Source organism: Streptomyces sp. NBC_01197, assembly GCF_036010505.1.
GTDB lineage: Bacteria > Actinomycetota > Actinomycetes > Streptomycetales > Streptomycetaceae > Streptomyces.
In genome coordinates this window covers 461,374-518,502 of the sequence record NZ_CP108569.1, presented here as the reverse complement: position 1 = coordinate 518,502, position 57,129 = coordinate 461,374, and the positions used below count along the sequence as shown (strand labels likewise).

Below are 57,129 nucleotides of genomic sequence, written 5' to 3'. Positions count from 1 at the left end.
CATGGCGATCGAGCCCTCACCGTGCGGGCTCTCGTGGGCCACCCGCCGGTACACCGGGAGCGCGCCGCCGAGGGTCAGGGCGAGCAGCACCAGGGTGGCGAGCGGTGAGAGCAGGCCGGCGGCCAGTGCGGCGATGCCCGGCTGGTAGCCGAGCGTGGAGAAGTAGTCCACACCGGTGAGGCACATCACCCGCCACCAGGCATGCCCCTTGTTCTCGGCGGGTGGTGTGCGGTGCGGGCCGGGGTGTCGCGCCGACTGCTCGACCAGCCCCTCCAGCAGCCAGGACCGCCAGCGCGCGGCGGGGTGCGCGGGCTCCGGCGGGGGCGCGGCCTGGCTGCCGGTCATGCGGGGATCCCCCTGTTGTCTGCGGTCCGCGCCGACCGGCGGGCGGTCGCCCTCACGGCCGAGGGGCAGCGGTGTCCCTCACATCGTCACCCGGTCTGCCGCGGCGAGCGACCGCGCCGCCGTACGACGGCTGCCGCCAGCTCGCCGATCAGGCGCTCGGTCTCCTCCCAGCCGACACAGGCGTCGGTCACGCTCCGGCCGTACGTCAGGGTGCTGAGCGGGCCCGGCTCCTGACGGCCCTCCAGCAGGAAGCTCTCCACCATCAGCCCCGCGATGCCCTCCTCGCCCGCGGCCACCCGTCCTGCGATCTCCCGTACGACCTCCGCCTGGCGTACCGGGTCCTTGCCGCTGTTGGCATGGCTGGCGTCGACGACCAGGCGGCCCGGCATTCCCGCCTTCTCCAGCAGCGCGAGTGCGTCGCCGATGTCCTGCGGGCCGTAGTTGGGGCCGCCGCGGCCACCGCGCAGGATCACATGACAGTCGGGGTTGCCTGACGTCGAGACGACCGAGCCGTGGCCTTCGCCGTCGATCCCGAAGAACACATGGCTGCCCGCCGCTGCCCGGCAGCCGTCCACCGCGGCCTGGACATCGCCGTCCGTCGCGTTCTTGAATCCGACCGGCATCGACACCCCGGACGCGAGCTGCCGGTGCACCTGGCTCTCCGGGGTCCGTGCGCCGATCGCGCCCCAGGACACCGCGTCCGCGATGTACTGCGGGCCGGTCGGCTCCAGGAACTCGCAGCCGACCGGGAGCCCGGTGCCGAGCACGTCGAGCAGCACCTGGCGGGCTGTGCGCAGCCCCCGCTCCACGTCGTGGGTGCCGTCCAGGCCGGGGTCGTTGATGAGCCCCTTCCAGCCGAGCGTGGTCCGCGGCTTCTCGAAGTAGACGCGCATGACGACGCAGAGCTCACCGCTCAGCGGTGCGGCGGCCGCCGCGAGCCGCCGGGCGTACTCCAGTGCTGCCGCCGGGTCGTGGACGGAGCAGGGGCCGACGACGAGGAGGAGTCTGTCGTCCTCCCCGGCGAGTACGGACCGCACCGCCTCCCTGCTGTCGCGGACCAGCGCCACGCGCGAGGCGTCCAGGGGGAGTGCGTCCCGCAGGGCCGACGGCGCGACGAGGCGCTGGAAGCCGGTGACCCGCAGGTCGCCGGTGTCGGACGAATGGGTGGTGGAGGTGTTCATGGGGGCTTCCCGTTCTGCTGCGGCGGGAGGCCGTCTGCGTGGGAACACGCTGCCCGGTACCAGCCCGCCTGTTACGACGAAAGGCAGAGACGGATGCGTCTCTGCCTTGCTGGCTCCGGGTGATCGGTCGGTCAGCGCACGTGACCTCCGGCTCCACCCGGAGCCGGCTCATAGCGCTGATACCAACGGATCACTGACATGCGGAAACCGTAGCAGAGCCGGAGCCGCGCCCGGACGGGCAGCCTCCGCTTGATAGGCAACCATATGGTTGCCTGTGCTTCGGGCGTGAGCATGGATGAGGCATTCCGGGCGCTGGCCGATCCGAACCGGAGGCGGCTCCTCGACCGGCTGGGAGGGGCGGCCGCGGGCCCGGTGGATCAGCGGGTGATCCGCGCCAGCCGCCGGTAGGAGTCGAGCAGCGCCGTGCGGTCGTACGTACTGGTCGTGACGAGGAACTCGTCGGCGCCGCTGCGGCTCAGCAGCTTCTCCAGGCCGTCCGCCACCTCGTCCTCGGTGCCGTGCAGCTGACCGCGCTGGGCCTCATCGAAAAGGGCCCGTTCCCGTTCGGTCATCCGCAGACCGGTGATCCGCTCGGCCGGGGCGAGCGGCGGGAACGTGCCATGGGTGCGCGAGAAGGCCGTGGACCAGGCCTCCGGCAGCAGGATCCGGCGGGCCTCCTCGGTGGTGGCGGCCACCGCGACGGTGCCCGAGAGCACGACGTACGGGCGCCCGCCCCAGGCTGAGGGCCGGAACGCGTCGCGGTAGCCGTCGACGGCGCGCAGCATCTCGTCCTCGCCGCGCACCGCCGCGATCACCAGCGGCAGTCCCGCCGCTGCCGCCACCCGTGCTCCTGCGCCGGTCGCCAGAACGAAGGCGGGCAGCCGCAGCCCCTCCGCCGGACGGGCGTGGACCTGGGGGTGTGCGGCCTGGTCGCCGGAGAAATAACCCAGCAGCTCCGCCACCTGGGCGGCGAAGTCCTCGGCGTCCTGCCTGCCGTGCCCCAGCGCCCGGCGGATGCCGTCGGTGAAGCCGACCGACCGGCCCAGGCCCATATCGATCCGGCCCGGGAAGAGCGATTCCAGCACCCCGAACTGCTCGGCGACCACGAGCGGCCGGTGGTTGGGCAGCATCACCCCGCCCGTACCCACCCGGATCGTCGAGGTGGCGGCCGCGACTGCGGCGGCGAGGACCGTGGGCGCCGAACCCGCGACGCCCGGCACGCTGTGGTGCTCCGAGACCCAGAACCGGTGGTAGCCGAGCGCCTCGGTCTGCTGTGCGAAGCGCACGGTGTCCCGCAGGGCCTCGGGGCCGTCCCGGCCTTCGCGGGTACGCGAGCGGTCCAGTACGGAGAACGGGGTCGTAGAGATCGCAGAGCTCACGACGGGTTCAACGTCCGTGCCGGGCAGGCATTCCCCATGCTCTTCCGTCAGACGGGGGAGCGCTCCGGGTCACCCCTCGTCCTCCAGCCGGAAGCCCACCTTCAGGCCGACCTGGTAGTGCTCGACCCGGCCGTCCACGATCTGCCCGCGCACCTCGGTGACCTCGAACCAGTCGAGACCCCTGAGGGTGTCGGACGCGCGCCCCAGGCCGTTGCGGATGGCCTGGTCCACGCCCTCGTGCGAGGTACCGACGATCTCCGTCACCCGGTAGGTGTGGTCCGTCATGACCCGCTCCTTTCGTCGCCCCCCTCCACGGTGCCGTACGGAGCCGTACTCCGCGCGTCGCCGACGGCCGCCGGCCCCGGCGGTCATCGCAAGTGCGGGCGCCAGGGGCTTGACCGCAAGGATTGGTCTGTACCAAAATCCAGCCAACCCGATCAAGCCGTCCGCGCTTCCCCCACGTCGGGTCATGAACTGCCGTGCCTTACGACAGAGGTGACCTCCGTGAAGAACCGTCCAGGCCTGAGCTGCGCAGTCCTGCTCGCCACCGCGCTCACCGCCACCGCGCTCACCGGCTGCGGCCATCTGCCGGGCATGGGGGACAGCACCACCACCGTCACGGTGTGGCTGATGAAGGGCAGCGCGTCCGACGGCTTCGTCCAGCACTTCACCAAGGAGTACGAGAGTGAGCACAAGGACATCAGGCTGGCTGTCCGGATCCAGGAGTGGGGCGGCATCGGCGCCAAGGTCACGGCGGCCCTTCGGTCCGGCGAAGGACCGGACCTGATCGAGGTCGGCAACACCCAGGTCGCGATGTACGCGGAGAGCGGCGGGCTGCGCGACCTCACCCTCGAATCGGCCCGCGACCTCCGCAGCCAGGACTGGCTGCCCGGTCTCGCCGACCCCGGAAGCATCGACGGCGCCCAGTACGGCATCCCCTGGTATGCGGCCAACCGGGTCGTCATCTACAACAAGGACCTGTTCAGAGCCGCGGGGATCACCGAACCGCCGAAGACCCGCACGCAGTGGATCAAGGACACCGAGGAGCTCAACCACGGCGGCCGGCAGGGGATCTATCTGGCCGGGCAGGACTGGTACACCCTCTCCGGCTTCATCTGGGACGAGGGCGGTGAGCTGGCCGACGAGGCCGGCGGCAATTACACCGGCGCCCTCGACAGCCCGGCCGCGATCCGGGGAATGGCCTTCTACAAGAAGCTCCAGGGCCTCGGCGACGGACCCAGGAACGCGGACGAGGCCCACCCGCAGCAGGCCGACGTGTTCGCGGGCGGCGACGTCGCGCAGATCATCGCGGTACCCGGCACGGCGCAGACCATTCTGAAGAGCAATCCGCGGCTCAAGGGCAAGCTCGGTTTCTTCCCTATCCCCGGGAGGACGGCGGCCAAGCCGTCGGAGGTGTTCACCGGCGGCTCCGATCTGATCATTCCTGACAAGGCGCGCCACGGTGACGCGGCGGTCGGCGTCGTGGAGGCTCTGGCCGGACGCAAGTGGCAGACCGAGCTGGCCCGGACCATGAGCTATGTCCCCAACAAGGCCAAGCTGGCAGGCGCGGTCAAGGGCGAGGAGGGGACGGCCGCGATGGCCGCGGGCGCGGCACGCGGGCGGGCCACCCCGAACTCGCCGCGCTGGGCGGCGGTCGAGGCGGACAACCCGATCAAGCCCTATATGACGGCAGTGCTCACCGGTGAGGACGCGGGAACGGCCGCGAAGAAGGCGTCGAAGCTCCTCACGGACGAGCTGGTGGACCGCTGAGCGACAGCGCGAACCGCCCGCCGGAATCCGTCCACCAGTGGCGCAGCGAGAGGCCCGCCGCGTCCAGTTCGGCCCGTACCCGCTCCTGGCGGAACTTGGCGGACACCTCCGTCCGCATCTCCTCGCCCGCCTCGAACGGCACCGCCAGATCCAGCTCAGGGATCTTCACGGTGAACGCCCCGCGCGCCCGCAGCCGCATCTCGATCCACTCGTTCTCGCTGTCCCAGACCGCGACATGGTCGAAGGCGTCCGGGTCGAAGTCCGCCCCCAGCTCCCGGTCGATGACGCTCAGTACGTTCTTGTTGAAAGCGGCGGTGACACCGGCCGCGTCGTCGTACGCGGGGACCAGCACACTCGCGTCCTTGACCAGGTCCGTGCCGAGCAGCAGGTGGTCGCCCGGCTCCAGCAGACTCCGTACGGAGCGCAGGAACGTGGCCCGCTCGGGCGGCAGCAGATTCCCGATGGTGCCGCCAAGGAAGACCACGAGCCGCGGCCCCGGAGCAGCCGGCAGCGCCAACTCGCGGGTGAAGTCCGCGATCAGCGCGTGCACGGCGAGCCCCGGCCGCTCGGCGAGCAGCGCGTCCGCCGCCGCGGTGAGCGCGCTCCCGCTCACGTCCACCGGGATGTACATCTCCAGCGCGGGCAGCGCGTCGAGCAGGTGCCGGGTCTTCTCCGACGACCCCGAACCCAGCTCGATCAGGGTGCGCGCGCCGGTGGCGTCCGCGATGTCGCCCGCGCGGGCGAGCAGGATCTCCCGCTCCGCCCGGGTCGGGTAGTACTCGGGCAGCGCGGTGATCTGTTCGAAGAGCTCACTGCCCCGTGCGTCGTAGAACCACTTGGGCGGCAGCGTTTTGGGCGTACGGGTCAGGCCCTGGAGCACGTCCGCGCGCAGGGCGGCCCCGGTCGCGTCCTCGGGCAGGGTGCGGGTCAGCTGGAAGGGACTCACGCCGTGGGCTCCTTGAGTGGGGTCAGCTGGACATCGGTGCGGGTGGCCACGAGCAGGGTGCGGTCGGGGACTTCGCGCCAGCCCGGACCGTCGTCGTACGGCTCCGAGGCGACGACGGTGCGGGCGGCCGCGCCGGCGGCCGTGCCGGGCTCCGTGAGATACCAGAGGGTGTCGCCCCAGGCTGTGGCGGCGATGGCGGCGCCGTCGGTCAGCAGCAGGTTGAGCCGCGAGCCGGGCGCGGCAGCCGCGAGGTCGGTGACGGTGTCGGCCAGCGCCTGGCCGAGCGGATCGCCCTCCCGCAGCCGGTGCAGGACGAGTGCCCAGATCAGCGCGGAGTCGCAGCGCGCCGCCATCCCGAGCAGTTCGGCTGGCGGGAGCGCGGCGGCGAGCGGTGCGGCGCTCACGGGCCAGCCCGTGAGCGCGCCGTTGTGGCTGAACAGCCAGGGGCCCGCGGCGAACGGCGCCGCCGCGGCCTCGCCGTCGGCGCCCGCCTCGGTGGCGTCGCGGACTGCTGCCAGCGCCGCCCCGCTGCGTACGACCCGGGCGAGATCGGCGAAGGAGAGGTCGGACCAGATCGGTCCGGCGCGCCGGTAGCGCGCGGGCAGCGGGTCGTCATCGGCATACCAGCCGACCCCGAACCCGTCGGCGTTGACTGTCCCGTGGCGCTGCCTGCGCGGCTCCCAGGACTGGCGGACCAGCGAGTGCGGGGGCCGCGACAGCACCTCGCCGAGTGGTTCAGGCGGCCCCACGTAAGCGATATGACGGCACATCAGGCATCCCTCGCGGTCCGGAAGCCGGCGAAGATCTGACGGCGCACCGGCAGGTCCCAGTTGCGGAAGGTCGCCCGGCAGGCCACTTCACCGACGGAGAACGCGCCGCCGCGCAGCACCTTGTGGTCCGGGCCGAAGAACACTTCCGAGTACTCGCGGTAGGGGAAGGCGACGAAGCCCGGATAGGGCAGGAAGTCGCTGGACGTCCACTCCCACACATCGCCGATCAACTGCCGTACCCCGAGCGGAGATTCACCGTCCGGGTAGCTGCCCGCCGCGGCAGGGCCGAGGTGGCGCTGGCCCAGGTTCGCCCGCTCGGGGGTGGGGTCCTCGTCGCCCCAGGGGTAGCGGTACGAACGGCCGGTCGCCGGGTCGTGGCGTGCGGCCTTCTCCCACTCGGCCTCGGACGGCAGCCGCCGCCCCGCCCAGCGGGCATAGGCGTCCGCCTCGTACCAGCTCACATGGAGCACCGGCTCCTCGGGCGCCACCGGCTCCACGGCGCCGAAGCGGCGGCGCAGCCACTGGCCGCCCTCGTGGCGCCAGAACAGCGGCGCGGCCAGATCATGGCCGCGGACCAGGTCCCAGCCCCTCTCCGTCCACCAGCGCTCGTCGCGGTACCCGCCGTCCTCGATGAACCGCAGGAACGCGCCGTTGGTCACCGGGGTGGTGTCGATATGGAAGGCCGGCACGAGCCGCTGGTGCGCGGGCCGTTCGTTGTCCAGCGCCCACGGCTCGTCCGACGTACCCATGGTGAACGGGCCGCCGGGGACGAGGACTTCGTCCGCAAGGGCGCTGCTGTCGGTACGCGGCGGCGCGGGGGCGGTCAGCGCGGTGGGGCCGCTGCGGAGCTGGTGGGTGATGAGCATCGTCTCGTCGTGCTGCTGCTCGTGCTGGGCGATCATGCCGAAGGCGAACCCGGCGTCGACCAGCGGGCGCCCGTGCAGCGGGGCGCTCTCCAGTACGTCGACGACCCGGCCCCGTACCTCCGACGCGTAGCGGCGCGCCTCGGCGGGCTGGAGCAGCGGCAGCGAGGGGCGGGAGGCCCTCGGGTGCTCGAAGGCGTCGTAGACCGAGTCGATCTCGGGGCGCATCGCCTCGCGGCCTGCGACCGCCCGCAGGAGCCACTGCTCCTCCTGGTTGGAGATGTGCGCCAGATCCCAGACGAGCGGGGACATCAACGGCGAGTGCTGCGCGGTGAGTTCGCTGTCCTCGACACAGTCCGTCAGAGCGCTGGTGCGGCTGCGCGCCGCGGTGAGCGCGTCGAGCGCGCTGCGGCGCACAGCGGTGGGGTCGGCGGTCATGGGCGGAGATCCTTCCCGTGGTCGGGATCCAGCAGATCGTCGGCGGGACACCTGCCCCGTGCGACATAGCGTTCGGTGAAGGCGGCTACCGCATCCTGCACAGCGGTGGTGGCGCCGAGCCGGGGGAGCGCCTCCTGCGCGGCGGCGAAGCAGAGCACCGCGGCGGCGCGCAGCTCGGGGTCGGCGAGGCCGGACCTGGCCGCGGTCTCCCAGAGCGGGTTGCGTGGCGCGCGTGCCCCGCCCGCGGTCTCCGCCAGGGGTTTGACGGCGCGGTACACGGTCTCGGCGGCGGCCGGGTCGTCGAAGAGCGCGGCGGTCACCGCGAGCGGCACCGTCCAGCCGTCCTCGCCGGCCTGCGCGTCGATCATGCGCAGTTCGAGATGGCCGCGCGGCCGCACCGGAGGGAACAGCGTGGTCAGGTGGTAGTCCAGATCCTCACGGGTCGGTGGCCTGGGCAGGCCGGTACGCAGCCAATCCCGAAACGAGAGGTTGTCCGGGACAGGCCATGGTCCCGAGTCGGCCCGGATGCACATCACCGGAGCGTCCAGGACGTGCGCGGCCCAGGCATCCCGGGGCTCCGGACCGTCGTCCGGCGCCAGTGACCGCACCGGGTCGAGGTCGGCCCACTGGGACTGCCGGGTGGAGAGCCAGCCGGTGGTACGGCGCTGGCGGTGCGGCGAGTTGGCGAACGCGGCCACCAGCACCGCGCCCAGCAGATGCGCCAGCTTCCAGCGCCTGCCGTAGCCCAGCGGCCCCGGCTCGGCGTGCCCCGCGTCCAGGCAGACCTGGATGGAGGCCGAACCGCACATCATGGACCGGCCGGCGGTCCCGTGGCGGTCCAGATACTTCTCCATCGCGTCGTAGCGCGGTTCGCGCAGCAGCCTGCGCGGCGGGTGCCAGGGGTCCTGGCCGAGACCGGTGAGTACCAGCCCCTCACCGCGCAGCGCGCCGCGCACCGCGGCCAGGTCGGCGGACACCGAGTCGACGCACTCGGTCAGCGATGTGGCGGGCAGCGAGCTGAGTTCCAGCTGCCCGCCGGGCTCGAAGGTGAGCGCTGAGACGAGCGGCAGGGCGCGCACCACCGTCTGTGCCCGCCCGATCCGGTCGTCGGATACCGGCGACTGCGGGCGGTGCAGGTCGTGGACGAGCCATTCGAGCTCGACCCCGACCGTACGGGGCGGTCCTGTCTTGAAGCAGATACATCGGAGCAGGTGCTCCGCGTCCACCTCGGTAAGCAGCGGCATAGTCATGATCGGCTCCTCGTGGCGAAGATACCTTCAGCCGTCGTCCGGTGCCTTCCGGAAAACGTTCCGTCCCACCTAAGCCACTGCCGACGGTCCGCACAAGAGCGCCCCGGGCGGCCGGAAACGCTGTTGCCCGGGAGTTTCCGGAACCTTCACGGCCGGGCCCTGTCCGGCGGGTGCCGCTCGGCCACCCGGGGTGCCCCTGTCATGGCCTGTGCCGGTCAGCGGCGCTGACCTGCGCGGTTCAGCTGTCATGACCGGTGCCCCGTCAGCTCCAGCCGTAGCGCTCCCTGAGCCGTTCCACGACGGCGTCGAACCGCGGCCGGTCGAGTGCGCAGGCCTCGCGCCGCATCCCGTCCCCGTGCACCCGCAGCACCCGGTCCAGATCGACCCAGGACTCGCGCCCCTCGCGGTCCCACGGCCCGGCGCCGATCGCCAGCCACTCCCGGTCCGTGTCGTGCGGCTTGCTGGAGAGGCGGACGGCGAGCAGGGTGTCCGCCTCCTCCCTCGCCACCACCAGGACCGGGCGGTCCTTGCCGCGGCCGTCGTTCTCCTCGTACGGCACCCAGGTCCAGACGATCTCGCCGGGGTCGGGATCGCCGTCGTGGGCAGGGGCGTACGAGGTCCTGACGGGGCCGATGTCCCGGGGTTCGGCGTCAGTTGTGGCGGTCGGGCCCGTGCTGCCGGGCAGGTCGGTGTGGTCACCCTGATACGTCGTCATCCGGGTCACGTTAGAACCTGGACGGAGCATCCCGCAGGGCGGGACCCGGTAAGCGACGCCACTCTCTGCCCATGATCACTGCACGTACATCCCGTATGGCCCTTTCACTGACGGCCGTCGTCTGCGCCCTGGCCACGGCGCTCCCCGCCCGGGCGGCCGCATCCGGCCCGCGCGACACCCCGGACACCGGAGCCGCCAGCCGCACCGCCTCGGCCTGGCTCCCCTACTGGGACCAGGAGAGCGGGTACCAGGACGCCCTGCGCCACGCCGGTCAGCTGCACACCGTCAGCCCCTTCTGGTACAAGGCCGCAGCGGCGGACCGCATCTCAGGACATCCCGGTGCGGGCGACCCGCGCATCATCAACGGACTGCACCGCGCCGGGATCGATGTCGTCCCCACGGTCATGGACATGGACACCATGAAGCCGGGCCGGCTGGCGAGCATCCTCACCACACCCGCGCTGCGCGCCGCGCACACCGCGGCCCTGGTCCGGCTCGCGCGGAGCCACGGCTACGACGGCATCGATCTCGACTACGAGACCATCACCACCACCGCAACACCCGAGTACCGCAAGGTGCGAGCCGCCTACGCGGCCTTCGTCACCGGCCTCTGCGCGAAACTGCACGCGGTGCAAAAGCAGTGCGTCGTCACCGTCTCGCCGCAGACGGCCGCCACGGGCCGGATCTGGGACTACGCCGAGATCGGCCGGGCCGCGGACCGGATGCGCATCATGGCGTACGACCTGCACTGGTCGGGCGGCCCGCCCGGCCCGCTCTCCAGCACGGCCTGGTACGGCGACATCCTGCGCCGGGCGACCGCACTCGTACCCGCGGGAAAGATCGAGATGGCGCTGCCCGGCTACGGCTGGGACTGGCCGGCCGACGGCAGCCGCGCGGCCCGGCACGTGACCTGGAAGCAGGCGGAGGCGCTGCGCCGCCAGGTGGGCGCGCCCTATGCGCTCGACCCGGCGTCGGGCACCCCGCACTTCACGTACCGGGACGGGGAGGAGCCCAGGACCGTCTGGTACCAGGATGCGCGGGGCGCCTCCGTACAGCTGGCGGCGGTACGCAAGTACGGGGTGCGCAACACGTCCCTCTGGGCGCTCGGCTTCGAGGATCCCGGCCTCTGGAAAGTGCTCGCCCGGCAGTGATCCGGGCCGCCGGCGGACCTGGGCGGCCGTTGACACGGAGGGAGGGCAGGCAGACACTCGGGCGGTAACCCGTCATGAACGATTGTTCACTTGGCGAACAGCCCGGTGGCATGGGAGAGGTCCGATGAGCATCCGCGACGTGTACATCGTCGACGCAGTCCGTACGCCGGTCGGGAAATTCGCGGGGGCGCTCTCCGGGGTGCGCCCCGACGACCTGGCGGCCCACGTCGTCAGGTCGCTCGTGGACCGGACGCCGGAACTCGACCCGTCGCGTATCGACGACGTGTACTTCGGCGACGCGAACGGCGCGGGTGAGGACAACCGTGACGTGGCCAGGATGGCCGTGCTGCTGGCGGGACTTCCGGTCTCCGTCCCCGGTGTCACCGTGAACCGGCTCTGCGGCTCCGGGCTCGAAGCCGTCATCCAGGCGGCCCGCGCCGTCGCGGTGGGCGACGCCTCGGTGGCCGTGGCGGGCGGGGTCGAGTCGATGTCGAGGGCCCCCTGGGTGCTGCAGAAACCCGAACGTGCCTTTCAGGCCGGACACCAGCAGCTGCACTCCACGACGCTCGGCTGGCGGATGACCAACTCCCGGATGCCCGACGAGTGGACAGTCCCGCTCGGTGAGGGCGCCGAACTCATCGCCGACAAGCACGGCATCACCCGGGAGCAGCAGGACGCCTTCGCCCTGGCCAGCCACGGCAAGGCGGCCGCGGCCTGGGACACGGGCCACTACGACGGGGAGGTCGTGCCGTACGACGGCGCCGACCTGGTACGCGACGAGTGCATCCGCGCCGAGTCGAGCATGGAGGCGCTCGCCCGGCTCAAGCCCGTCTTCCGCAAGGACGGCACGGTCACCGCGGGCAACGCGTCCCCGCTCAACGACGGCGCGGCCGCCCTGCTGCTGGTCGACGACGAGGGGCTGCGGGCCACCGGCCGGGAACCGCTCGCCCGCATCCGGGCGTCCGCGGTGACCGGTGTCGAGCCGCAGCTGTTCGGGCTCGGCCCGGTCGAGGCGGTCCGGCGGGCGCTCGCCAAGGCGGGCAGGGGATTCGCCGACCTCACCACCTTCGAGCTGAACGAGGCATTCGCCGCCCAGTCGCTCGGCTGCCTGGCCGAATGGCCGGAACTCGACCCAGCCGTCGTGAACCCGCGGGGCGGCGCCATCGCGATCGGCCACCCGCTCGGCGCGTCAGGGGCGCGGCTCGCGGGCTCCGTCGCACATCAGCTGGCCGCGGCCGGCTCCGGCACCGGACTGGCAGCCCTCTGCATCGGCGTCGGCCAGGGCCTCGCGCTCGTACTCGAACGCTGATCGCCGCGACACCGACAGGCGTGAGGCCCGGGTTCCGGTGGACAGGCATGGCCCGTCCACCGGAACCCGGGTGGCCGGGCCCCTGGGGTCCTCCGTGATCCGAAGATCCGGGCGAGAGGCGCTACGCCTCCTTCGCGTTCTCCACGGACTTGCGGACCTCGTCCATGTCCAGCGCGCGGGCCTGTCCGATCACATCCTCCAGAGCGGCTTCCGGCAGAGCGCCGGGCTGTGAGAAGACCGCGACATTGTCACGCACGATCATCAGGGTGGGGATGGAGCGGATCTCGAATGCCGCGGCCAGTTCCTGCTGGGCCTCCGTGTCGACCTTCGCGAAGACGAGATCGTCGTGCCGCTCCGCAGCGCCCTCGTAGACGGGGGCGAACTGACGGCACGGGCCGCACCAAGAAGCCCAGAAGTCGATGAGGACGAAGTCGTTGTCGGTCACGACGTCGTCGAAGTTTTCCTTGGTGAGTTCGACCGTGGTCATGCTGTGCCCGCCTTTCGTGGCTGACCGGTGTGTTCGCCCGCATCAACCGTGGTGTTCGCTGTCGTATTCCGACTGCCCATGTGGCCGCTCGGCACACCCCGTACCAGACTGGCCCTCATGACGGATGGCATGAAGAACACGGTGTACGACGTGGTGGTGATCGGCGCGGGCCCGGTCGGAGAGAACGTGGCCGACCGCGCCCGCGCCGGCGGCCTGAGCACCGCGGTGGTCGAGAGCGAACTGGTGGGCGGCGAGTGCTCGTACTGGGCGTGTATGCCGAGCAAGGCCCTGCTGCGCCCGGTGACGGCGCGCGCCGACGCACGCAGGGTCCCCGGACTGCGCGGGGCGGTACAGGGGCCGCTCGACGCGGCCGAGGTGCTTGCCCACCGGGACGAGTACACCTCGCACTGGAAGGACGACGGCCAGGTCAGCTGGCTGGCGGACATCGGAGCGGATCTCTACCGCGGCCAGGGCCGGCTCACCGGCAGGAGGACCGTCGTCGTCACAGGTCCCGAGGGGGAGCAGCAGCTGACCGCGCGGCACGCGGTCGCCGTGTGCACGGGAAGCCGCGCGGCCATTCCGGAGCTGCCCGGACTGGCCGGTGCCCGGCCCTGGACCAGCCGTGAGGCGACCAGCGCCCAGTCGGTCCCCGGACGTCTGGTGATCGTCGGCGGGGGCGTGGTGGCCACCGAGATGGCCACCGTCTGGCAGGCCCTCGGCTCCCGCGTGACGATGCTGGTGCGCGGCGGCGGGCTGCTGCCGAGGATGGAGCCCTTCGCGGGCGAGCTGGTGGCATCCGCGCTCAAGGAAGCGGGGGCGGATCTCCGGTTCCACATGTCCGCCGCCTCGGTCGAGCGGGGCGATGGACCGGTGACGGTGGTGCTTGAGGACGGCGAGCGGATCGAGGCCGACGAGATCCTCATCGCCACCGGCCGCGCCCCGCGCACCGACGACATCGGCCTGGAGACGGTGGGCCTGACCGCGGGCTCCTGGCTGACCGTGGACGACAGCTGCCGGGTCGAGGGCAGCGACTGGCTGTACGCCGTCGGGGACGTCAACCACCGGGCCCTGCTGACCCATCAGGGCAAGTACCAGGCCCGTATCGCCGGTGCCGCGATCACCGCACGGGCGCAGGGCGTGCCGCTGCTCGAGACGGACCGCTGGGGCGCCCACGCCGCGACCGCCGACCACGCGGCGGTCTCCCAGGTGGTCTTCACGGATCCGGAGGCTGCCTCGTGCGGTCTCACCCTCGCCGAGGCGGAGAGCGCCGGGCACCGGGTCAGGGCAGTGGACTACGACATGGCGGGCGTCGCGGGAGCGGGCCTGTACGGCGACGGGTACCGGGGCCGCGCCCGTATGGTCGTCGACCTCGACCGCGAGATCGTCGTAGGTGCCACATTCGTGGGCCCGGGAGTCAGCGAGCTGCTGCATTCGGCGTCGGTCGCGATCGCGGGGGAGGTCCCCGTCGAGCGGCTGTGGCACGCGGTCCCGGCATACCCGACGATCAGCGAGGTGTGGCTGCGGCTGCTGGAGACGTACCGCCATTAAGGGCATGCAGATCTTCAGCCTGTCTTCTTGATCTTGATCTGAGCAGGGCCTCAGGCGAGGAACGTGGCGAGGTCGGTTGGCGTGCGGAAACGGGCGGTCAGGCCGCACTCAAGTGCGGCTACCTCGCGGTGATGAGCCTGGATCCCAAGGGCACCGGGCTGAAACTGAGGGAGGTGCCGCAGCCTGCGGCAACGGGACGACTTCCACGCACGGGGATACATCACTGACCTTGCCACAGGGAAAAGAGGGGTGGGTCAGTTGGTGCTTTCTCGTTGTCGCTCCGTAATCCGGTTCGGACCATGAAGCACTGATGAAAGCTGGATCAGCCCGCGCCTGAGCGACGTAATGCGGGGGCTGCACCTATCGCTCAGGCCAACCCCAGCCCACTGCGGTCAAGTTGGCAAAGGCTCAGCGAGCCTCGGCTGGTACGACGACTTCCGGGTCCTTCGAAACAGAGGAGAGCCAGTGACGGAGCAGGTCTACGCGGTCGGATCCCGCTCGGGTGTGGCCATCATCCCTCCGATCGGAACGGCTTGCCCATGACTCTCCAGACCCGGGCGGCGACATGCAGGTTCAGCCGGCTGTCGACGTCGCGGAGGTCTCTGCCGCTGATCTCCCGGATGCGTTGCAGCCGGTAGCGCAGGGTGCTCCGGTGGATGGTCAGTGCGGCGGCGGTGACGTTGTAGTTGCCACCGCATTCGAAGTACTGGTAGAGGGTTTGCATCAGATCGGAGTGGTGGGCCGCGTCGTAGTCCAGGAGCGGGCCGAGCCATTCGCGGACGAAGCGCTCGGTGTCGCCCTGGTCGCCACCCGGTCCGAGAATCCGGTAGAGGCCCAGTTCGTCGAACGCGGTACCGCCGTGCGGTGAGCAGGACTGCCGGCGTACCTCCAGGGCGCGCAGGGCTTCCCGGTACGACCGCGGGATCTCGCCCGGTGTTGCGCAGCAGTCGCCTGCACCGATCGCCCCCGCGGCGGAGCCGAGCTCCCGGGCCACAGAGTGGTAAAGGGCCTCCGGCCGCGGATCTCCCTGGAGCACCAGCACGACCATGCCCGGCTGGCCGGCAAGCAGCGCCGGTATGCGCAGGCTCGCGGCGGACCGGCCGATCGCTTGGACCAACGCCTTGTCGGTGGCCCGGCCGGTCCACCGTACGGCCGCCAGATGATGAGTGCCGTGCAGGTCGTGACCGACGGCGGCTGCGCGCCTGTAGGCGCCGGCGTCGTCGGTGCCGTGGATCAGGTCATCCACGAGTTCCCGGCGGAGCCGCAGTTCCACGTCGGCGATGCTGCGTGCATGGGCCAGTTCCCTCGCAATTACAGTGCTCGCACGCCCGAGCGTGAACTCCTCCCGTGGTCCGGCGCCGCCGTCGGCATCGACCAGGGCCACAGCTCCCAGCACCTCGCCGCAGTGCCGGGCCACGGTGACCAGCCGCTTGCCCATCCGCACCGGCCGCGTCCAGCGGGCTGCCCCTTGGAGGAACCCCTCGTGCTGCGCCGCGTCCGGCTTCGGATACGGGTCGGGGCGGCCCGGGCCCGCCCAGGCCAGCAGATTGCCGAAACGGTCTTCGACGGCGACGGGCCGACCGGTGAGCCGGTGCACCGTCTCGGCCGTCCCCGCTACGCCCGCGCCGCTCGCCAAGGCCTCGTTGAGCGCCTCGTGGACGCGGTGCTGGTGCTCCAGATCTTCTACCGACGCGGCCAGTTCCCGGGCCCGGCCGCGTGCTCCGAGCCGGGCTGCGGTTGCGGCCAGGGCCACTGCGGTCTGCTGGGCCAGGACGTGCAGCACATAGCGTGCGTCGTCGCCGGGCGGTGACTGGGCGCTGCACACCAGGTGGCCGAGGGTGCTGTGCCTGGTGCCGTCGGCTCCAGCGCTGGACGCGGTGCGTAGCGCGAAGGCCCAGGCCCAGGCCCGGCCCGGCACGGTCACCGGGCCGTCCCCGCCATGCAGCCGCCGCACCTGCACGGTCAGACCGGGGGCTTGCGGCTGCTCGGCGGGCGCGGGCACCGGCGCCCCGTCCTGGGCGAGGAAGCCGGCCTCCGCCCGGCATGGCCCGAGGGCGGCCACGGCGTCCAGGGCACGCCGCAGGACATCGTCCTCATCCCGCTCGCTGTTCATGATCGTGGCGAGCGGGGACAGCCTGTGGAGGCGGGCCAGGTGCGCTCGGTCGCGCGACGACGGGGGGTGCCGCCGGCGGGCCCGCGCACATCCTGGGGCCTCCGGGGGACTGCGCTTGGCAGAGCTGACGCGGTCATGGTAGGACTCTCCGTGCTCTGTGGCGTTCGACGGTTCTCTGGAGTGCCTTACGGCCGCTGACCGGAGCTCCCCGGCAGAAGGGCTCTGCCGACCGCCTCTTCCACGCTAGGGCTCCGGGCCGCCCCTCGCCTCCTGTCCCGGTGGGGGGAGAGAGAGCCTGGATTTAGTCCCGGTAGGGGCAGGCGGCGCCGGGGTGCAGGTCGCCATGCTGATACGGACACTGGCCACCGGCGACGGCACAGGCCGACCGCGAACGGACTGGGTTGACGGAGGCACCCGCGATCCGTCCTACGGGAGGGTGCACAGCTTGCTACGGGCCGCCGCATGAGAAACACACACCCCTTAACAGTTCGTGAGTGGGTGTGCCCGTCCGAGGAGGGAGCACCTCATGGCCAAGGCAGTCGGCATCGATCTCGGAACCACCAACTCGGTCATCGCGGCATGGGAGGGCGGTGAGGCGCAGGTCCTGGCCAATGCCGAGGGCACCCGTACGACCCCGTCCGTCGTCGCCTTCACTGACACCGGTGAACGGCTTGTCGGCCAGCTCGCCCGGCGGCAGGCGATCCTCAACCCCAAGGGCACTGTCTACTCGGCCAAGCGTTTCATCGGCCGTCGGTACGACGAGATCTCCGACGAGGCCAAGGCGGTCGGCTTCGACGTCGTCTCCGACGAGCAGGGCAACGCCCGGTTCGACGTCCGCGGCAAGCTGTACGCGCCGGAGGAGATCAGCGCGCTGGTGCTGCGCAAGCTCGCCGACGACGCGGCGAAGCAGCTCGGCGAGCGGGTCACCGAGGCGGTCATCACCGTGCCCGCCTACTTCAACGACGCGCAGCGCACCGCCACCAAGGACGCCGGCCGGATCGCCGGCCTGGATGTCCTGCGCATCATCAATGAGCCGACGGCGGCGGCGCTGGCCTACGGCATGGACAAGAAGGGCCACGAGACCGTCCTGGTCTTCGACCTCGGGGGAGGCACCTTCGACGTGAGCATCCTCGATGTCGGCGACGGCGTCGTGGAGGTACGGTCCACCGCGGGCGACAGCCACCTGGGTGGCGACGACTTCGACCGGCGCCTGGTGGACCACCTGGCGGACAAGTTCCAGCAGGAGAACGGCATCGACCTGCGCAGCGACCCTCAGGCGCTGCAACGTCTCTTCGAAGCTGCGGAGAAGGCCAAGACGGAACTCAGCTCGGTCACCCAGACGCAGGTCAGTCTGCCGTTCATCACGGCCGACGCGGCCGGTCCCAAGCACCTCACCGAGACCGTCATGCGGTCCACCTTTGAGCAGATCACGTCCGACCTGGTCGAGCGGACCCTGGAGCCGGTGAAGCAGGCGATGGGCGACGCCAAGATCGGCGAGAACGACATCGATGAGGTGATCCTGGTGGGCGGCTCCACCCGGATCCCCGCGGTGCAGAGCCTGGTCCGCCGGCTGACCGGCGGCAAGGACCCGAACATGAGCGTCAACCCCGACGAGGTGGTGGCGGTCGGTGCCGCGATCCAGGCCGGGGTACTCAAGGGCGAGGTCAAGGACGTCCTGCTGCTCGACGTGACCCCCCTGTCGCTGGGTGTGGAGACCCGCGGCGGCGTGATGACGAAGATCATCGAGCGGAACACCACGATCCCGGTCCGCCGTACCGAGACCTTCTCCACCGCCGAGGACAACCAGTCGGCCGTGGACGTCGTGGTCCTGCAGGGCGAGCGCGAGAGCGCGGCAGACAACCGTGTGCTCGGCCGCTTCCGGCTGGAGGACATCCGGTCCGCGCCGCGTGGCGAGCCGCAGGTCGAGGTCACCTTCGACATCGACGCCAACGGCATCTTGAACGTCACCGCACGCGACCGGGACACCGGCCGCGAACAGGGCATCACGATCAGCGAAGGCTCCAACCTGGACAAGACCGAGGTCGAGCGGATGGTCCAGGAAGCGGAGCAGCACAGCGGCGAGGACAGGGCGCTGCGCGAGGCCGTGGACGCACGCAACGAGCTGGACGCGGCGGCCTACCAGGTCGAGCGTCGAGTGAACGAGCTGGGCGACGCCGCCCCGGCGCACGAAAAGGCCCGCGCCGAGATGCTCGTAGGCGACGCCCGGGCAGCCGTCAAGGAGGAGGCGCCACTGGAGCGGGTTCGGTCGCTGACCTCCGAACTTCAGCAGGTCTACGCCGCATTGACGGCACGTCAGGCCGACGCGGGCCAGGCCGAGGGCGGCCCGCAGGAGGGCGGGCCGGGCGAGTCCCGACCGGCCGACGAGGACGTGATCGACGCCGAGTTCGACAAGAGCTGAGGTCCGTATGCCCACCGAACCAGATCCGATGACACCCCCTCAGCAGCAGACGGCGCCTTCGGACGCGAGGCCCGGCTCGTCGCCGCCGTCAGGGCCGCAGAAGCCCCCGGCCCCTTCCGAAGTAGCCGGCGACAACCGGACCACGGAGAGGGAGGGCAACCCCCCCGAGCCAGTCGGCGTAAACCACTCCTCCGCGGAAACGGACCAGAGCCCCGCCGAGCAGCTCGACGAACTCCGGGACCGCTGGCGCCGCGCCCTGGCCGATCTGGACAACCTCCGCAAGCGGCACGCGAAGGAGCTGGCCCGCGTCCGGGCCGACGAGCGCGGCCGTACCACGGCGGCCCTGTTGCCCGTGCTGGACAACCTGGAACTGGCCCTGTCGCACGCCGAGGCCGACCCGTCCGCCGTGCTCAAGGGAGTCGAGGCGGTGCGCGACCAGGCCGTCGACGTGCTGCGCGGGCTCGGCTACCCGCGCGACGCGGAGACCGGGGTGCCCTTCGACCCGGCCCGGCACGAGGTCGTCGGCGTCGTCGACGACCCGGATGCCGAGCCGAACACCGTGGCCCAGGTGGTGCGCCCCGGATACGGCAGGGGTGAGGAGCAGCTGCGTCCAGCATCCGTCGTGGTCAGCAAGCGGCAGGAGTGACGGCCCATGGCACGGGACTATTACGAGGTGCTCGGGGTGCAGCGGGATGCCTCCTCGCAGGAGATCCAGCAGGCCTTCCGCCGACTGGCCCGCGAACACCACCCCGACATCAACAAGGACCCGGGTGCCGAGGAGCGCTTCAAGGAGCTCAACGACGCGTACAGCGTGCTCTCCGACCCCGGCACCCGGCGCCGCTACGACCGATTCGGCGAGAACTTCCGGCAGATTCCCGAGGACTGGGAGGAGCGGGTCGGTGCCGGGGCCGGGGCGCGCGGCGGACCCGGCCGGGCCGGCGACGGCGGCCGTCGGGTCAGGTACGGCAACGGTTTCGGCGGGGGCGGCCCGGACATCGACGTCGAGGACCTCTTCGGTGGGCTCTTCGGCCGGGGCGGGGGCTTCGGCCCGATGCCCGGCGCCGACCAGGAGGCCGAGCTTGCGCTGAGTGTCGAGGAGGCCTACCGCGGCGGCCGACGCAGTGTCACCCTCGCGGGTCCCGAGGGCGAGCGGTCCTACGACGTGGATGTGCCCCGCGGCGTGCTGGACGGGCAGCGTATCCGGCTGGCCGGTGAAGGCGGGCGGGGAAGCGGCGACGGCCCCCAGGGCGACCTGTACCTGCGAGTGCGGATCAAGCCCCACCCCCGTTTCCGGCTGGACGGCCGGAACATCCATGTGGCGATCCCGGTGACGCCCTGGGAGGCGGCGCTCGGCGCCTCGGTGCCGGTGCCCACCCCCGGCGGCACCGCCAAGGTGACCGTGCCGGGCGGCTCCTCCAGCGGGCGGCGGCTGCGTCTGCGGGGCGAGGGCATGCCTGCCCCGCGCGGACGCGACGGGGACCTCTACGCGGAGATCCGGATCATGGTGCCGCCCGAGCCCAGTGACGAGGAGCGCCGGCTTTTCGAGGAGCTGGCAGCCGTGTCCACCTTCGAGCCCAGGGAGCCACGATGACCAGCAAATCGCGGGCAGACGCCCCGCGGGCCCAAGACCTACAACAGGCAACACGGCGTGGCCCCAGCGTTGGCGCCGGCGTCTACACCCTTGTGCCGGTGACTCGCCGGTTCAGCCTGGATGTGACCGCGCGGCGCTGCGGCTTGCACCCCGATCTGATCCGCAGGCTGGTCGCGCTCGGCCTGGTGGACGCCGCGCACGACGCCGAGGGCCGACTGTGGTTCGGCCCCGGTGCCCCGGCCACGTTGGCCCGCGTCCAGCGGCTGCGGGCCGGGCTCCAGCTCAACTACGCCGCCGTCGGCCTGGTGATGCACCTGCTCGACCGCATCGGCGAGCTGGAGGCCGAGGTGCGACGCGCTGAGACAGGCTCCAGGAGGGACGAATCGTGGATATGAACCAGCTCACCCAGAAGTCCCAGGAAGCCCTCCAAGAGGCGCAGACCATCACCGGGCGGCTCGGCCAGACCGAGACTGATGGCGAGCACCTGCTGCTGGCGCTCCTCGAACAGCCGGACGGGCTGGTCCCGCGGCTCAGTGCACAGGCGGGCGCCGACACCGAAGCCCTGAAGTCCGCGGTCTCGGCGGAGCTTTCCCGCAGGCCCAAGGTGACCGGCCCGGGCGCCACCCCCGGCCAGGTGTATGTCACCCAGCGGCTGGCCCGGCTGCTGGACGCCGCCGAGCAGGAGGCCAAGCGGCTGAAGGACGAGTACGTGTCCGTCGAGCACCTCGTCCTGGCCCTCGCCGATGAGGGGTCCCAGACCGCTGCGGGCCGCCTGCTGAAGGAACACGGCCTGACGAAGGAGACGCTGCTGTCCGGGCTGACCCGCATCCGCGGTAACCAGCGCGTCACGTCGGCGACGCCCGAAGCCGCCTACGAGGCACTGGAGAAGTACGGCCGCGACCTGGTCGCCGAGGCACGCAACGGGCGAATGGACCCGGTGATCGGCCGGGACGGGGAGATCCGGCGGGTGATGCAGATCCTCAGCCGGAAGACGAAGAACAACCCGGTGCTGATCGGCGATCCCGGCGTCGGCAAGACAGCCATCGTGGAGGGCCTGGCACAGCGGATAGTACGCGGTGACGTGCCTGATGGGTTGCGGGACAAGACCGTCTTCGCCCTTGACATGAGTTCCCTGGTGGCAGGCGCAAAGTACCGCGGCGAATTCGAAGAGCGCATGCAGGCCGTGCTGAACGAGGTCAAGGCCGCCTCGGGTCGCATCCTGCTTTTCGTCGACGAACTGCACACCGTCGTCGGGGCGGGCAGCGTGGAGGGCGCGGTGGACGCCGGCAATATGCTCAAGCCGATGCTGGCCCGTGGCGAACTGCACATGATCGGCGCCACCACACTGGACGAATACCGCAAGCGCATCGAGTCCGACGCCGCCCTGGAGCGCCGCTTCCAGCAGGTCATGGTGGACGAGCCCAGCGTGGGCGACACCATCTCGATCCTCCGTGGCCTGCGGGAGCGCCTTGAGGTGTTCCACGGCGTGAAGATCCAGGACACCGCGCTGGTGGCCGCCGCGACCCTCAGCCACCGCTACATCACCGACCGATTCCTGCCCGACAAGGCCATCGATCTCGTCGACGAGGCCTGCGCCCGGCTGCGCACCGAAATCGACTCCATGCCGGCCGACCTGGATGAGATCACCCGTCGGGCGACCCGTCTGGAGATCGAGGAGGCCGCGCTCGCCAAGGAGGACGACCCGGCCAGCCACAAACGGCTGGAGGAACTCCGTCGTGAGCTGGCCGACCTGCGCGCCGACGCCGATGCCATGCACGCCCAGTGGGATGCCGAACGACAGGCCATTCGGCGCGTGCAGGAGCTCCGTCAGGAATTGGAGCAGGTCCGCCAGGACGCCGAGGAAGCAGAACGCGCCTACGACCTCAACCGTGCCGCTGAGCTGCGCTACGGCAGGGTCCAGGAACTGGAGCGGCGGCTGGCCGCCGAGGAGGACACCCTCGCCGCCAAGCAGGGCGAACAGCGGCTGCTGCACGAGGTGGTCACCGAGGAGGAGATCGCCGAGATCGTCGCAGCCTGGACCGGCATCCCGGTGACCCGGCTCCAGGAGGGGGAGCGGGAGAAGCTGCTGCGGCTCGACGAGATCCTCACCGAACGGGTGGTCGGCCAGGACGAGGCCGTCAAGGTGGTCTCCGACGCCATCATCCGGGCCCGCTCCGGCATCCGCGACCCGCACCGGCCGATCGGCTCGTTCATCTTCCTGGGCCCCACCGGCGTCGGCAAGACCGAGTTGGCCAAGGCGCTCGCGGCGGCTCTGTTCGACTCCGAGGAGAACATCGTCCGCCTGGACATGAGCGAGTACCAGGAACGGCACACCGTCAGCCGGCTCCTCGGAGCCCCGCCCGGGTACGTCGGCTACGAGGAAGGCGGTCAGCTCACCGAAGCGGTGCGCCGCAAGCCGTATTCGGTGGTCCTCTTCGACGAGATCGAGAAGGCGCACGCCGACGTCTTCAACACCCTGCTCCAGGTGCTCGACGACGGTCGAATCACCGACGCGCAGGGCCGCACCGTCGACTTCCGCAACACCATCCTGATCATGACCTCCAACATCGGCTCGACCCACCTGCTCGACGGGGTCACCGCCGAGGGGGAAATCAAGCCGGACGCCCGCGCCCTCGTGATGGGCGAGCTGCAAGGCCACTTCCGCCCCGAGTTCCTGAACCGGGTCGACGACGTGGTGCTGTTCAAGCCGCTGGCCCGCGAGCAGATCCAGCACATCGTCGAGTTGCAGTTCAACGACCTGCGCCGGCGGCTGGCCGAACGGCAGATCACCGTCGAACTGACCCAGGCAGCCCGCGAGCACATAGCAGAGCAAGGCTTCGACCCGGTCTACGGCGCCCGGCCATTGCGCCGCTACATCTCACACGAGATCGAGACGCTGGTCGGCCGGGCCCTGATCCGCGGCGACGTGCAGGACGGGGCGACGATCGGGGTGGATGAGCACAACGGCGAGCTGGTCGTGACCTACGACGGGCCGTCGCAGACCGACACGGGAAGGGCCGCGTGAGATCCGATGGCGCGCCTGTGGAACAAGAACATCAGCTGTACGACATGCGGCCGCACCAACCGGTTGCCGGCAGCGGCCGAGGGAACCCCGCGCTGCGGTGCCTGCGGAACGGCGCTGCCCTGGATCACCGATGCCGGTGACGTCGACTTCGCGCAGATCGCCGAGCAGGCGGATCCGTTCGTGCTCGTCGACCTGTGGGCCACCTGGTGCGGCCCGTGCCGCCGGGTCAGCCCCGCACTGGAACAGGTCGCACGGGAACTGGCCGGCCAGGTCAAGCTCGTCAAAGTCGACGTCGACGCCTCGCCGCGACTCGCCCAGCGCTTTCAGGTGCAGGCCGTGCCGACCCTGCTGATCCTCGATCACGGAACGGAGATCGCCCGCCAAGCCGGTGCCGCCCCGGCAACCGAGCTGCGCCGGTGGGCCGAAGAGACCATCGCAGTCCGCCGGACGGCCCGTCCGGCGGCGTGAGCAGACGTACAGGAGGACACTGATGACCACCTTCACCGATCCGCATCTTTCACTCGTCCGCCCCGTGGAGCCTCGCACCCCCCAGGGCTGCGAGGAGTGCCTGGCCGACGGCACCCCTTGGGTACACCTGAGGATGTGTCTCACCTGCGGGCACGTCGGGTGCTGCGACTCCTCTCCGAACCGGCACGCCCGACGGCACGCGGCCACCGCTGCCCACCCCATCGTCCAGTCCTTCGAACCGGGAGAGGACTGGCGCTACTGCTTCATCGACGAGGCCCTGGTCTGATGGCCGTCGGCTCCGCCACTGCCGAAACGCCTCCTGAGACGCCCGACCACAGCGGCGCCTACCCCCGGCTGACCCCGGAGCAGTTGGACGTGCTGGCGCGCCGTGGTGAGCGGCGGCGGGCCTCCGCGGGGGAGGTGCTGTTCCGCGAAGGCCGGACGTGCGAAGAGTTCCTGGCCGTCGTCAGCGGGCTGGTCGAAGTGGTCCACGATCACGGCGGCGCGGACGAGCGTACGGTGGCCGTGCACGGCCCGGGAAGGTTCCTGGGCGAGCTGGGCCTGCTGGAGGACCAGGCTGCCTTCGACACGGCGATCGTGCGTGAGCCCGGCGAGGTGCTGGCCGTCCCGGTCCAGCGACAGCGGGAACTGATCGCCCGTGACCCGGTCCTGGGGGACCTGGTGCTCCGCGCCTACCTGGGCCGCCGCCAGCTGCTCATCGGCATGGGCGCCGGTTTCCGGATCCTGGGTTCGAGCTTCTCACCGCAGACCCGGCAGCTGCGCGAGTTCGCCGTGCGCAACCGGCTGCCGCACCGGTGGACCGACCTGGAAAGGGACCGGGAATCCGAGGCACTGCTGCGCAGATTCTCCATCCGGCCGGAAGAGACCCCCGTGGTCATCTGGCAGGGACAGCAGGTGCTGCGCAACCCCGGCCCCGCGAGCCTCGCCCGACTCGTCGGGCTGCCCGCGCCGGCGCGCGACGTCACCGAGTGCCAGCTGCTGGTGGTAGGAGCGGGCCCGGCCGGTCTTGCGAGCGCCGTGTACGGAGCCTCCGACGGGTTCTCCACGGTGATCGTGGACAACCTCGCCACCGGCGGCCAAGCCGCGTCCTCCGCACGTATCGAGAATTACCTGGGCTTTCCGTCCGGCATCTCAGGGGGCGAACTCATGGACCGCTCCGTGCTCCAGGCCCGCAAGTTCGGCGCCCAGATCACGCTGCCGCTGGAGGCGGCCGGGCTCGCACAGCGGGACGGACAGTGCGCCGTACATTTCACCGACGGCACCACCATCCGGGCCCGCGCCGTCGTGCTGGCCCAGGGTGTGCGCTACCGCCGGCTGCGGGCGCCCGGCGTGGAACGCCTTGAGGGCCACAGTGTGTTCTACGCCGCGACGCTGCATGAGGCCCAGACCTGCGGCACGGACCCGGTCGCCATCGTCGGCGGCGGCAACAGCGCCGGCCAGGCCGCTCTCTTCCTCGCGGAGTACGCGTCCGAGGTGCGCCTGCTGGTGCGCAGTGGCTTCCTGGACAAGGACATGTCCCGCTACCTGGTGGACCAGGTGGAACGGCACCCGAAGATCGACGTGTTGCTGCACAGCGAGGTGCACAGGGCCACCGGCGAGGACGTCCTGCGCTCGGTGGAGGTGCGCGACACCGTCACCGGTCGGCTCGGCGAGATCCCAGCGCGGGCGCTGTTCGTGTTCATCGGGGCCCGCCCGCACACCGAGTGGCTGGCCAGTGCGCTCGCTCTGGACTCCCGGGGCTTCGTGCTGACCGGCACCGCCGCAGCCGCCGCAGCCGAGACAGGCCCAGAGGGCCCCTGGGCTCCGCTGGGCCGCAGGCCACTGATGCTGGAAACCACCCAGCCCGGCGTGTTCGCCGCAGGCGATGTCAGAAGCGGTTCCGTCAAGCGGGTGGCGTCGGCCGCCGGCGAGGGCGCGATGGCCATCCGTCTCCTCCACGAACACCTCGCCCAGGAGGGCAACCTCGTCCGCACCCCCGCGGCCGACGCCCACCAGCCGGCCACCGGCTGACGGGCCCAACTCATTCCCGAGTTCGGTCTTCACCGGCGAGACGCAGCAGATTGCCGCGGAGACACGGCGCTTCCTCCAGCGCTCGGCCAAACATGCCCCAGGGCCGGACCGGCCTAACGAAGGATGCTGACGGCGCGCGCGATGACGAGGAGTGAGGTCAGCAGGGCAGCGATGCTCTGGACGCTCATCATGACTTTGGCGCGGGCCGACAGCGGCATGGTGTCGGTCGGACTGAAGGCGGTCGAGTTCGTGACGGACACGTACAGGTAGTCGACCAGGCTGGGCATCCAGTCCGAGACGGCACTGGATCCGTCCGCGACTTCCTGGACCGCGTCGTTGTTCTCGTCCTGGGAGAAGCGGAAGTCCGCCAGCGGCAGTTCGCCACGCGGCAGCTGCGTACGGAGGACCGGACCGCCCCGGTCCAGTTCCCAGTAGGCCAGGCCGAAGATGACGATATTGGTGGTCCATACCTGCAACGCGGCCACCAGCAGTGAACGCCCGTCCTTCACCCCCGCGTACACCAGCTCGTGGATCAGCACACCCAGGGCGAACAGGTTGCTCGCGGCGATCAGCATGACGAGCGTCAGCGACAGGACACGAAAGACCGGGGTCTGGCGGGTCAGGCGCTTGGGATTGACCGCGATCAGCGGTACGAGTAACAACACTTCCAGCACCGGCAGCAGATAGCGCGGCGCGATCAGCAAGCGCTGCGGCAGGGCCAGATACAGCACGATCGCGGTGAGTGTCGCGAGGACACCGGGCAACCGGGCCTCCCCACGGCGCTCGTGCCGGGGATGCTCGGTCCGGGCCTGGACGAGCCTGCGCGTCATGTCCTGCGGGATCCCCTTCGTCGCCATGGGCCAACTACTGACGGCCCGTCACTGCAATCTAACCCACACGGCGTGACGGCAGATGGACCCCGATCCGGTTGTGGGGCCTCAATCGCCGCAGGAAGGTCGTCGGAAACACGCCGGCCGCGCTGAAGTCGATCCGCGTCCCCCAACCTGACGGCGCACCCGTCTGGATGATGCGGAGCCAGCGGCGCGGCCGGTCAACAAGGACCGCACCTTTCTCGTCAGCGTCGGCAGGCGGGGCGTCACACCATGGTCATGCCGGTCGGCGGCCGGCCGCGTGGCTCACGCCCGCGGGACTCGCAGTTCGTCGCGGAAGAGCCGTACCACCTGCTCCCACGACGCGTCCGCCGCCGTCTTGTCGTACGTCTCGTACCCCGGGAAGAAGAAGGCGTGCGCGGCATCGGGGTGGACCGTCACCTGATGGCGTACCCCCGCTGCCGTGAGCGCGCGGCGGACCGCGTCGACTTGGGCCGCGTCGATCACGTGGTCATGTTCGGCGAAGAAGAGCGTGAGGCGGGTGCCGTGTGCCGCGATCGCGGCCGTGTCGTCGAGGAGCGGGGCCGGGCGGCTGAGCGCCGTGCCGGTCGTGGGCAACCAGCCCGGGTAGTAGATCGCGGCCGCCGCGAGAGGCAGCCGGGCCGCCGCGAAGTAGGCGAAGTGGCCGCCGAGGCTGAAGCCCAGCATGCCGGTGCGGTCCGCGGCGCCCGCATAGGTGCGGGCGTGGGCGGCCGCCGCCCGCAGGTCCGCCTCGACCTCGTCGCGGGTCATCCGGGCGACCAGCTCGAAGGCGTGGGTGCGGTTCGCGTCGGAGTGGGCGAAGCCGGCCGCCGATTCCGGGTCGGTGCGGTGGTAGAGGTTCGGGACGATCGCTACGAAACCGAGGGCGGCGACGCGGCGGGCCACGGCACGCGCGTCCTCGTTCACGCCCCACAGTTCCGTGCCGACGAGCACGACCGGGTGGTCGCCCGCGGTAGCGGGGCGGGCCAGATAGGCGGACATGCGGGTGGGTGCGCCGGGTACTTCGATGACCGGCTGCTCGTCGACGACGTCAAACTCATGTTCGTAAGTCACGGCGGGACTGTGTCACGATCCGAGCCGGGATGCAGGGGTTTTGATCAGTTCAGGCCCCGCGTGCGACGCTCCGCCCGCGCCTCGATGCCCCGGAAGTGCGTGGCTATGGCCTCCTGCACGTCGCGGGCCCGCAGCGCCGCCACGATGGCGCGGTGCCGGTCGACGATGACCTCGGGAGCCGGGTCACCGGCCCACCCCCGGCGACCCGGTCGAAGACGTTCCAGAACGCGCCGAGGGGCTGCGCACCCAGTAGTCCGGGCAGACGGTGTTCGGCCACTTGGCGCAGCCGCGTTCAGGCTGTGCCCGCGCAGGCCGGGCACAGCCCGCGGTACGTGATGTCGGCTGCCGTCACGGTGAAGCCGAACCGCTCCGTGTCGGGCAGGTCGCCGAGCGGGGAATGGGCCGGATGGACGTCGCGGATGGTGCCGCAGCCGGAGCAGACCAGATGCTGGTGCGGATGACGGGCGTTGGGGTCGTACCGCTTGGCGCGCCCGCCGGTGGAGACTTCCATGACCTCGCCGAGGGAGACCATCTCGCCCAAGGTGTTGTAGACCGTCGCGCGGGATATCTCAGGCAGCAGGCGAACGGCCCGGTCCTGCACCTCGTCGGCGGTGAGGTGCACGTGGTCGCCGTCGAGAACCTCCGCGACGACCCGCCGCTGCGCGGTCATCCGCCAGCCCCGCCCGCGCAGTCGTTCCACCAGGTCGCTCATCGCGGTCCCCCTCTTCCGGGCTCTTCCGATCGCACGGGTCCTGCTGCCGGACCGCCTTGCGGCCGGTCACGGCACTGGCGTACTTCTTGACTTAGACTGAGTCCATTGTAGGATATGTTCCGGCACTAGCCAAGGGAACGGGTGCTCTCGATGGAGGAGCCGAACGCGAGATGGACCACTACGGGCGGTCCGGCTGTGGCCTGCCTGCCTTCTCGCGTACGACACCGCTCGTTACCGTCCGACCCGGTCACTCCGGTGTGTGCCCCGGCGCGCAGCTGGGTGTCTGATGTCCGGGAAGCTCCGGCTGCACTGCCACCGTCCACACTTTCTCCAGCACCGCGATTCGCGCCGGTCCGGAAGGAATTCCATGACTGAGAACCACGACGCCATAGTCACCGATCCGAAGACCGAGGAGGCGGGTGGGTGCCCGGTCGTGCACACGGCCCGCGCCCCGCACCCGACTCAGGGCGGCGGCAACCGGCAGTGGTGGCCGGAGCGGCTCAACCTGAAGATCCTCGCCAAGAACCAGCCCGTCGCCAATCCGCTCGGCGGGGAGTTCGACTACGCCGAGGCATTCAAGACCCTCGATCTGCCGGCTGTGAAACAGGACATCGCCGAGGTCCTGACCACCTCTCAGGAGTGGTGGCCGGCCGACTTCGGTCACTATGGGCCGCTCATCATCCGCATGGCGTGGCACAGCGCGGGCACCTACCGCATCAGCGACGGCCGTGGTGGCGCGGGTGCCGGACAGCAGCGGTTCGCGCCGCTCAACAGCTGGCCGGACAACGTCAACCTCGACAAGGCCCGCCGTCTGCTGTGGCCGGTGAAGAAGAAGTACGGCCAGAGCCTGTCCTGGGCCGACCTGCTGATCCTCGCGGGCAACGTCGCCCTGGAGTCGATGGGATTCGAGACCTTCGGCTTCGCCGGTGGCCGCGCGGACGTCTGGGAGCCCGAGGACGACGTGTACTGGGGCCCGGAGACCACCTGGCTCGGCGATGAGCGCTACACCGGTGACCGCGAGCTGGAAGAACCGCTCGGTGCCGTGCAGATGGGCCTCATCTACGTCAACCCCGAGGGCCCCAACGGCAACCCGGACCCGCTTGCCTCGGCCCGCGACATCCGCGAGACCTTCCGCCGCATGGCGATGAACGACGAGGAGACCGTCGCCCTCATCGCTGGCGGCCACACCTTCGGCAAGACCCACGGTGCCGGACCCGCCGACCACGTGGGCGACGACCTGGAGGCGGCGGGCCTGGAGGCACAGGGCCTCGGCTGGCGGAACACCTTCGGCACCGGCAAGGGCGCCGACACGATCACCTCGGGCCTGGAGGTGACCTGGACCAGCACCCCGACGCGCTGGAGCAACGGCTTCTTCGATAACCTCTTCGGCTACGAATGGGAGCTGACCCAGAGCCCGGCCGGTGCCCACCAGTGGACGCCCAAGGACGGAGCAGGCGCCGGTACCGTCCCGCACGCCCACGACGCCCACAAGAAGATCGCGCCGACGATGCTGACCACCGACCTCGCGCTGCGCTTCGACCCGGTCTACGAGCCGATCTCCCGTCGCTTCCACGAGAACCCGGAGGAGTTCGCGGACGCCTTCGCCCGGGCCTGGTACAAGCTCACCCACCGTGACATGGGCCCCAAGTCGCTCTACCTGGGCCCCGAGGTCCCGGCGGAGACCCTGCTCTGGCAGGACCCGCTGCCGGAGGCCGAGGGCGAGCCGCTCACCGCCGAGGACATCGCGGCGCTCAAGGAGAAGGTGCTCGGTTCCGGTCTGAGCGTGGCGGACCTGGTCTTCACCGCCTGGGCCTCGGCCTCGACCTTCCGCGGCAGCGACAAGCGCGGCGGTGCCAACGGCGCCCGGATCCGCCTGGAGCCGCAGCGCGGCTGGGAGGCCAACGACCCGGAGCGGCTGGCCTCGGTGCTGCGCACCCTGGAGGAGGTCCGCGCGGACGTCAACTCGGGCGCGCGGAAGGTCTCGCTCGCCGACCTCATCGTGCTCGGCGGCACCGCCGCGGTCGAGAAGGCCGCCCGTGACGGGGGCCACTCCGTCGAGGTCGCCTTCACCCCGGGCCGCGTCGACGCGACGGAGGAGCACACCGACGCCGAGTCGTTCGCCGCGCTGGAGCCGACCGCCGACGGCTTCCGCAACTACCTCGGCAAGGGCAACCGCCTGCCGGATGAGTTCCTGCTCATCGACCGGGCCAACCTGCTCACGCTGAGCGCTCCCGAGATGACCGCCCTCGTCGGTGGCCTGCGGGTGCTGGGCGCGAACGCCGGGCAGTCCACGGCGGGTGTCCTCACCAACACCCCCGGCGTGCTGACGAACGACTTCTTCGTCAACCTGCTCGACCTGGACACCACGTGGCGTCCGGCCACCGACGGCGGCAAGGGCTACGAGGCCGTCGACGCGTCGGGCAAGGTCGTCTGGACCGGTACCCGGGCCGACCTCGTCTTCGGCTCCAACTCCGAGCTGCGGGCGGTCGCCGAGGTGTACGCGAGCGACGACGCGAAGGAGAAGTTCGTGCGTGACTTCGCAGCCGCCTGGACCAAGGTGATGGACCTGGACCGCTACGACGTCGCCTGATCCGTAGGTTGGTCGAATCGTACGTCGCTCGTTCCGTACGACGCCGTCCGATCCGCAGGACGGCGCCTCCGGCCCGTCGCCCCGCTGTCACAGTGGAGCGACGGGCCGGAGGCATGTCCCGGAGCGGCCGGGCCGCACCCCGTCACCTGGCGGGCCGACATGTGCCGGCTCGCCAGGTGACACAAACGATCGCGCCGCATACCGTCAACGGACCAACCTCAGCTGGACGCTAGCTGGTTGGCGATCTCCTTGTGCCACTTCTCGGCGTCGGCAGGGTCGTTCAGGGACCCCGCCCACTCCTCCGCCGTCATATGCAGATGGGCGGGGCCTGCCTTCAGAGCGACGAGCAGTTCCCGGGCCGAGGCACGCAACCCGGGCTCGGTCTTCCGGCCGGCCGGGACCTCGGGGCCTGCGGCGAGGCCGTAGAGGGTGCGCGCCATGGCATCGCGCTTGCTGTGTTCGGCCTTCTTCCAGAACTTCAGCGCTTCCTTGAGGGCGTCCGGGCGGGAGGCGGGCTCGGAGGCGGCCGGGCCACCCTCCTCCGTGGACGGGGCCCAGCGGTCGGGGTGGCGGGCGCCGTCGTAGCGCTTCTTGCCGGCGCGACCGGCCTTGTACGCGGTGACCGAGGCCAACAGCCCTGCCGCTGTAGCGGCCAGGCCCCAGCCGACCGGGTTGCTCGCCAGTGCTCCCGTGGCAGCCGCCGCGATCGTCACCGCGCCGCCGGCCGACCTCGCGCCGTCCCCGACCGCGCCGACCCCCTGTTTCCAGAGCTTGTTGCGTTGCTTGGCCAGGGCGTAGTCCCGGGTGGTGTTGAGGACATTGGTGTCCTGTGCCTGCTTGACGTCTCCGGCGGCCTTCTCGATGGTCGAGAAGGCGTCGCCGGCACGGTCCAGGGCGGCACTCAGCCGATCCGCGAGGCCGTCCCCGTCGCCGTCGTGGGCGCGCTCCAACGCGACATAGGCCTGCGCGAGCGCCCAGTGGCTCTCCGTCTCGGCCTCGCGGAGCCGGGTGAGCTCGTGGTCGTCCACCGGCGCGGGCACGTCGATCTTCTTGACGTCCCGGTACTTGCGCGTCGTCAGCCCGAATCGACGCGCCGCCCGGACGCTCTTGACGCCCGCCACGGCCCCGATCATTCCGCCCCCGGCCTCAGCGACACTCGCTGCCGTCACGATGCCCTCAGCGTGCAGGGAGTTCTTGGCGACGCCGATGACATCGGAGCCGTAAGTCGCCAGGTTCTGGATCGCGTCGAGCGTCTTTGAGGGGAACTTCTTCCGTGGGGCGTGGGAGGAGGGGCCCGTCGGGTTCTCCTTGGATTCCTTGTACGCCTTGCGTGCGTCGAGGACGTTGTTGACCGCCGTGACCCCGTCGGTGAGTCCCATCTCGGCGCCGGCCGCGGCGGAGGACGCGCCGACCTGCTCCGACAGTCGGGTGTCGGCGGTCTGGGAGGCCCGCCAGTTCATCTCCGCGTCGGCCGGGACCAGACCGCGCAGGACGAGGGTGTCGAGGACGTCGAGGTGCTTGTTGGCCCGCTCCAGCGCACTGGCGATCCTCTCCCGGATGTTCAGCCCGGTACGGGACGCCTTCGCCTTCGGTTTGCCCGTCCCGTCACTGGACCCCTTCGTCTCGGTGTCCGGGGCGAGACGCTGGACAACGGCTGACGCGGCCCTGTTACCGGCGAGCGCCTGTATCGACCCCATCATCGGTCCGATGCTGCGGAGGTGGGGCGCCCCCGCCAGGTTCACACCCGCCAGGTTCCCCCCAGCCAGGTTCTCCGTGCCGCGTGAGACAGGCCGGGGCCGTGGAACGGCCGATTGCCTCGTACGGTTACCCAAAGCAGTGTTACCCACCGGTATCCTTTCGTGCTCGTGCTGACACCGGGTGCGTGACAAGTCGAGGCATCCGGCGGGGCGTTGCTTTCCTCACAGTATCGACTGCCTTCCGACCCTCACGGAAGGTGTTTCCCGACTCACATCGGTCCCGCGCTCAACTCGCTTGTGAATCATTCGGCTGACGGACCAATCCGCCACGGTGCCGGCACCGAATGGCCGGTGTGAGCGAAGACCGGGAAGTTGCAGTGCCGGAGGCGGGCCGCCGTAAGGGGCCGGCCCGTGTCGTGCGCGCCTCGCTGGGTGCACTGAGCGGGCTGATCACCGGGCTCGCCGCGCTGTGTGTCGCCGAGCTCGTTGCGCCGTCCGTCCGGCCGGAGGCGAGTCCAGTGACGGCCGTGGGCGGTGCGGTCATCGACCGGACCCCGCCCTGGCTGAAGGACTTCGCCGTACGGCACTTCGGGACCAACGACAAACTGGTGCTCCAACTCGGCATCCTGGCCCTCCTGGCCGCTTTCGCCATGGCCGTCGGCGTGGCCGCGCTGCGCTACCGGAAGACCGGTTCCGCCGCCGTACTGCTCTTCGGGGCGGTCGGGGCGGTCGGGGCGGTCGGGGCGGTGGCGGCGGCGGGGCGGCCTGACGCCGGCCCGCTGGACGCACTGCCCTCGGTCGTCGGTGGCGCGCTGGGCTGCGGGGTGCTCTACCTGCTGACCGGCAGGCTGGCTCTCCGCCCCTTCCGCACGGTCGGCGTGACCGAGGGGAAGGGCGAGACGCACGGGGTCTTCGACCGACGTGGGTTTGTGATCGCCGCGACGGCCGCGGTGGCGGCATCGGCCGGAGCGGGCGTCCTGGGACGCCGGCTCAACGCATCAGGGGCGGCCCAGGCCGCCGCCGCACGGAAGAACATCGTGTTCCCGCGGCCCGCCTCGTACGCCCGGCCGATCCCGGCGGGCGCGGACCTCCGGCTCCAGGGCCTGAGCCCGTTCAGCAGGAGGTGCTGCTTGAGGTCTGGCGGTCCGCTGCCCGCTTCCAGCCCTCTCGCGGCTCCGGGATGACCTGGGTCCTCACCCTCGCCCACCGGCGGGCGGTCGACCGGGTGGGCGGCGGTCTCCCGTCCGACGGCCTGCGCGGTCCTGCACCCGGCCTGAGCGGTTCTGCACCCGGCCTGCGCGGTCCTGCACCCGGTCGCCGGTCCCAGCTTGCGCAGGCGCTCCGCTGCACGTCGTATGGGTATGCCGGTGTGCGTCTTTCGGCCGTACGGTGCGTCAGTCTGCCGCGCTTTGCCTCTCCGTGCCGCCGGCCGTACGTCTCAGCCCGGACTGTCTGGAGGCAGGTGTCCATGTCAAAAGGCGCAAAGAGAACGGGTCTGGTGGCTGAACTTTCCGCGGAGTTCGCCGGCACCATGATCCTCATCCTGTTCGGGTGCGGGGTGGTGGCGCAGGTGGTGGCCGGGGGCCTCGGGGACCACGACAGCATCGCCTGGGCCTGGGGTTTCGGCGTCACGTTGGGTGTGTATGTGGCCGGCCGGATCAGCGGGGCCCACATCAATCCGGCGGTCACGCTCGCCATGGCCCTCTTCCGGGACTTCTCCTGGGCCAAGGTCGTCCCGTTCATCGTGGCGCAGACCGCCGGTGCGTTCACCGCCGCGCTGCTCGTGCGGTGGAACTACACGGAAATCCTGGCCAAGTTCGACCCCGGCCACACGTTCAAGTCGCAGTTCGTCTTCTCGACGCTGCCCGGCAACGGAACCTTTCCGGTCAGCGAGTGGGGAGCCCTGCGCGACCAGATCATCGGTACCGCGATCCTGCTCTTCGTGCTGTTCGCGCTCACCGACGTGCTCAACGACCCGCCCGGCGCCAACATGGGGCCGTTTCTCATCGGGCTGCTCATCGTGGCCATCGGGATGGCGTTCGGCGCCGACGCCGGGTACGCGATCAACCCCGCGCGTGACTTCGGCCCCCGACTGGCGAGCTTCATCACCGGCTACCACACGGCCTGGCGAGATCAGTACGGCAACTTCTACTTCTGGGTGCCGATCGTCGGGCCGCTGATCGGTGGTGTCCTCGGTGCGGGGCTGTACAAGCTGATGATCGGGCGCTTCCTGCCGTCGCTCGGCAAGGGGCAGGAGACCGGGAGGATTCCCACGGCGGACTGACGGCAGGCCCGGCAAGGCCGGTGGAGCCGGTGGTGGGGACCCATGTGCGCAGTGGGTTCCCACCACCGGCTCCACCGGCCTGCCGCTGTGTCCGGGATGGACTTTCCGTACGGACGGATGGACTCTTCTCCGTCAACTCACCAGTAAGGGTTCGAAATTGAGAGTCTGGGTTCCGCAGAACGTCGGATGAATGGACGAAGGCGTGGCCCCTGCCAGGCCCGCACCCGAAGCTCCTGAAACCGAGGCCCTGCCACCGGGCCTCCGCCATCGAGGTTTTGGAGCCGGGGCCTCTGCCACCGAAGCCCCTGCCACCGAAGGACCTGCCCATGGCTCTCAGCCGCCGCCTCTTCGTCACCACGCTCGCCGTCGTCGGCGCTTCCGCAGGCTCGCCCCTGCTCGCCCCGGACGCCCTGGCCGCGTCCGGAAGCCGTCCCTCCGTATCCGTCGAGCCCGGCTACCGCGTCGCCATCGGCCCGGACGACACCCCGGACGAACTGGTTGCCAAGGCCGCCCGGCTGCGCCCGACCGAGCGTCAAATAGCCTGGCAGCGGCTGGAGAAGACGGCGTTCCTGCACTTCGGCGTCAACACCTTCACCGGACTGGAGTGGGGCACAGGCGACGAGAGCCCCGATGTCTTCCAGCCCACCGGACTGGACACCGATCAGTGGGCGCGGGCGCTGCGCGACGGCGGCTTCGAACTCGCCATCCTCACCGTCAAGCACCACGACGGCTTCGTCCTCTACCCCTCCCGCTACACGGACCACGGTGTGGCCTCCAGCAGCTGGGAGGACGGCCGCGGCGACGTACTGCGCTCGTTCGCCGACTCGATGCGCGCCCACGGGATCAAGGTCGGCGTCTACATCTCCCCGGCCGACGAGAACCAGTACCTGCACGGTGTCTACGCCAACGGGAGCGCACGCACCACCCGCACGGTGCCCACCCTTACCGACGGTGACGACCGAGCCGGAAAGAAACTACGCAGCTTTGAACTCCAGGCCACCGACTACGGCGCCCATATGCTCAACCAGCTCTACGAAGTACTCACGGAGTACGGGCCGGTGGACGAGGTGTGGTTCGACGGCGCACAGGGCCGCATCCCCCCGGAGAAGGTCGAGCACTACGACTGGGACAGCTGGTACGAGGTCGTCCGTGCCCTCGCGCCCGGGGCCTCCATCGCCGTATCGGGGCCGGACGTCCGCTGGGTGGGCAATGAGGGCGGGCTGGCCCGCGAGGACGAGTGGAGCGCCGTCCCCGTCGCCGAGGTGGAGTACGGCCGTACCGACTACGCGCTTCCCTACGACGCCCCCGACCAGGGCAGCCGCGACGCGCTCGCCGCATCCCGGTCGGTGGCCCAGTACCTCCAGTGGTGGCCGGCCGAGTGCGACGTGTCCATCAGGCCCGGCTGGTTCTACCACCCGGACCAGCAGCCCAAGACGGTCGACGAGCTCACCGACATCTACCTGCGGTCGGTCGGCCGCAACTCCGTGCTGCTGCTGAACATCCCGCCGGACCAGCAGGGGCAGCTCCCTGCCGCGGACGTCGCCGTACTCCAGGCCTTCGACGAGCGCATCGGCGCCGAACTGCCCAAGAACCTCGCCCACACGGCGCGGACCTGGGGCGACGGACACCACCCGGCCCTCGCGGTGGACGGCGACCCGGACACGGCATGGACCGCGCCCGCAGCGTCGGCCGGCGCTCTGTACGTCGACTTCGGCCGCCCGCGCGAGGTGGACCGGATCCGGCTCGCCGAGGATATCCGTCACGGTCAGCAGGTCGAACAGGTCGTCGTGGAAGCCCTGACGGAGAAGGGGTGGACCCAGGCCGCGAAGGTGGGGACCGTCGGCGCGAGCCGTATCGTCCTGCTGCCCTCACCGGTGGCAGCCCGGCAGTGGCGGCTGCGCGTACTCGGCTCCCGCCTGCCGGCCCGTATCGCGGAGTTCGGTCTCTACCGCTCGCTGAGCTGACCACCGCACCAGCCTGTCCCGGCGGCCCACCGGGGCAGGCCGGTCCGGCTCTGCCGTCAGCGAATCTGCTGCGGGCCGAGAAAGGCCAACGGGCGGCACGGTCGGGCCGACAGTGGGGGAAGAGCGCGGAGCCGGCGTCCGCGCCCCGACAAGGAGGACCGATGTCCACTTCCCCTACCGGGTGGGGCACCGCTCTCGCCCCCCGAGCGTCCGACGACGACTCCACACCCGCCACCCGTTTCGACGACCACCTGGCCGCACAGCTCCTGATGCAGCGCATCGTCCTGCTCGGTACGCAGGTTGACGAGGTGTCGGCCAACCGGGTCTGCGCCCAGCTGCTCCTGCTGTCGGCGGAGGACCCGAAGACCGACATCAGCCTGTACATCAACAGCCCCGGTGGCTCGGTGACGGCTGGTCTCGCGATCTACGACACCATGCGGCTCATCCCGAACGACGTCTCCACCCTCGCGATGGGATTCGCCGCGAGCATGGGCCAGTTCCTGCTCACGGTCGGGGAATCGGGCAAGCGCTTCGCGCTGCCGAACGCGCGGATCATGATGCACCAGCCGTCGGCCGGGATCGGCGGGACCGCCGCCGATATCGCGATCCAGGCGGAGAACCTCGAATTCACCAAGAAGTCCATCGAGCGGATCACCGCGGAGCACACCGGCCAGAGCGAGGGGACGATCTCCCGCGACGGCGACCGTGACCGCTGGTTCACCGCGGAGCAGGCCAAGGAGTACGGCATGGTGGACCGGGTCGTGGAGTCGCTCGACGACGTCCGGCCGGCCGGTCCGCGGCGACGGACGGGGCTCTGAGATGGACCGGCACCCGGTGGACATGAGCCAGTACACGATTCCCAACGTCGTCGAGCGCACCCCGCAGGGGGAGCGGTCCTACGACGTCTTCAGCAGGCTGCTCTCCGAGCGGATCATCTTCATCGGCACCGAGATCGACGACGGCGTAGCCAACGTCGTCATCGCACAGCTGCTGCACCTCGAGTCGTCGAGCCAGGAGACCGAGATCTCCATCTACATCAACTCACCCGGCGGTTCGGTCACTTCGCTGATGGCCATCTACGACACGATGACCTTCGTCAGCTCTCCCATCTCGACCTTCTGCGTCGGCCAGGCGGCATCGACCGCGGCGGTGCTGCTCGCCGGCGGAGACCCCGGGCGGCGGTTCGTCCTCGACCACGCACGGGTCCTGCTCGGCCAGCCTGCGAGCGGCGGCGAGCAGGGCACCGTCTCCGACCTCAGCCTGCGGGCGAAGGAGATGCTCCGTATCCGCTCGGAGGTCGAGGAGGTGCTCTCCCGGCACACGCACCACGAAATCTCCGAACTGCGCGCCGACATGGACCGGGACAAGGTCTTCACCGCGCGCGAGGCCGTCGCGTACGGGCTCGCCGATCAGGTGCTCAGCCGCCGGAACGCAGCCGTATAGCAACGTCCGGGGCCGGGGCCGCGAGAAAGAGGGCCGGCCGGGCGCGGGTTGCGCCCCGGCCGGCCCTTCCGGACGTCGGACCCTCAGGCTGCCAGGCGCACTTCACCCTGGTGCGAGACCGGGGACGCGGTCGGGGAGACGACCGGGCAGACCGCCGCGCGGCGGATGCTCAGCTCCGCCACGGACACCGCCGCACCGCTCTCGCCGGCGCCGCCGGAAGGCCGCGCCGAGCCCAGACCGCGCGCAGTGGTGACGGGCGCGGTACGCGGGCCGGTCGGCCCCGTACGGGTGAGGCGTGCCAGCTCGCGCTGGCCCAGGGCGAGCAGATCACCGAGGCCGAGACCGAGCGCACGGCCGGCAGCCGCGAGGACCTCGGACGAGGCCTCCTTGCGGCCGCGCTCCAGCTCGGAGAGGTACGGCATCGAGATTCTGGCCGCCTCGGCCACATCCTTCAGCGTGCGCTCCTGAGCGAGGCGCTCACGGCGCAGGACGTCTCCCACGACGTCCCGCCACAAGGGCTCTTTCGTCCCGGCCCGCGGGGCCGGCGCAGCAGCGGCTGCAACCGGACGCAGGGGAAGGACGCGGGCTTGGTTCGGCATGTGGCTGCTCACCTCTTCAGCCTAGGAGCCCCGCGCCCGGCAGGCTGCCGGTGGCGTTCTGCCCTCGGCGAATTCCGTGGGGACGGCGGCGCCACTGCCACGTGACGGCGGGGCCGCCGTCAGACGAAGGGCAGCCCGGTGTAGTTCTCGGCGAGCGAGGACGACGCCGCATCGGACGAGGCGATGTAGCGCAGGTGGGAGAGCTGGAGCCGGCGGTCGAACCCGGTGGCGGCGGGGTCGGTGTGCAGCAGGCTGGTCATCGTGTACGAGAAGTGCTCAGCCCGCCAGACACGGCGCAGCGCGGTCTCGGAGTACGCGTCGAGCTGGGCCTCGTCCTGGTGGGTGTGCCACTGGGTCAGGGCCCGCGCGAGCAGGGTGACGTCGGCCACGGCGAGGTTGAGGCCCTTGGCGCCGGTGGGCGGAACGATGTGGGCCGCGTCGCCGGCCAGGAAGAGCCGGCCGTGGCGCATGGGCTCCGCCACGAAGCTCCGCATCGGAGTGATGCCCTTCTCGGTGATCGGGCCGCGCCCGAGCTTCCAGCCGTCCTCGGTCTCGAAGCGGGCGTCGAGTTCGTCCCAGATCCGCTCGTCCGGCCAGTTGTCGGTGCTGTCCGTGGGATCGACCTGGAGATAGAGGCGGCTGACCTGCGGGGACCTCATGCTGTGCAGGGCGAAACCGCGCTCGTGGTGTGCGTAGACCAACTCGTCGCAGGAGGGCGGTACGTCGGCCAGGATGCCGAGCCACGCGAAGGGGTAGGTGCGCTCCGATACGGTGAGCAGGCCGTCGGGCACGGAGCGGCGGCCGACGCCGTGGAAGCCGTCGCAGGCGACGACGACATCACAGTCCAGCGTGTGTTCGGCCCCTCCAAGCCGGTAGCGGACGGCGGGGGCCGAGGTGTCGATCGCGTCGACGGAGAGCGCTTCGGCCTCGAAGAGTATGGTGCCGCCTGCCTGTTCGCGCAGTGCGATCAGGTCCTTGACCACCTCGGTCTGCGCGTAGACCATCACCGACCGCCCACCGGTGCCGGCAGCGAGGTCGATGCGATGGGACCGGCGGTCGAACCGGAGCTCCACGCCTGTGTGCGGGATGCCCTGGAGGTCCATCCGTTCTCCGGCCCCGGAGGCTCGCAGCACCTCGGCGGTGCCGTGTTCGAGAATGCCGGCGCGCTGGCGATGTTCGACGTACTCCCGGGTGCGGAGTTCCAGGACGACGTTGTCGATGCCCTGGCGGTGGAGCAGATGGGACAGCAGCAGGCCGGCCGGGCCGGCGCCGATGATGCCGACGCGTGTGCGCATACGGACTCCTGGGACGGAGAGGTGAACGGGGACGGAGGCGAACGTGGAAGGAGGGGGAGTGCGGCATCAGCCGGCCCGGTCGAGCTCGGACAGGACGCGCTGTGCGGTGGCGAAGGCCGCGTTGGCGGCGGGGACACCGCAGTAGACGGCGCTCTGGAGCAGGACCTCCTCGATCTCGTCGCGGGTGAGCCCGTTGCGGATCGCCGCGCCGACATGCATCGCCAGCTCGTCCAGCTGGCCGTGGGCGACCAGCGCGGTGAGGGTGATGCAGCTGCGCGTGCGGCGGTCCAGGCCGGGGCGGGTCCAGATCTCGCCCCAGGCGTAGCGGGTGATGAGGTCCTGGAAGGCGGCGGTGAACCCCGTACCGCGTTCGGCGGCCCGGTCCACATGGGCATCGCCCAGCACGGCCCGGCGGACGGCCGTCCCTGCGGCGCGGCGCGACTCGTCGTCGTACGGCTGGGCGGTGAAGTGCGCCTGGAGCGCGGCGAGTACGGGCTGCGGCCGCTCGACCGGTGCGAGGTGCGAGGCGCCCGGCAGTTCGAGCAGGGTCGCACCGGGGATGGAGTCGGCGAGTTCCCGGGCGTGGGCCGGGGGAGTGGCGGGGTCCTCGCGCCCGCCGATCACCAGAGCGGGTGCTCGGACGCGGTGGAGTTCACCCCGCAGGTCGTACGCGGCCAGCGCGTCGCAGCAGGCCGCGTACCCGGCCGGGTCGGTGGCGCACAGGTCTGCGACCGCACCTGCGGCGGCAGTCGACCCGGCGAAGGCCGGGGTGAACCAGCGTCCTGGCGCGCCCGGCGCGAGGGCCGCGGTCCCTTCGGCCCGGACCAGGGCGGCGCGCTCCCGCCAGCCGGCCGGGTCGCCGAAGCGGGCGGACGAGCAGACCATCGCGAGCGCGCCGATCCTTTCCGGGTGGTGTACCGCGAGGTGCGCGCCGACGGCTCCGCCGAGTGAGACCCCCGCGTATCCGAAGCGGTCCCAGCCCTGGGCGTCGGCCAGCCGCAGTACGAGACCGGCGAGCCCGGCGACGGTGGCGGAGCCGTCCTGCGGGAGCAGCCCGGCGGGTGAGCCGCCGTGGCCGGGCAGATCGAAGCGGAGCACGCGGTGGGTACGGGAAAGGGCGGCGGCCTGGGCCTCCCAGACGGATACGGAGGTGCCCAGGGACGGCCCGAGGATCAGCGGAGCGCCGTCGGCCGGACCGTCGAGCAGATGGTGGGGGAGACGGTTCACGGCTGGGTCCTTCCGGCGGGCATACGCCGCAGTGCGTGGTCGACCAGGGTGGCGGCCGAGCCGGAATACCTGGTGGGGTCGGTGAGTTCGAGGAGTTCGTCGTGCCCGAGCAGGCCCTTGAGAGCGGGCTCGTCCCGCAGTACATCGGCCAGGCCGGTCGACTCGGCGGCAGCCCGCTGGGCGGCACGGGTGAGCAGTTCCCTGGCAGGGCCGCGGCCGAGCAGGCGGCCCAGCTCGGCGGCGATCCGTTCGCTGACCACCAGGCCCTGCGTGAGATCCAGATTGTCTGCCATCCGGTGCGTGGACACGCCCAGGCAGTCGCAGAGTTCAGCGGTGAGGTGGGCCGCCCCGCCGGTCAGCCGGAGCAGGTCGCGCAGAGGCTGCCACTCGGCGTGCCACGCACCGGCGGGCCGTTCGTCCTCGGCGGCCAGGGAGCCCAGCAGCACGGAGGCGAGGGCCGGCGCTCTGCGGGCCGCTGACGCGATCAGGGCGGCCCGGACGGGGTTGCTCTTGTGCGGCATCGCGGACGATCCGCCCCCGCCGTCCTCGGCCAGTTCGCCGATCTCGGTGCGGGAGAGCACCAGGACGTCCGCGGCGAGCTTGCCGAGCGCGCAGGTCGTGAAGGCGAGGGCCCCGCCGGTGTCGGCTACCGGGGTACGCAGGGTGTGCCAGGGCAGGACGGGCGCGGCCAGACCAAGTTCGGCGGCGTAGGCGGCGAGCAGCCGGGGCCCGCTGCCGGGCTCGTCGGCCAGGACCTCGAAGGCCGCCAGGGTGCCCGAGGCGCCACCGAGCTGGGCCGGCGGCCGCAGGGCCGACAGCCGGTCCGCGGCGTCCAGTACGAGACTGCGCCAGCCCGCCGCTTTGAGCCCGAAGGTGATGGGTACGGCGTGCTGGGTGAGGGTGCGCCCGGCCATCGGGGTCTCCCGGTGCTCCGCGGCCAGCCGCCCGAGGGCCCCGGCCGTCCGGTGCAGGTCCGCGATGATGTCCGGCAGACCGCGGGCCACGGCCAGCATGGCCGCGGTGTCGAGGATGTCCTGGCTGGTGGCGCCCCGGTGCACATACGGCGCTGCCTCGCCGGACACGGCGGCGGCGAGGTCGGAGACGAGCGGGATGACCGGATTGCCGCCCCGGCGGGCGCGCAGCGCGAGGTCGCGTACGTCGAACCTCCCGCCCTGTGCGGCAGCCGAGACCTCCGCCGCGGCCCACGCCGGAACGTGGCCCAGCGTCGCCTGCGCCCGGACCAGGGCCGCTTCGGCGTCGAGCATCGCCTGAAGGAGGGCGCGGTCGCCGGTGGCCGCCTCGACGGCCGACCCGGCCCGTACCGGGTCGAGCAGGCCGGCGTCGGCCGCGGCCCACGCGTTCCCGTCCTCGCACGGGACGGCCGCTTCGGTGGGGTGGTGAACGGAAGTCGCGGGGTGGTCAGCGGAAGTCAAGGAAGACCGTCTCCTCGGCGCCCTGCAGGCGGATGTCGAAGCGGTAGGTGCGCGGCGCCGCTTCGACGGCGATCAGGGTCCGCCGGCGGTCCGGTTCGAGGGAGGCGAGCAGCGGGTCGTCCCCGGCGGAGTCCCCGGGGAGGTAGACGCGGGTGTAGAGGTGGTGCAGCAGTCCGCGGGCGAAGACGCAGACGGACAGGTACGGCACGCCGCCGGGTGGCAGGGTGCGCACCGCCCACCGGCCGTCGGCGTCGGTGGCGACCCGGCCGAAGCCGGTGAACGTGATGCCGTCGCGGCCGAGGTGGCCGCCGGTCACCGGGTCGCGCCGCATCGAGCCGGGCGCCCCGGTCCGGGAACCGTCGGGTGCGGGCTGCCAGAACTCCAGTACCGCGTCGGGGACCGGCTCCCCCGCACCGTCGGATACCTGGCCGTGGACGGTGATGGTGCCGGGGTGCCCGGCCGGGGCGATCTCGGGACCGCCGGGAAAGGGCAGCGCGTAACCGTAGAAGGGGCCCACGGTCTGGGAAGGGGTGGGGTGCACCGTCATCGGCCTTCCTCGGTCCAGGTGGCGGCGGGGCCGTCGAGGACGATGTCCCAGCGGTAGCCCAGCGACCGTTCGGGCCGGGACAGTTCATGGTCGTACCGGGCGACCAGGCGCCCACGGGCGTCGTCGTCGGTGACGGACTGCAGGATGGGGTCGTAGGCGAAGAGCGGGTCGCCGGGGAAGTACATCTGGGTGACCAGCCGCTGAGTGAAGGCCCTGCCGAAGAGCGAGAAGTGGATGTGCGCCGGGCGCCAGGCGTTGGCGTGGTTCCGCCAAGGGTAGGCGCCGGGTTTGACGGTGGTGAAGGAGTACCAGCCCTGGTCGGTCGTCAGGCAGCGGCCCACTCCGGTGAAGTGGGGGTCGAGGGGTGCCGGGAGCTGGTCGCCCTGGTGGGCGTAGCGTCCCGAGGCGTTGGCCTGCCATATCTCGACCAGCTGGCCGCACACCGGGCGGCCGGAACGGTCGAGGACGCGGCCGGTAACGGTGATCCGCTCGCCCAGTGGCTCGCCCGGGTGCTGCCGCGTCAGGTCGGAGTCGAGCTGCGTGACATCCGTGACGCCGAAGGCCGGGCCCGACAGCTCCACCGCCTCCGGGTCCCGCACGGCGGCCAGGGGCTGCTGCGGGTGGCGCAGCACGGTGCTGCGGTAGGGCGGGTACCCGCGGGAGGGGTGGTGCCGGACCGTGCCCGTGCTGAGGTACGCCTCGTACTCCTGGGTGATCTCACGGGAAACGTCGGGCTGGGTGAGCGACATGGCGGACGGCTGCCTTTCCAATACCGGGGATTGCGGGAGGGCCGCCGGGCCCGGCGCGGCGGTGGTGCCCGGGCCGGCCATCAGCGGACGGGCGTGCGGTCGGACGGGAGGCGTACGGGTGCGGCCGTGCGGGCCAGGAGCTCGCCGGGGCTCACGCCGGGGGCCGTCTCGACCAGGGCGAGGCCGTCGCCTGTCACGTCGATGACGGCCAGGTCGGTGATGATCCGGTCGACGCAGCGGCGGCCGGTCAGCGGCAGCGTGCACTCCTGGAGGATCTTCGGCGAGCCGTCCCTTGCCGTGTGTTCCATCAGGGCGATGACCGTGCGGGCGCCGTGCACAAGGTCCATCGCTCCGCCCATCCCCTTGATCATCTTTCCGGGAATCGCCCAGTTGGCGAGGTCCCCCGCGGCGGACACCTGCATCGCGCCGAGGATCGCGGCGTCGATGTGGCCGCCGCGGATCATGCCGAAGGAGAGCGCGGAGTCGAAGAAGCTCGCTCCGGGCAGCGCGGTGACGGTCTCCTTGCCCGCGTTGATGAGGTCGGGGTCGACCTCGTCCTCGGTCGGGTACGGGCCGACTCCCAGCAGCCCGTTCTCCGACTGGAGCACCACATCGACCCCGGCGGGGAGGAAGTTGGGCACCAGCGTCGGAAGGCCGATGCCGAGGTTGGCGTAGGAGCCGTCCCGGAGTTCGCGCGCGGCGCGGGCCGCCATTTCGTTCCGTGTCCAGGCCATCAGCCGCGCACCGTCCCCTGTGTTGTCGCGGACGCCGGACGCGCTGTCGCGGACACCGCGAGCGTCCGCCGTTCGATGCCTTTGTCGGCCGCCTGCGCCGGAGTCAGCGCGACGACGCGCTGGACGAAGACCCCCGGGACATGGACCTCGTCGGGGCCGATCCCGCCCGGCTCGACCAGTTCCTCGACCTCGGCGATGGTGACCCGCCCGGCCATCGCGGCGAGAGGGTTGAAGTTGCGGGCCGCCTTGTTGAAGACGAGGTTGCCGTGCCGGTCGCCCCTGGCCGCGCGTACCAGGGCGAAGTCGGTGGTGATGGCGCGTTCCAGTACGTAGTCGCGGCCGTCGTAGGTACGTACTTCCTTGGGCGGAGAGGCCACCGCGACGCTGCCGTCTGGGGCGTACCGCCAGGGCAGTCCGCCGTCGGCGACCAGTGTGCCGACGCCTGCCGGGGTGAAGAAGGCCGGAATGCCGCACCCGCCGGCGCGCAGCCGTTCGGCGAGGGTGCCCTGCGGGGCGAGTTCGAGCTCCAGCTCACCGCCGAGATAGCGGCGGGCGAACTCCTTGTTCTCGCCGACGTAGCTGCCGGTCACCCGGGCGATCCGCCCGGCCGCGAGCAGCGTGCCCAGTCCTCCGCCGTCCACACCGCAGTTGTTGGAGACGACGCTGAGCCCGCTCGACCCCCTGGCGTACAGGGCCTGGATCAGAACATCCGGGACCCCGCTCAGACCGAATCCGCCGACGGCGAGAGACGCCCCGTCCAGGATGTCCGCCACCGCCTCACCGGCGGTGGCCGCCAACTTGTCCATGCAAAGCCCCTGTTCGCCTGATGAACTTTCGTTCATAATTGCCTGGGCTTGAGTGTCCGCCGAGCTTTCGGCCCTGTCAACGCCTCCGGGTACGGTTTTCCCAGCGTCACCGGCCCGGTGGCCGCTCCAAGGAGGTAAGGCCCATGCCGCAGGCCATGCGGGAGTCCGCCGCGGCACCCGCCGCGCCCGGTGAGGCGGTCGGTCCGCTGGAGCGCGGCCTGACCGTGCTGCGCGTGATGGCCGGTGATCCTGGCTCCCGTCACCGCGCCAGTGACCTGGCGCGCGCGACCGGCCTCGCGCGTTCCACCATCGACCGGATCGCGATCACGCTGGCCCGGCTCGGCTACCTCCGCACCGAGGGCCGTGATCTGCTGCTCGCCCCCCGGCTGATGGAACTCGGCAACGCCTATCTGGCCTCCTGCGGCCTGCCCGACGTGCTGGAGCCGTACGCGGTCGTCCTCGCCGACGAGCTGGACGAGTCCGTCTCGATCGCCGTGCCCGACGGTGACGGAGTCCGCTTCATCACCCAGGCCACCCGCAGGCGCGCCATGTCGCTCGCCTTCCGCATCGGCGATCTGCTGCCGGCCGAGCGTTGCGCGCCCGGCGCGGTCTTCGCCGGCGAGTGGGACGAGGCCGGCCGCGGGCGCTGGCTGGCCCGCCGCCGGGAGGACCCGCTGGACACCGCGTTCCCGGCCGTTCCGCCCCGGGCCGAGCTCTCCCCTCCGGAGGCGGTCGAGGCGGCGTTCGATGCGCGCGTCCGGGAGGCGGCCGGCCTCGGCTGGGCGCTGGACGACCAGTTCATCGAACCCGGTCTGGTCGCTGTCGCCCACGCCGTCCGCGATCCGGCCGGGACGGCGGTCTGCGCCCTCAGCGTCGTCAGCCACACCAGCCGCCACAGCGCCCGGTCGCTCCGTGAGCACGCCCTGCCGCGCCTGCGCCGGGCCGCGGCGGCCATGGAGAAGGCGCTGCGTACGCCGCCCCGTCCCGGACCGCCGCTCGCCGCCCCCGAGGCCGCGGACAACGGGCCCAAGGCGGAACTGGGCCCGGAATTCCTCCAGTCACTGGCCCGGGGGCTCGCCGTCCTGCGCGCGCTCGGCTCGGCCCGGGGCGGACTGGGTCTCACCGCGGCCGCCGGGGCCGCGGGTCTCCCGCGCGCCAGCGCGCGCCGCGCACTGATCACCCTGGAGTACCTCGGCTATGTGCGCGCCGACGGAGGCGTCTTCACCCTGCTCCCGCGCGTTCTCGAACTCGGCTACGCCCAGCTGTCCCGCCTGTCCTTCGGCGAGATCGTCCGGCCCCACCTCGCCGAACTCACCCGGCAGGTACATGAGTCGGCGTCCATCGCGGTCCTCGACGGCGACGACATCTGCTACGTGGAGCGGGTGCCGACGTCGCGGATCATGAGCGTGGACATCACCGTCGGCACCCGGTTCGCGGCCTACGCGACCTCGATGGGCCGGGTCCTCCTCGCGGGCCTGCCCGCACCGGAACAGGCCGCCCGGCTGGCGCGCATCAGGTTCGAGCCGCTCACCCGGCACACCGTGACCACGGCCGACGCTCTGGCGGACATCATCGAAACCGTCGGGCGCAATGGATACGCCCTGGTCGACGAGGAGTTGGAGGACGGTCTGCGCTCGGCCGCGATGCCGCTGCGGGACCGCCTGGGGCACACCGTCGCGGCGGTCAACGTCTCGCAGCACGCGGGCCGTGCCACGCGGCAGGAGTTCCTCGAAACCGTGCTGCCTCCCCTGGCGGTGGCGGTCGCACGTATCGAGGCGGATCTGGCGGTCGCATCCGAACGGCAGCACATTCCCGCGACCTGAACTGCCCTGATCCCGTAAGAAGCGGCCACGTTGTAGGCGAACGCCCAGAACAGGTTGGACCTGATGGTCCCCAGGGTGCGGCGGGAGAGGCGGATGGCGTCGGCGGCGGCGTTGAGATCGCCCCGTACGAGGGTGAGATCGCCGGCCTCGATCGCGGCGTCGGTACCGGTGCCCATGGCGAGGCCCAGGTCGGCCTGGGCGAGGGCGGCTGCGTCGTTCACGCCGTCCCCCACCATGGCGACGCTGCGGCCCTCCGCCTGCAGCCTCTTGACGACGGCTACCTTGTCCTCGGGCATCACCTCGGCGATGATGTCGTCGATCCCGACCTCGGCGGCCACCGACTGCGCCACGGCCTTGTTGTCTCCGGTGAGCAGGATCGGGGTGAGACCGAGCGCGCATCGGAAGCGCCCTGGATCATCGGCTCCTCCCTGCCTGGGGATTGTACGGGGAGGGGGTATGCCGACGATCCACGGCCCCGATCTGTCTCGATCCAGTCCGGTCGGTTCCGGTCCGGGTGGACTCAGTCCTCGGCTTTGACCTGCTGGTAGAGGGCGGCGATGTCCTTGCCGAAGTACGAGGCGTAGGACACGTCGTCCTCGTCGCCGCCGCGTTCGTAACCGCCCAGGACGCCGATCACGATGCCGGCGTCCGTGTTCGATGTGCCATCGGTGACCCAGGGACTGCCACTCGTACCACCGGCGAAGTTCGTGCAGTGGATACGCAGCTGCGTGGCGCTGAACCGCGTGGTCCGGTTGCGGCAAGAGATCGGTGTGTCCCTGTTTTTGGGGTAGCCGGTCACCTTGACCTTGTTGTGGAAGCCCCGGTTGATGCCGAGCGTGTTGGCGCCGAGGATGTTCTGGATCTGGCTGCCGTCGTTGCTGTCGAGGAGGAGAAAGGCGACGTCGAGGTCCGGATCCGCGTTCTTGACCCAGCGGTTGTCCGCGACGGCCTTTTTCACCTTCCACAGCCCGGCGGGCTTCTCGCCCGCCCGGTAGGCGGGCGCGAAGACGAGGTCGTCCTTGGGCCGGCCTTCACCGTCGAAGGCGCAGTGGGCGGCAGTGATCAGCATGTTACGGCCCGGACTCGCGACGACGCTCGCGGTGCAGAAGTGATCACCGGTGTCGTCCTTCTCGAACAGCACGCCCACCCGGGCGTTCTGCTGTGTTCTGAGGGGGGTGTACGCGGTGCCGTCGCTGACGAGCGCCGACGGCGACTGGTCCTGTTCCCGCGCTACGCCCCCCGGCATCCCGGGCCTGCTGTCGGCATGTCGTTGGGCACTGCTGGTCTCGGCCTGTGAGGCGTAACCCAGCAGCGCGAGCGCTCCGACGACGACGAGCGTCAGGGGCGTGCGGAGTTTCCTGTCCTTCGGTGCCACACGTCATTATCAACGGGGCGGGGCCGCCGTGCGTGGATTGAGTCGAACGCGTCGATCACGATCCGCAGGAGGTTCCCGTAACACCCGGTCAGCCTGCCGCGCCCCCCTCAACTCCCGGCCTCATCGGCCGCGACCGCCGGGATGGTGCCGCCGAGCAGGACGGTCCGGCGCCGGTGAGCGGGCAGCCGGTGGTGGACCCGATAGGTCTCGTCCCGTGTGGTGTTGACGGCGACCAGCGACGGGTCGGCGTCCGGCGCGAGAGCCGCGTGCAGGCCCTCCAGCCGGATCTCGTCGCCCTGTTCGACACGGTCGTAGTCGGCGGGATCGTCGAATTCGAGAGCGAGGACACCGAAGTTGGCCAGGTTCTGCCAGTGGATCCTCGCGTACGATTTGGCGATCACCAGCCGCAGCCCCAGATACCGGGGCGTGAGCGCCGCGTGCTCGCGGGAGGAACCCTGACCGTAGTTGTCCCCGCCGACGACGAGGTGCCCGCCGGCGTCCCGGCACTCGGCCGCGCGCGACGGGTAGTCGGGGTCGATCCGCGTGAAGGTGAACTCCGCGAGGCGCGGGATGTTGGAGCGGTACGGCAGCGCCTTGGCACCTGCCGGTGAGATCTCGTCGGTCGACACGTTGTCGCCCGTCTTCAGCAGCACCGGCAGGAGCACGGTATCCGGAATCGGATCGAGGTCGGGCAGCGCGGAGACGCCGGGACCGCGTTCCAGCTCCACGCGGGAAGCCTCTTCGGGCGGCAGCGGAGGTTCGAGCATCGCGGTGTTGACCGGCTCCGCCCGCAGCGTTGCGACAGCCGGATACGAGAGCCCGGTCTCCGCGGCCCAGTCGCGCGGGTCGGTGATGACACCGTTCAGCGCGGAGGCCGTCGCCGTCTCCGGTGAACAGAGCCACACCGCGTCGTCCTGGGTACCCGAACGGCCGGGGAAGTTGCGCGGGAACGTACGCAGCGAGTTGCGGCCCACAGCCGGCGCCTGGCCCATACCGATACACCCCAGGCAGCCCGCCTGGTGGATCCGGGCCCCCGCCGCGATCAGGTCGAAGACCGCGCCGGAATGGCTGAGGTCCTGGAGGATCTCCCGGGAGGTCGGATTGACATCGAAACTCACCCCGGGCGGGGTCTGCCGTCCGCGGACCATCTCCGCCGCCATGGCGAAGTCGCGCAGACCGGGGTTGGCGGAGGAACCGATCACCGCCTGGCCCACCGGCTCGCCCGCGACCTCGCGCACGGGCATGACATTGCCCGGCGAAGTGGGCCGGGCGATGAGCGGCTCCAGCGCCGCGAGATCGATCTCCTCGTCCAGGTCGTAGACCGCGTCCTCCGCTGCCCGCAGGGGCGTCCAGACGTCTTCACGGCCCTCGCTGCGCAGGAAAACGCGTACGGCTTCGTCGGAGGGGAACACCGTGGTGGTGGCGCCCAGTTCGGCGCCCATGTTGGCGATCACATGCCGGTCCATCGCCGACAGTGACGCCAGTCCGGGACCGTAGTACTCCAGGACCCGGTTCACCGCGCCCTTCACACCGTGCCGGCGCAGCATCTCCAGTACGACGTCCTTGGCGCTGACCCACTCCGGCAGGGCTCCGGTCAGCCGGACGCCCCAGATGTGCGGCATCGTGATGCGCAAGGGACGGCCCGCCATGGCCAGCGCGACCTCCAGGCCCCCGGTGCCGACCGCGAACATGCCCAGGGCCCCGGCGGCGCAGGTGTGCGAGTCGGAACCGGCGAGTGTCCGGCCCGGCACACCGAAATGCTGCATGTGGACGGGGTGCGACACACCGTTGCCGGGCTTCGAGTACCAGACACCGAGGCGCCGGGCCGCCGAGCGGAGAAACGCGTGGTCCTCGGCGTTCCGCTCGTCGGTCTGGATGATGTTGTGGTCCACGTACTGGACACTCACCTCGGTGCGCACCCGGTCGAGGCCGAGCGCCTCCAGCTCCTGCATGACCAGCGTGCCGGTAGCGTCCTGGGTGAGTGTCTGGTCCACGCGCAGCCCGATCTCGGTCCCGGGTTCCATCCGCCCTTCGACCAAATGGTCCGCGATGAGCTGGTGGGTCACGGTGCCGTGCGGGGCCCGGCCCCGCTCGCCTGGCTGCCCGGTCCTCCCCGTCTGTCCTGTGTCGGTGGCTCGCTCCTGCTGTCCGCTCGGCTCCATGCCCCACCTCCCAGAGTTGCCGCGTGCCCGGCTGCCTTACCGGGCCCGAGTACCCCATTGTCCGTGGACACGGCGTTCCGTGCCCCTCGGCGCTGCTCAGGGCGGCCGGGGCCGGGGGACAGGCGGGGAGACGGGCCCCTGGATCACGCGGGGCGGCGGCCCACCGGCAGACCCTGACCGAACCCCTGTACCGGTCAGGGCCAGGCCGGTGGCCCGAGTGCGATGCGCTGGTCCGCCCGAAGGGCCGACGACGGCAGAACCGCAGACGGGAAGCGATCTCCCGGAGGACGCTAACCTCCACTCCGGGGCCGCTGGAACGGCGCCGGTGCACAAGTTTCTCCCGCCGCCTGTCACAGCTGCACAAGCGAGGCCGTACGCGAGCAGCCGGACGGTGAGCCGTCGAGCAGCCGGACGATCAGCCGTCGAGCAGCCTGCCGTCGATGATGCCCAGTTCGGGGGAGGTGACATGAAGCGCGAGTACGACGTCGTGCGGCCCGTTGAATCCGTTCGCACTGTCGTCACCCTCCGTGATCCGCCGATGTGTTTCGATGAGGGGCCGCTGCAGGACCTTTTCCGCCGTGGCCAGATGGGCAAGCACTGTCTTGTAGTGCAGCTGGAGTTGGCCTGCGGTCTCCTCCGTCCGGGCGCCCCGGAGGACCCACGTCGTCACCGTGCGCCGGAGACTCGGGCGGCGGGCCGTATCGAGCGGGGCCAGGAAACGGGTGGCCCACTCCCGGCAGAGCGGGTGCCGCAGCAGTTCGCGCAGACTGTCATCACCGGGCGCGTCCGCGCCTGTGACCGCTTCCGAACCAGCCCCCGCGTCCGCTGTCGCGGCCGTGCCGTCGTCCCCTGCCGGGTCGTCCGCCATGTCGTCCTGGATGCGCAGCGCCAGACTCAGTACCGCCCGGTCGCCCAGGCGTTGCAGATCGAGTCCGAGCAGCTGAGCGGTGCGTGCGAGATGGGCCCGTACCGTATTGCGGTGCTGCCCGCTCAGCTTCGCCGCGCCACTGACGCCGAAGGCGAGACCCAGACGTACGGAGTGTGCGATCTCCGGCCTTCTGCTCGCCGGAAGCCGGGCGAGTGGCTGGAGGAAACGCTCCGCCCAGGAGTGCGCCGCCGGCGGGAGCAGCCGTGTCAGATCCGCCTTCTCCTCGTACTCGGCGACCCGGTCAGCCCGGTTCCGCGCCACGGCGAGTGCCTGGGTCGCCTCTTCGTACGCGCCCGCAGTCGCGGCCAGAGAGGCTGGGCGGCTGGTCCCCAGCCGGTAGTCCGGAGCTCCGGCCACGAGGGCGGTCAGGGCGTCCCGGGCCGGGTCGTCTTCCCGGTCGCTGTCGGACACGGCGGCGATGATGATCACCTGACCGTCGTCGACCGGGCACCGCACCACCAGTCCCGTCTCGCGCAGCCGCTGCCTGCACTGGCCCGCGGCGGTGTCGCGCAGCCCCGGCGGGCACTGGAGGATGTGGACGCGGACCGCGGACGCCGCCATCGCTGTCCGGCTCAGCCGCAACGCGTGCGCCGTCCTCCTGGCCCAGGTGACAAGACCGCCCATCAGAAGCTGCAGCACGGCGACTTGCGCGCTTTCCAGACCTTCGGGCCCGGTGAGCGGATGCCGTACGGCCCTCTCCAGGAAAGGGAGTACCCGGCGCACCTCCGCCACCGCCCAGGGCGGGAAGTCCACGGACCGGGTCACGACGAGCACCGGATGCGGCTTCGACGCTCCGATCGCGTACATCCGGATCTCGGTGGAGCCGCTGCTCGCTCCGGAGGCCGCGGCTCGTCCCGCACGCAGCGCGTCGACGGCGTCGGGCGCGTGCATCCGGGTGGCGTCCTCGTGGGGCGGGAGGATTTCGGCGGTGCCCGCCACGGCGGTGGACAACCAGTCCAGCAGCAGGTTGGCATCGCCGCCCGTATCCGGACGGGCGGCCTCCAGCAGGTCACAGAGCGAAGCCGCCCTGACCTCGGCGGCGTCGTGGCGCAGATCGCTGATGACCCGGGCGGCACGGAGCCAGGGCACACCCGAGACGAAGACCACCGGTACGGCGTTGCGCCGGGCGGCCGACGTCAGCGACGCGTGCGCGGCGGCTTCGACAGACCCGTTCACCAGGAGTCCGGTGGCGCCCGCCCCGGCGAGCGCGCTCAGCCGGAGGTCAGTGGCGCGCGGGTGCCGCAGCCACGGCTCGCCGGGCTCCGCGACCACCAGCAGATCCTTGATGTCATCGCCGGAGTACGGCTCGCTCGCGGGTACCGCCCCTGCCACCGGCCGGCTCCCGTGACGTGTTGGGTCTGCTGGATCTGCCCGATCCGCCGGTTCCTGGCCGGCGACCACCTGCGGTCCGAGGCACCGCAGGAACTCACCCAGCGTCGGCAGGGCGCCCCTGCCACCTGCTCTGTCCACAGCCATCACCATGATCGTCAGTCCTCGTTCCCGTGCTCCATTCTCACCGTGCACGTCTGACGCGACAGAGGCGAGGGGCACTTGCCTCACTTCGCTGCCGGTGGGGTGCTGGGCAGTGGCCGTGCGCCGGGTACGCGGCCCCGTTCGAGTGAACGAAGCACCGAGACCAATCCCAGCGACCGGTCCTGACGAAATACGCGGACACACTGTTACGGAGACCGCGGGTGAAAGGACGCCAACGGGCGCCCCTGGGACGCCGTTGAACCTCTTACCGCGGGACAGCGGTGGGCCACGGGCTGTGCCCCGCCGTCCGGACCACCTCTGCCGAGAAAGGCGTGTCGAATGCGAACGTTCCCCAAGCTCCTGGCCGCAAGTGCACTGATCGCTCAGGCCGTTCTGGGAAGCGCCGCCGCAGCGGCCGCCGACCCGGGCCCGGCGTCAGGAACGCACAAGCCGTCCGGTCCGGCGAACGAGTCTGGTCACCGGATCGTCTCCGAAATCCTGGGCAGCGACTTGACCTCGTACGTGACCGGAGACGGCCGGCAGGGCGCTTCCGCCTGAGGCCGGGAGCCGCCCGGGCCGAACGGGCCGCCGGGTGAAGGGCGTTGACCCCTATGATCACTCGATGACACCTGAGTACGTTGTTGGCCCGGTCGACCCGGTCGGTAGCAAGCAGGCGCTGCGATGATCCCCGGACCGGCTCTGGACGAGGTCGCCGCCGAGCGCATGATCGGCATTCCGGCCGGGGAGATCGTCCTCCGTGACGAAGGCACCAGGACGGAGTGGAGAGTCGGACTCGGAGCGTTCAGCCTCGCGCCGTTTCCCGTGACCCACGAGTTGTACCGCGCCGTCTTGGACGAGGCGCCTTCCGGTGCGAAGGCGCCTTCGAGTCAGGCAGGGCCGTGTACCCCCGTGGCCGAGGTGTCCTGGGAGGAAGCCGTCCGGTTCTGCAACCTGCTGTCGCGCGCGACGGGGCTCGAACCTTGTTACGTACTGGGTCACGACCCGGACGCGCGGGACGTGCGCTGCGACTGGGAAGCCGGTGGCTATCGCCTCCCGTCCGAGGCGGAGTGGGAGTACGCGTGCCGGGCCGGGAGCTCCGGCGTCCGGTACGGCGAACTGGACGACATCGCCTGGTACCGAGGGAACTCCGGCGACCAGGTGCACCCCGTCGCGACCAGGGCGCCGAATGAGTGGGGCTTCCACGACATGCTCGGGAACGTGTGGGAGTGGTGCTGGGATCTCTACGATCCCGAGGTCTACGGCCCGTACCGGGTGTTCCGGGGCGGAGGCGCGTACGACCATCCGCGAGGATGCAGGGCGTCGTGCCGCCGCAAGAGCCACCCGGCCTTCCGCGTCGACGACCTCGGGTTCCGGCTCGCCCGGTCGCTCGACGTACGGGCTCAGCTGCCGACTCCTCTGTCGCCGTCGGACCCCGGGACGGCCTGAGATCCATCCGGCAGGGTCCTGGCCGCGGGCACCAGAGCAGTGGAGGGACCGGGCCCCGTGGTGGTCAGATCCGCCAGGACCGGATGCGGTCTGCCGCGTCGTACGCATCGCAGCGGCCGTTGTCGATGTCGCGGGCGAGGTCGATCAGCGCGCCGTAGGGCGCGTCGATGCCTTCACCGGCGGCGTCCATGTACGCGACGACCAGCCCCACACCGAACAACGCGTTGCGGGCGGGCAGCGGACGCAGCCGGATGACGGCGTGCATCAGAGCGGCGGCGCGCCAGGAGTTGTCGACCGTGGCGCCGACCCTCGGGGTGTTGACGCGGTGCCGGCCGACGGCGGCCACCAGGCTGGAGAAGTCGTGGATGTGCGGATGCTTGGGGAGGGCCTCCGCCTGGCGTTCCAGAAGCCAGCGGATGTCGACATGGAGCTCCACCTCAGGCGGCCCGCCCCGACGCGTCGAGCAAGGACGGCGAGTCCTCCGGGAAGGCGCTGTCGAACGCGTCCGCGTTGTCGGTGACGAACGCGCGGAAGACTTCGGCGGCGCCTTCGAGGCGGGGGTCGCGTACGGCGTCGTGTGCGGCACGGGTGATGAGCGCGGTCACCGTGGTTCCCTCGGCTTCGGCCCGTTCCTTGAGCAACGCGTGCAACTCGTCATCGACCCGGATCGTCACTGGCTTCGACATACCCTGACCGTACAGCAAGGCGTACAGCACCGGTACGGGACCGGCGTATGGGTCCGGGGGCAAGCTCATCGCGGGGGCGGTGGGGTCCCCGTGCCGGTCACATTCCGGGCGGGATCGGAGGGAACCGCTCCGCCGGAGCTCGCGTCGCCTTTGACATGACAAGCAGAGACATGGACCTCCGGGCCTGTCCGATGGGCACCTGGGAGGCCGCCGACGCGTTACCGCATCCCCGATTACGACCCGGGGTGCTCGCCTACCGGGGTTTCCGGCTGGCGCTGAACCGGCCGCGTCTGCGCCTGGAGGCGCCGATCAGCGCCGCGACCCTGGTTCTGGCCTTCGAGGAGCACCCGATCACGCTCACGCGCTCCGACCGTCCGGACCGCCCGCTCCGCCGCATGTCCGTCCTTTCGGGGCTGCGGACCTGCGCCACCCTGGCCGGGCACGGCGGACGGCTGTACGGGGTGGAGGTGAGCCTGGCCCCGTGGATGGCGTTCGCCCTCTTCGACGCGGACCAGAGCGATCTGGCCGCCGAATCCGTCGATCCGCTCCTGCTGCCGGGTGGCCGGATCGCCGCCCTCACGGACGCACTGGCCGAAGCGCCCTGCTGGCAGCACCGGTTCAGGATGCTCGACGCGGCCCTGGCGGCCTGGGCCGACACCGGACCGCGACCCGCCCCGCAGATCGTACGGGCCTGGACCCTGCTCAGCCGGTCCGGCGGAACCCTGCCCATCCCGCGCCTGGCGGACGATGTGGGCTGGGGGGTACGGCAGTTGGAACACCGCTTCCAGCAGCAGATCGGACAGCGTCCCAAGGCTGCGGCGCGGGTGCTGCGTATGCAGCGGGCCCGTCGGCAGCTCGCCCGCGGGCGGTCGCAGGGAGCGGTCGCCGCGGCGTGCGGCTTCTACGACCAGGCGCACCTGTGCCGCGAGTTCAAGGCCATGACCGGGCTGACCCCGACGGCGTTCATGGAAGGCCGCGCTTCTCTCCCGGGCGGCGGGCCGCCGGTGGACCGGCTGCCGGGGGAGACCACCAGCCTCGTTCTGGCCGGATAGGACCGGACGACACCGGACATCCCGGACGACACCGGGCGACAAGGGAGTGCGCTACAGCGGGAAACCGCCGGTTTTCCGCCGTTCGCCGACTGTGTGCGATTTTCTCCAATACGCGCGGCCGGTCCGGCGGCACCGTGGATGCGTAGGGGGCCGAGATCCGGCGGACCCGCCAGTTCGACGCAGTCCGTCTCGGTTCGACCAGTTCAGTCGGTTTCATTCAGTTCATTCAGTTCTACGGGGGTTCAACCATGCCGTACCGACGTGCACTGATAGCGGCGGGAGCCGTCACACTCACAGCGGGAGCGCTGCTCGTGGCGCCCAGCGCCCAGGCGGCCGACGCGCAGCCGGCGTCGAAGACGGTCTACGTCTACGCCACCAGC

The 57,129-nt window shown here is 71.1% G+C and carries 49 protein-coding genes and 3 pseudogenes (2 of these 52 cut by a window edge); 23 read left to right on the top strand and 29 right to left on the bottom strand.

Annotation, left to right across the window (positions count from 1 at the left end):
* The 4 genes from OG452_RS02405 to OG452_RS02390 form a co-directional block, all read right to left on the bottom strand.
* Nucleotides 1–345 carry the 5' end (the start) of an amino acid transporter gene (locus tag OG452_RS02405; RefSeq protein WP_327293922.1) on the bottom strand. It extends 1,626 nt beyond the left edge of the window, so only the first 345 of its 1,971 coding nucleotides appear in the window; its start codon is at nt 343–345; its stop codon lies off the left edge, out of view.
* An 86-nt stretch (nt 346–431) separates the two neighbouring features.
* Nucleotides 432–1,526: a 3-deoxy-7-phosphoheptulonate synthase gene (locus tag OG452_RS02400; protein ID WP_327293921.1), complete on the bottom strand. Its 1,095-nt coding sequence runs from the start codon at nt 1,524–1,526 to the stop codon at nt 432–434.
* A gap of 377 nt (nt 1,527–1,903) precedes the next feature.
* On the bottom strand, nt 1,904–2,905 hold the full coding sequence (locus tag OG452_RS02395; protein ID WP_327293920.1) for an MsnO8 family LLM class oxidoreductase: 1,002 nt from the start codon (nt 2,903–2,905) through the stop codon (nt 1,904–1,906).
* A 69-nt stretch (nt 2,906–2,974) separates the two neighbouring features.
* A complete protein-coding gene (locus tag OG452_RS02390; protein ID WP_327293919.1) occupies nt 2,975–3,190 on the bottom strand; it encodes a dodecin in 216 nt (71 codons plus the stop codon).
* 219 nt (nt 3,191–3,409) lie between these two features.
* Here OG452_RS02390 and OG452_RS02385 point away from each other — a divergent pair, with 219 nt between their 5' ends.
* Nucleotides 3,410–4,675: an extracellular solute-binding protein gene (locus OG452_RS02385; RefSeq protein ID WP_327293918.1), complete on the top strand. Its 1,266-nt coding sequence runs from the start codon at nt 3,410–3,412 to the stop codon at nt 4,673–4,675.
* Here the strand turns inward: OG452_RS02385 and egtD are convergent.
* The 5 genes from egtD to OG452_RS02360 form a co-directional block, all read right to left on the bottom strand.
* Nucleotides 4,650–5,621: an L-histidine N(alpha)-methyltransferase gene (gene egtD / locus OG452_RS02380; RefSeq protein ID WP_327293917.1), complete on the bottom strand. Its 972-nt coding sequence runs from the start codon at nt 5,619–5,621 to the stop codon at nt 4,650–4,652. The genes OG452_RS02385 and egtD overlap by 26 nt on opposite strands.
* Complete coding sequence (egtC, locus tag OG452_RS02375; protein WP_327293916.1) at nt 5,618–6,391, bottom strand: ergothioneine biosynthesis protein EgtC; 774 nt, start codon at nt 6,389–6,391, stop codon at nt 5,618–5,620. The genes egtD and egtC overlap by 4 nt, the downstream gene beginning before the upstream one ends.
* A complete protein-coding gene (gene egtB / locus OG452_RS02370; protein WP_327293915.1) occupies nt 6,391–7,692 on the bottom strand; it encodes an ergothioneine biosynthesis protein EgtB in 1,302 nt (433 codons plus the stop codon). The genes egtC and egtB overlap by 1 nt, the downstream gene beginning before the upstream one ends.
* Nucleotides 7,689–8,942 carry an ergothioneine biosynthesis glutamate--cysteine ligase EgtA gene (egtA, locus tag OG452_RS02365; RefSeq protein WP_327293914.1) on the bottom strand — a complete coding sequence of 418 codons (1,254 nt, stop codon included), beginning with the start codon at nt 8,940–8,942 and terminating at the stop codon, nt 7,689–7,691. Before egtA ends, egtB begins: the two co-directional genes overlap by 4 nt.
* A 262-nt stretch (nt 8,943–9,204) precedes the next feature.
* Nucleotides 9,205–9,657 (bottom strand): type II toxin-antitoxin system PemK/MazF family toxin, encoded by a 453-nt coding sequence (locus OG452_RS02360; protein WP_327293913.1) that lies wholly within the window; start codon nt 9,655–9,657, stop codon nt 9,205–9,207.
* A gap of 71 nt (nt 9,658–9,728) precedes the next feature.
* Here OG452_RS02360 and OG452_RS02355 point away from each other — a divergent pair, with 71 nt between their 5' ends.
* Both OG452_RS02355 and OG452_RS02350 read left to right on the top strand, forming a co-directional pair.
* The gene (locus OG452_RS02355) at nt 9,729–10,808 is read left to right on the top strand and encodes a glycosyl hydrolase family 18 protein (protein WP_327293912.1); all 1,080 of its coding nucleotides are present in this window, start codon (nt 9,729–9,731) and stop codon (nt 10,806–10,808) included.
* Nucleotides 10,809–10,932: 124 nt separating this feature from the next.
* Entirely contained in the window at nt 10,933–12,117 is a 1,185-nt protein-coding gene (locus OG452_RS02350; protein WP_327293911.1) for a thiolase family protein, read from the top strand.
* A 121-nt stretch (nt 12,118–12,238) separates the two neighbouring features.
* On the opposite strand, the gene trxA (OG452_RS02345) is transcribed toward OG452_RS02350, so the two are convergent.
* Nucleotides 12,239–12,604, bottom strand: coding sequence for a thioredoxin (gene trxA / locus OG452_RS02345; RefSeq protein ID WP_327293910.1), 366 nt, complete (start codon nt 12,602–12,604; stop codon nt 12,239–12,241).
* Between the two features lie 117 nt (nt 12,605–12,721).
* On the opposite strand from trxA (OG452_RS02345), the gene OG452_RS02340 reads away from it, so the two are divergent.
* Nucleotides 12,722–14,152, top strand: a complete 1,431-nt coding sequence (locus OG452_RS02340) for a dihydrolipoyl dehydrogenase family protein (RefSeq protein ID WP_327293909.1) — start codon at nt 12,722–12,724, stop codon at nt 14,150–14,152.
* Between the two features lie 511 nt (nt 14,153–14,663).
* On the opposite strand, the gene OG452_RS02335 is transcribed toward OG452_RS02340, so the two are convergent.
* Nucleotides 14,664–16,265, bottom strand: a complete 1,602-nt coding sequence (locus OG452_RS02335) for a PucR family transcriptional regulator (protein WP_327293908.1) — start codon at nt 16,263–16,265, stop codon at nt 14,664–14,666.
* A 526-nt stretch (nt 16,266–16,791) separates the two neighbouring features.
* Here OG452_RS02335 and dnaK point away from each other — a divergent pair.
* From dnaK to OG452_RS02295, 8 genes are read left to right on the top strand one after another with little or no spacing between them, the layout of a single operon-like run.
* Nucleotides 16,792–18,684 carry a molecular chaperone DnaK gene (gene dnaK, locus OG452_RS02330; protein WP_327293907.1) on the top strand — a complete coding sequence of 631 codons (1,893 nt, stop codon included), beginning with the start codon at nt 16,792–16,794 and terminating at the stop codon, nt 18,682–18,684.
* Nucleotides 18,685–18,691: 7 nt separating this feature from the next.
* A complete protein-coding gene (gene grpE / locus OG452_RS02325; RefSeq protein WP_327293906.1) occupies nt 18,692–19,330 on the top strand; it encodes a nucleotide exchange factor GrpE in 639 nt (212 codons plus the stop codon).
* A gap of 6 nt (nt 19,331–19,336) precedes the next feature.
* Nucleotides 19,337–20,275, top strand: a complete 939-nt coding sequence (locus tag OG452_RS02320; RefSeq protein ID WP_327293905.1) for a DnaJ C-terminal domain-containing protein — start codon at nt 19,337–19,339, stop codon at nt 20,273–20,275.
* On the top strand, nt 20,272–20,670 hold the full coding sequence (locus tag OG452_RS02315) for a chaperone modulator CbpM (RefSeq protein ID WP_327293904.1): 399 nt from the start codon (nt 20,272–20,274) through the stop codon (nt 20,668–20,670). The genes OG452_RS02320 and OG452_RS02315 overlap by 4 nt, the downstream gene beginning before the upstream one ends.
* Nucleotides 20,661–23,300, top strand: coding sequence for an ATP-dependent chaperone ClpB (clpB, locus tag OG452_RS02310; RefSeq protein WP_327293903.1), 2,640 nt, complete (start codon nt 20,661–20,663; stop codon nt 23,298–23,300). Before OG452_RS02315 ends, clpB begins: the two co-directional genes overlap by 10 nt.
* 6 nt (nt 23,301–23,306) lie before the next feature.
* Nucleotides 23,307–23,768 (top strand): thioredoxin, encoded by a 462-nt coding sequence (trxA, locus tag OG452_RS02305; protein ID WP_327293902.1) that lies wholly within the window; start codon nt 23,307–23,309, stop codon nt 23,766–23,768.
* Between the two features lie 22 nt (nt 23,769–23,790).
* The gene (locus OG452_RS02300; protein ID WP_327293901.1) at nt 23,791–24,054 is read left to right on the top strand and encodes a UBP-type zinc finger domain-containing protein; all 264 of its coding nucleotides are present in this window, start codon (nt 23,791–23,793) and stop codon (nt 24,052–24,054) included.
* A complete protein-coding gene (locus OG452_RS02295) occupies nt 24,054–25,799 on the top strand; it encodes an FAD-dependent oxidoreductase (RefSeq protein WP_327293900.1) in 1,746 nt (581 codons plus the stop codon). Before OG452_RS02300 ends, OG452_RS02295 begins: the two co-directional genes overlap by 1 nt.
* Before the next feature lie 113 nt (nt 25,800–25,912).
* On the opposite strand, the gene OG452_RS02290 is transcribed toward OG452_RS02295, so the two are convergent.
* The 3 genes from OG452_RS02290 to OG452_RS02275 all read right to left on the bottom strand — a co-directional run bounded on the left by OG452_RS02290 (nt 25,913) and on the right by OG452_RS02275 (nt 28,436).
* Nucleotides 25,913–26,656 carry a hypothetical protein gene (locus OG452_RS02290; RefSeq protein ID WP_327293899.1) on the bottom strand — a complete coding sequence of 248 codons (744 nt, stop codon included), beginning with the start codon at nt 26,654–26,656 and terminating at the stop codon, nt 25,913–25,915.
* A gap of 279 nt (nt 26,657–26,935) precedes the next feature.
* Nucleotides 26,936–27,724: a dienelactone hydrolase family protein gene (locus OG452_RS02285; protein ID WP_327293898.1), complete on the bottom strand. Its 789-nt coding sequence runs from the start codon at nt 27,722–27,724 to the stop codon at nt 26,936–26,938.
* A 292-nt stretch (nt 27,725–28,016) separates the two neighbouring features.
* A complete protein-coding gene (locus OG452_RS02275) occupies nt 28,017–28,436 on the bottom strand; it encodes a Fur family transcriptional regulator (protein WP_327293897.1) in 420 nt (139 codons plus the stop codon).
* Nucleotides 28,437–28,803: 367 nt separating this feature from the next.
* Between OG452_RS02275 and katG the strand changes: the two genes are divergently transcribed.
* Nucleotides 28,804–31,026 (top strand): catalase/peroxidase HPI, encoded by a 2,223-nt coding sequence (gene katG, locus OG452_RS02270; protein ID WP_327293896.1) that lies wholly within the window; start codon nt 28,804–28,806, stop codon nt 31,024–31,026.
* A 218-nt stretch (nt 31,027–31,244) separates the two neighbouring features.
* On the opposite strand, the gene OG452_RS02265 is transcribed toward katG, so the two are convergent.
* A complete protein-coding gene (locus OG452_RS02265) occupies nt 31,245–32,726 on the bottom strand; it encodes a hypothetical protein (RefSeq protein ID WP_327293895.1) in 1,482 nt (493 codons plus the stop codon).
* Between the two features lie 1,120 nt (nt 32,727–33,846).
* Here OG452_RS02265 and OG452_RS35325 point away from each other — a divergent pair.
* The 5 genes and pseudogenes from OG452_RS35325 to OG452_RS02240 form a co-directional block, all read left to right on the top strand.
* A pseudogene (locus OG452_RS35325) lies at nt 33,847–33,897 on the top strand (hypothetical protein); the annotation flags it as partial.
* 294 nt (nt 33,898–34,191) lie between these two features.
* Nucleotides 34,192–35,007, top strand: coding sequence for an MIP/aquaporin family protein (locus tag OG452_RS02255; RefSeq protein ID WP_327293894.1), 816 nt, complete (start codon nt 34,192–34,194; stop codon nt 35,005–35,007).
* A 326-nt stretch (nt 35,008–35,333) separates the two neighbouring features.
* Entirely contained in the window at nt 35,334–36,971 is a 1,638-nt protein-coding gene (locus OG452_RS02250) for an alpha-L-fucosidase (RefSeq protein ID WP_327293893.1), read from the top strand.
* 161 nt (nt 36,972–37,132) lie between these two features.
* Entirely contained in the window at nt 37,133–37,789 is a 657-nt protein-coding gene (locus OG452_RS02245) for a ClpP family protease (protein ID WP_327293892.1), read from the top strand.
* A gap of 22 nt (nt 37,790–37,811) precedes the next feature.
* Entirely contained in the window at nt 37,812–38,414 is a 603-nt protein-coding gene (locus tag OG452_RS02240) for a ClpP family protease (RefSeq protein WP_327293891.1), read from the top strand.
* 233 nt (nt 38,415–38,647) lie between these two features.
* Here OG452_RS02240 and OG452_RS02235 read toward each other — a convergent pair.
* The 8 genes and pseudogenes from OG452_RS02235 to OG452_RS02200 form a co-directional block, all read right to left on the bottom strand.
* Nucleotides 38,648–39,025 (bottom strand): annotated as a pseudogene (locus OG452_RS02235) (helix-turn-helix domain-containing protein); the annotation flags it as partial.
* A 107-nt stretch (nt 39,026–39,132) separates the two neighbouring features.
* Nucleotides 39,133–40,308 carry a 4-hydroxybenzoate 3-monooxygenase gene (locus OG452_RS02230; RefSeq protein WP_327293890.1) on the bottom strand — a complete coding sequence of 392 codons (1,176 nt, stop codon included), beginning with the start codon at nt 40,306–40,308 and terminating at the stop codon, nt 39,133–39,135.
* 66 nt (nt 40,309–40,374) lie between these two features.
* On the bottom strand, nt 40,375–41,535 hold the full coding sequence (gene pcaDC / locus OG452_RS02225) for a bifunctional 3-oxoadipate enol-lactonase/4-carboxymuconolactone decarboxylase PcaDC (RefSeq protein WP_327293889.1): 1,161 nt from the start codon (nt 41,533–41,535) through the stop codon (nt 40,375–40,377).
* Nucleotides 41,532–42,869, bottom strand: coding sequence for a 3-carboxy-cis,cis-muconate cycloisomerase (pcaB, locus tag OG452_RS02220; protein ID WP_327299482.1), 1,338 nt, complete (start codon nt 42,867–42,869; stop codon nt 41,532–41,534). The genes pcaDC and pcaB overlap by 4 nt, the downstream gene beginning before the upstream one ends.
* An 85-nt stretch (nt 42,870–42,954) precedes the next feature.
* The gene (gene pcaG, locus OG452_RS02215) at nt 42,955–43,515 is read right to left on the bottom strand and encodes a protocatechuate 3,4-dioxygenase subunit alpha (RefSeq protein ID WP_327293888.1); all 561 of its coding nucleotides are present in this window, start codon (nt 43,513–43,515) and stop codon (nt 42,955–42,957) included.
* Nucleotides 43,512–44,264 (bottom strand): protocatechuate 3,4-dioxygenase subunit beta, encoded by a 753-nt coding sequence (gene pcaH, locus OG452_RS02210; RefSeq protein WP_327293887.1) that lies wholly within the window; start codon nt 44,262–44,264, stop codon nt 43,512–43,514. Before pcaH ends, pcaG begins: the two co-directional genes overlap by 4 nt.
* An 80-nt stretch (nt 44,265–44,344) precedes the next feature.
* Entirely contained in the window at nt 44,345–44,998 is a 654-nt protein-coding gene (locus OG452_RS02205) for a CoA transferase subunit B (protein WP_327293886.1), read from the bottom strand.
* A complete protein-coding gene (locus OG452_RS02200) occupies nt 44,998–45,804 on the bottom strand; it encodes a CoA transferase subunit A (RefSeq protein WP_327293885.1) in 807 nt (268 codons plus the stop codon). Before OG452_RS02200 ends, OG452_RS02205 begins: the two co-directional genes overlap by 1 nt.
* A 143-nt stretch (nt 45,805–45,947) precedes the next feature.
* Here OG452_RS02200 and OG452_RS02195 point away from each other — a divergent pair, with 143 nt between their 5' ends.
* The gene (locus OG452_RS02195) at nt 45,948–47,627 is read left to right on the top strand and encodes an IclR family transcriptional regulator domain-containing protein (protein WP_327293884.1); all 1,680 of its coding nucleotides are present in this window, start codon (nt 45,948–45,950) and stop codon (nt 47,625–47,627) included.
* A 20-nt stretch (nt 47,628–47,647) separates the two neighbouring features.
* On the opposite strand, the pseudogene OG452_RS02190 reads toward OG452_RS02195, so the two are convergent.
* From OG452_RS02190 to OG452_RS02175, 4 genes and pseudogenes are all read right to left on the bottom strand, one after another.
* Nucleotides 47,648–48,022: pseudogene (locus OG452_RS02190) on the bottom strand (HAD-IC family P-type ATPase); the annotation flags it as partial.
* Nucleotides 48,023–48,147: 125 nt separating this feature from the next.
* The gene (locus OG452_RS02185) at nt 48,148–49,002 is read right to left on the bottom strand and encodes a trypsin-like serine peptidase (RefSeq protein ID WP_327293883.1); all 855 of its coding nucleotides are present in this window, start codon (nt 49,000–49,002) and stop codon (nt 48,148–48,150) included.
* A 107-nt stretch (nt 49,003–49,109) separates the two neighbouring features.
* Complete coding sequence (locus tag OG452_RS02180) at nt 49,110–51,164, bottom strand: aconitate hydratase (RefSeq protein WP_327293882.1); 2,055 nt, start codon at nt 51,162–51,164, stop codon at nt 49,110–49,112.
* 415 nt (nt 51,165–51,579) lie between these two features.
* A complete protein-coding gene (locus tag OG452_RS02175) occupies nt 51,580–53,424 on the bottom strand; it encodes a helix-turn-helix domain-containing protein (protein ID WP_327293881.1) in 1,845 nt (614 codons plus the stop codon).
* A gap of 480 nt (nt 53,425–53,904) precedes the next feature.
* Between OG452_RS02175 and OG452_RS02170 the strand changes: the two genes are divergently transcribed.
* Both OG452_RS02170 and OG452_RS02165 read left to right on the top strand, forming a co-directional pair.
* Nucleotides 53,905–54,123, top strand: a complete 219-nt coding sequence (locus OG452_RS02170; protein ID WP_327293880.1) for a hypothetical protein — start codon at nt 53,905–53,907, stop codon at nt 54,121–54,123.
* A gap of 123 nt (nt 54,124–54,246) precedes the next feature.
* On the top strand, nt 54,247–55,011 hold the full coding sequence (locus tag OG452_RS02165; RefSeq protein WP_327293879.1) for a formylglycine-generating enzyme family protein: 765 nt from the start codon (nt 54,247–54,249) through the stop codon (nt 55,009–55,011).
* 64 nt (nt 55,012–55,075) lie between these two features.
* Here OG452_RS02165 and OG452_RS02160 read toward each other — a convergent pair whose 3' ends face one another.
* Both OG452_RS02160 and OG452_RS02155 read right to left on the bottom strand, forming a co-directional pair.
* Nucleotides 55,076–55,447 (bottom strand): toxin Doc, encoded by a 372-nt coding sequence (locus OG452_RS02160; RefSeq protein WP_327293878.1) that lies wholly within the window; start codon nt 55,445–55,447, stop codon nt 55,076–55,078.
* 1 nt (nt 55,448) lies between these two features.
* Nucleotides 55,449–55,697, bottom strand: coding sequence for a ribbon-helix-helix protein, CopG family (locus tag OG452_RS02155; protein ID WP_327293877.1), 249 nt, complete (start codon nt 55,695–55,697; stop codon nt 55,449–55,451).
* A gap of 155 nt (nt 55,698–55,852) precedes the next feature.
* On the opposite strand from OG452_RS02155, the gene OG452_RS02150 reads away from it, so the two are divergent.
* Nucleotides 55,853–56,749 carry a helix-turn-helix domain-containing protein gene (locus OG452_RS02150; RefSeq protein ID WP_327293876.1) on the top strand — a complete coding sequence of 299 codons (897 nt, stop codon included), beginning with the start codon at nt 55,853–55,855 and terminating at the stop codon, nt 56,747–56,749.
* Between the two features lie 248 nt (nt 56,750–56,997).
* Nucleotides 56,998–57,129, top strand: the start of a protein-coding gene (locus OG452_RS02145) for a peptidase M23 (protein WP_327293875.1). The gene runs 234 nt beyond the window's last position; 132 of the gene's 366 nt are visible here — the first part of the coding sequence; its start codon is at nt 56,998–57,000; the stop codon falls past the right edge of the window.

Coding starts and splice junctions, on each gene's coding strand:
- OG452_RS02400 (WP_327293921.1), bottom strand. CDS start 1,526: ATGAACACCTCCACCACCCATTCGTCCGACACCGGCGACCTGCGGGTC.
- OG452_RS02390 (WP_327293919.1), bottom strand. CDS start 3,190: ATGACGGACCACACCTACCGGGTGACGGAGATCGTCGGTACCTCGCAC.
- egtC (WP_327293916.1), bottom strand. CDS start 6,391: ATGTGCCGTCATATCGCTTACGTGGGGCCGCCTGAACCACTCGGCGAG.
- egtB (WP_327293915.1), bottom strand. CDS start 7,692: ATGACCGCCGACCCCACCGCTGTGCGCCGCAGCGCGCTCGACGCGCTC.
- egtA (WP_327293914.1), bottom strand. CDS start 8,942: ATGACTATGCCGCTGCTTACCGAGGTGGACGCGGAGCACCTGCTCCGA.
- OG452_RS02360 (WP_327293913.1), bottom strand. CDS start 9,657: ATGACGACGTATCAGGGTGACCACACCGACCTGCCCGGCAGCACGGGC.
- OG452_RS02355 (WP_327293912.1), top strand. CDS start 9,729: ATGATCACTGCACGTACATCCCGTATGGCCCTTTCACTGACGGCCGTC.
- OG452_RS02350 (WP_327293911.1), top strand. CDS start 10,933: ATGAGCATCCGCGACGTGTACATCGTCGACGCAGTCCGTACGCCGGTC.
- trxA (WP_327293910.1), bottom strand. CDS start 12,604: ATGACCACGGTCGAACTCACCAAGGAAAACTTCGACGACGTCGTGACC.
- OG452_RS02340 (WP_327293909.1), top strand. CDS start 12,722: ATGACGGATGGCATGAAGAACACGGTGTACGACGTGGTGGTGATCGGC.
- OG452_RS02335 (WP_327293908.1), bottom strand. CDS start 16,265: ATGAACAGCGAGCGGGATGAGGACGATGTCCTGCGGCGTGCCCTGGAC.
- dnaK (WP_327293907.1), top strand. CDS start 16,792: ATGGCCAAGGCAGTCGGCATCGATCTCGGAACCACCAACTCGGTCATC.
- grpE (WP_327293906.1), top strand. CDS start 18,692: ATGCCCACCGAACCAGATCCGATGACACCCCCTCAGCAGCAGACGGCG.
- OG452_RS02320 (WP_327293905.1), top strand. CDS start 19,337: ATGGCACGGGACTATTACGAGGTGCTCGGGGTGCAGCGGGATGCCTCC.
- OG452_RS02315 (WP_327293904.1), top strand. CDS start 20,272: ATGACCAGCAAATCGCGGGCAGACGCCCCGCGGGCCCAAGACCTACAA.
- trxA (WP_327293902.1), top strand. CDS start 23,307: ATGGCGCGCCTGTGGAACAAGAACATCAGCTGTACGACATGCGGCCGC.
- OG452_RS02300 (WP_327293901.1), top strand. CDS start 23,791: ATGACCACCTTCACCGATCCGCATCTTTCACTCGTCCGCCCCGTGGAG.
- OG452_RS02295 (WP_327293900.1), top strand. CDS start 24,054: ATGGCCGTCGGCTCCGCCACTGCCGAAACGCCTCCTGAGACGCCCGAC.
- OG452_RS02290 (WP_327293899.1), bottom strand. CDS start 26,656: ATGGCGACGAAGGGGATCCCGCAGGACATGACGCGCAGGCTCGTCCAG.
- OG452_RS02275 (WP_327293897.1), bottom strand. CDS start 28,436: ATGAGCGACCTGGTGGAACGACTGCGCGGGCGGGGCTGGCGGATGACC.
- katG (WP_327293896.1), top strand. CDS start 28,804: ATGACTGAGAACCACGACGCCATAGTCACCGATCCGAAGACCGAGGAG.
- OG452_RS02265 (WP_327293895.1), bottom strand. CDS start 32,726: ATGATGGGGTCGATACAGGCGCTCGCCGGTAACAGGGCCGCGTCAGCC.
- OG452_RS02255 (WP_327293894.1), top strand. CDS start 34,192: ATGTCAAAAGGCGCAAAGAGAACGGGTCTGGTGGCTGAACTTTCCGCG.
- OG452_RS02250 (WP_327293893.1), top strand. CDS start 35,334: ATGGCTCTCAGCCGCCGCCTCTTCGTCACCACGCTCGCCGTCGTCGGC.
- OG452_RS02245 (WP_327293892.1), top strand. CDS start 37,133: ATGTCCACTTCCCCTACCGGGTGGGGCACCGCTCTCGCCCCCCGAGCG.
- OG452_RS02240 (WP_327293891.1), top strand. CDS start 37,812: ATGAGCCAGTACACGATTCCCAACGTCGTCGAGCGCACCCCGCAGGGG.
- OG452_RS02230 (WP_327293890.1), bottom strand. CDS start 40,308: ATGCGCACACGCGTCGGCATCATCGGCGCCGGCCCGGCCGGCCTGCTG.
- pcaG (WP_327293888.1), bottom strand. CDS start 43,515: ATGACGGTGCACCCCACCCCTTCCCAGACCGTGGGCCCCTTCTACGGT.
- pcaH (WP_327293887.1), bottom strand. CDS start 44,264: ATGTCGCTCACCCAGCCCGACGTTTCCCGTGAGATCACCCAGGAGTAC.
- OG452_RS02205 (WP_327293886.1), bottom strand. CDS start 44,998: ATGGCCTGGACACGGAACGAAATGGCGGCCCGCGCCGCGCGCGAACTC.
- OG452_RS02200 (WP_327293885.1), bottom strand. CDS start 45,804: ATGGACAAGTTGGCGGCCACCGCCGGTGAGGCGGTGGCGGACATCCTG.
- OG452_RS02195 (WP_327293884.1), top strand. CDS start 45,948: ATGCCGCAGGCCATGCGGGAGTCCGCCGCGGCACCCGCCGCGCCCGGT.
- OG452_RS02180 (WP_327293882.1), bottom strand. CDS start 51,164: ATGGAGCCGAGCGGACAGCAGGAGCGAGCCACCGACACAGGACAGACG.
- OG452_RS02170 (WP_327293880.1), top strand. CDS start 53,905: ATGCGAACGTTCCCCAAGCTCCTGGCCGCAAGTGCACTGATCGCTCAG.
- OG452_RS02165 (WP_327293879.1), top strand. CDS start 54,247: ATGATCCCCGGACCGGCTCTGGACGAGGTCGCCGCCGAGCGCATGATC.
- OG452_RS02155 (WP_327293877.1), bottom strand. CDS start 55,697: ATGTCGAAGCCAGTGACGATCCGGGTCGATGACGAGTTGCACGCGTTG.
- OG452_RS02150 (WP_327293876.1), top strand. CDS start 55,853: ATGACAAGCAGAGACATGGACCTCCGGGCCTGTCCGATGGGCACCTGG.